The 57,671-nt window shown below is 70.2% G+C and carries 23 protein-coding genes, 1 tRNA gene and 7 pseudogenes (1 of these 31 running past the window's edge); 12 read left to right on the forward strand and 19 right to left on the reverse strand.

The window, feature by feature from the left end; all coding sequences use genetic code 11:
* Positions 1-144 precede the first annotated feature (144 nt).
* Positions 145-549 (reverse strand): ATP-binding protein, encoded by a 405-nt coding sequence (locus ACWDZ4_RS21315; protein WP_451509985.1) that lies wholly within the window; start codon positions 547-549, stop codon positions 145-147.
* Between the two features lie 152 nt (positions 550-701).
* Complete coding sequence (locus ACWDZ4_RS21320; RefSeq protein ID WP_451509986.1) at positions 702-1,079, reverse strand: STAS domain-containing protein; 378 nt, start codon at positions 1,077-1,079, stop codon at positions 702-704.
* Positions 1,080-1,567: 488 nt separating this feature from the next.
* On the opposite strand from ACWDZ4_RS21320, the gene ACWDZ4_RS21325 reads away from it, so the two are divergent.
* Positions 1,568-2,758, forward strand: a complete 1,191-nt coding sequence (locus ACWDZ4_RS21325) for a PP2C family protein-serine/threonine phosphatase (protein ID WP_451509987.1) — start codon at positions 1,568-1,570, stop codon at positions 2,756-2,758.
* A gap of 121 nt (positions 2,759-2,879) precedes the next feature.
* Here the strand turns inward: ACWDZ4_RS21325 and ACWDZ4_RS21330 are convergent, their stop codons facing one another.
* Together ACWDZ4_RS21330 and ACWDZ4_RS21335 are read right to left on the reverse strand one after the other, a co-directional pair.
* Complete coding sequence (locus ACWDZ4_RS21330) at positions 2,880-4,658, reverse strand: glycoside hydrolase family 3 protein (protein WP_451509988.1); 1,779 nt, start codon at positions 4,656-4,658, stop codon at positions 2,880-2,882.
* 17 nt (positions 4,659-4,675) lie between these two features.
* Complete coding sequence (locus ACWDZ4_RS21335) at positions 4,676-5,965, reverse strand: MFS transporter (protein WP_451509989.1); 1,290 nt, start codon at positions 5,963-5,965, stop codon at positions 4,676-4,678.
* A gap of 174 nt (positions 5,966-6,139) precedes the next feature.
* On the opposite strand from ACWDZ4_RS21335, the gene ACWDZ4_RS21340 reads away from it, so the two are divergent.
* Entirely contained in the window at positions 6,140-6,805 is a 666-nt protein-coding gene (locus tag ACWDZ4_RS21340) for a TetR/AcrR family transcriptional regulator (protein WP_451509990.1), read from the forward strand.
* A gap of 220 nt (positions 6,806-7,025) precedes the next feature.
* Here the strand turns inward: ACWDZ4_RS21340 and ACWDZ4_RS21345 are convergent.
* Positions 7,026-7,394 (reverse strand): annotated as a pseudogene (locus tag ACWDZ4_RS21345) (MerR family transcriptional regulator); the annotation flags it as partial.
* An 804-nt stretch (positions 7,395-8,198) separates the two neighbouring features.
* Between ACWDZ4_RS21345 and ACWDZ4_RS21350 the strand changes: the two are divergent.
* Positions 8,199-8,330 carry a hypothetical protein gene (locus ACWDZ4_RS21350; protein ID WP_451509991.1) on the forward strand — a complete coding sequence of 44 codons (132 nt, stop codon included), beginning with the start codon at positions 8,199-8,201 and terminating at the stop codon, positions 8,328-8,330.
* A 254-nt stretch (positions 8,331-8,584) separates the two neighbouring features.
* On the opposite strand, the gene ACWDZ4_RS21355 is transcribed toward ACWDZ4_RS21350, so the two are convergent.
* Both ACWDZ4_RS21355 and ACWDZ4_RS21360 read right to left on the reverse strand, forming a co-directional pair.
* On the reverse strand, positions 8,585-9,736 hold the full coding sequence (locus tag ACWDZ4_RS21355; RefSeq protein WP_451509992.1) for a hypothetical protein: 1,152 nt from the start codon (positions 9,734-9,736) through the stop codon (positions 8,585-8,587).
* Between the two features lie 220 nt (positions 9,737-9,956).
* Positions 9,957-10,154: pseudogene (locus ACWDZ4_RS21360) on the reverse strand (IS701 family transposase); the annotation flags it as partial.
* Between the two features lie 298 nt (positions 10,155-10,452).
* On the opposite strand from ACWDZ4_RS21360, the gene ACWDZ4_RS21365 reads away from it, so the two are divergent.
* On the forward strand, positions 10,453-10,887 hold the full coding sequence (locus ACWDZ4_RS21365; protein ID WP_451509993.1) for a hypothetical protein: 435 nt from the start codon (positions 10,453-10,455) through the stop codon (positions 10,885-10,887).
* A 766-nt stretch (positions 10,888-11,653) separates the two neighbouring features.
* Here ACWDZ4_RS21365 and ACWDZ4_RS21370 read toward each other — a convergent pair.
* Both ACWDZ4_RS21370 and ACWDZ4_RS21375 read right to left on the reverse strand, forming a co-directional pair.
* A complete protein-coding gene (locus tag ACWDZ4_RS21370; protein WP_451509994.1) occupies positions 11,654-12,226 on the reverse strand; it encodes a dihydrofolate reductase family protein in 573 nt (190 codons plus the stop codon).
* A gap of 329 nt (positions 12,227-12,555) precedes the next feature.
* Positions 12,556-13,302, reverse strand: a pseudogene (locus ACWDZ4_RS21375) (saccharopine dehydrogenase family protein); the annotation flags it as partial.
* Between the two features lie 299 nt (positions 13,303-13,601).
* Here ACWDZ4_RS21375 and ACWDZ4_RS21380 point away from each other — a divergent pair.
* The 3 genes and pseudogenes from ACWDZ4_RS21380 to ACWDZ4_RS21390 form a co-directional block, all read left to right on the forward strand.
* A pseudogene (locus ACWDZ4_RS21380) lies at positions 13,602-13,760 on the forward strand (HAD family phosphatase); the annotation flags it as partial.
* 152 nt (positions 13,761-13,912) lie between these two features.
* Complete coding sequence (locus ACWDZ4_RS21385) at positions 13,913-14,824, forward strand: alpha/beta fold hydrolase (RefSeq protein WP_451509995.1); 912 nt, start codon at positions 13,913-13,915, stop codon at positions 14,822-14,824.
* A gap of 34 nt (positions 14,825-14,858) precedes the next feature.
* A complete protein-coding gene (locus ACWDZ4_RS21390) occupies positions 14,859-15,596 on the forward strand; it encodes a MerR family transcriptional regulator (RefSeq protein ID WP_451509996.1) in 738 nt (245 codons plus the stop codon).
* 280 nt (positions 15,597-15,876) lie between these two features.
* Here the strand turns inward: ACWDZ4_RS21390 and ACWDZ4_RS21395 are convergent, their stop codons facing one another.
* Both ACWDZ4_RS21395 and ACWDZ4_RS21400 read right to left on the reverse strand, forming a co-directional pair.
* Complete coding sequence (locus tag ACWDZ4_RS21395; RefSeq protein WP_451509997.1) at positions 15,877-16,692, reverse strand: sulfite exporter TauE/SafE family protein; 816 nt, start codon at positions 16,690-16,692, stop codon at positions 15,877-15,879.
* 304 nt (positions 16,693-16,996) lie between these two features.
* Positions 16,997-17,146, reverse strand: a pseudogene (locus ACWDZ4_RS21400) (GNAT family N-acetyltransferase); the annotation flags it as partial.
* A gap of 81 nt (positions 17,147-17,227) precedes the next feature.
* Here ACWDZ4_RS21400 and ACWDZ4_RS21405 point away from each other — a divergent pair.
* The 5 genes and pseudogenes from ACWDZ4_RS21405 (at position 17,228) to ACWDZ4_RS21425 (ending at position 22,080) form a co-directional block, all read left to right on the forward strand.
* Positions 17,228-17,299, forward strand: a tRNA-Ala gene (locus ACWDZ4_RS21405).
* A gap of 363 nt (positions 17,300-17,662) precedes the next feature.
* Positions 17,663-18,592, forward strand: a pseudogene (locus ACWDZ4_RS21410) (TerC family protein); the annotation flags it as partial.
* Positions 18,593-19,154: 562 nt separating this feature from the next.
* Positions 19,155-19,313: pseudogene (locus tag ACWDZ4_RS21415) on the forward strand (potassium/proton antiporter); the annotation flags it as partial.
* A gap of 488 nt (positions 19,314-19,801) precedes the next feature.
* A complete protein-coding gene (locus tag ACWDZ4_RS21420) occupies positions 19,802-20,629 on the forward strand; it encodes a pentapeptide repeat-containing protein (RefSeq protein ID WP_451509998.1) in 828 nt (275 codons plus the stop codon).
* A 218-nt stretch (positions 20,630-20,847) separates the two neighbouring features.
* Positions 20,848-22,080: a cytochrome P450 gene (locus tag ACWDZ4_RS21425; RefSeq protein WP_451509999.1), complete on the forward strand. Its 1,233-nt coding sequence runs from the start codon at positions 20,848-20,850 to the stop codon at positions 22,078-22,080.
* Positions 22,081-22,150: 70 nt separating this feature from the next.
* Here ACWDZ4_RS21425 and fabD read toward each other — a convergent pair whose 3' ends face one another.
* The 8 genes in view from fabD to ACWDZ4_RS21465 are tightly spaced (at most 57 nt apart) and all read right to left on the reverse strand, a layout consistent with a single transcriptional unit that may run on beyond the window.
* Entirely contained in the window at positions 22,151-24,040 is a 1,890-nt protein-coding gene (fabD, locus tag ACWDZ4_RS21430) for an ACP S-malonyltransferase (RefSeq protein WP_451510000.1), read from the reverse strand.
* A gap of 17 nt (positions 24,041-24,057) precedes the next feature.
* Positions 24,058-26,382, reverse strand: coding sequence for an enoyl-CoA hydratase/isomerase (locus tag ACWDZ4_RS21435; RefSeq protein ID WP_451510001.1), 2,325 nt, complete (start codon positions 26,380-26,382; stop codon positions 24,058-24,060).
* A complete protein-coding gene (locus ACWDZ4_RS21440; protein WP_451510002.1) occupies positions 26,370-27,632 on the reverse strand; it encodes a hydroxymethylglutaryl-CoA synthase family protein in 1,263 nt (420 codons plus the stop codon). The genes ACWDZ4_RS21435 and ACWDZ4_RS21440 overlap by 13 nt, the downstream gene beginning before the upstream one ends.
* Positions 27,633-27,652: 20 nt before the next feature.
* Positions 27,653-28,966 carry a beta-ketoacyl synthase N-terminal-like domain-containing protein gene (locus tag ACWDZ4_RS21445; protein ID WP_451510003.1) on the reverse strand — a complete coding sequence of 438 codons (1,314 nt, stop codon included), beginning with the start codon at positions 28,964-28,966 and terminating at the stop codon, positions 27,653-27,655.
* A gap of 1 nt (position 28,967) precedes the next feature.
* Positions 28,968-29,222, reverse strand: a complete 255-nt coding sequence (locus ACWDZ4_RS21450) for an acyl carrier protein (RefSeq protein ID WP_451510004.1) — start codon at positions 29,220-29,222, stop codon at positions 28,968-28,970.
* A gap of 57 nt (positions 29,223-29,279) precedes the next feature.
* Entirely contained in the window at positions 29,280-38,579 is a 9,300-nt protein-coding gene (locus tag ACWDZ4_RS21455; RefSeq protein ID WP_451510005.1) for an amino acid adenylation domain-containing protein, read from the reverse strand.
* A gap of 17 nt (positions 38,580-38,596) precedes the next feature.
* Positions 38,597-46,297, reverse strand: coding sequence for an amino acid adenylation domain-containing protein (locus ACWDZ4_RS21460; protein WP_451510006.1), 7,701 nt, complete (start codon positions 46,295-46,297; stop codon positions 38,597-38,599).
* Positions 46,294-57,671, reverse strand: the 3' portion of a protein-coding gene (locus ACWDZ4_RS21465; protein WP_451510007.1) for an SDR family NAD(P)-dependent oxidoreductase. It continues 4,354 nt past the right edge of the window; 11,378 of the gene's 15,732 nt are visible here — the last part of the coding sequence; its start codon lies beyond the right edge, outside the window; the stop codon is at positions 46,294-46,296. Before ACWDZ4_RS21465 ends, ACWDZ4_RS21460 begins: the two co-directional genes overlap by 4 nt.

Consider the following 57,671-nt stretch of genomic DNA (forward strand, 5'->3'; position numbering starts at 1 on the left):
TGACCGATTGCTGTCATGTGCTCTCCTCCTCCGGCTGGTGCGCTTCCGGGCGGCGTCTTCCCGCCCTGCGAAGGTGTATGCCTGTCATCTGACCTACGCCCGGTGGTGGGGCCACGGACCACACGCTCAGCCGGGCCAGGACGGTCACCAGGGCAGGCGGGTGCGTACCGTCTTTCCCGGGCCGGGGCCGGGCACGGTATGGATCTCACCCGCCAGCCGGGTGATCATCTGCATGCCCCACCCGCCGGTCGCCCCCGTGACATCCGGAGCGCGCAGGCACGGAAGAACGGTACTGGTGTCACTGACCTCGATCAGCACACCGTCACCGTGCAGGGTCAGCCGTACAGTGCATGGCCCCGGGGCGTGGCGAACGGCGTTGGTGACGAGTTCGCTGACCACGATCAGCACCGCGCCAGTGGTATCCGCACTGGTCGGCTTCCCGCGGACGCGTTCGACATCGGCCAGGAAACCGGTGGCGGTCTCACGCGCCTGGGCGGGCGCGTCGCTGGTGCCGGCCAGGTCGATGCGACGCTGCATGCTCGCGCTCATGAACGTAATTCCCCCCGGAAGCAGGCGGTCGGTAACTCCTGGTACTAGTGGTACGACTGCCCTGTATAAGGCCCGATAAGGGCGACCAGTGCGGTTGCAGCGGAATCCGCCCCGCTGCTCATGCCCGCTCCGGTGAGCCGCGGGGAAATGGGCTACGTGGGTTCGGCCTGCCGGCCGGCAGCGGCCAGCAGGAGCCGTGCCTGCTCAACGGTGGAGGCGATGGTGAAGATCTTCTCTGCCCCCACCAGCGTCAGCAGGTGCTGAAGGCGCTCCGGGACCGCGGCCAAGGCCAGAACCCCGCCGACGTCCTGAACGGCCTGACGAGCCGTGAGCAGCGCGTTGAACCCGCGTGAATCACAGAACGAGATGTCCGCGCAGTCCAGCACCACCCGCCGGTAACCGGCGTCAAGCACGTCGCTGACCGCCCGAGCCAGTACCGCTTCGCCCCCCAGGTCCAGCTCACCGGCCAACGCCAGCACCGCGTCCCGCTCCACCACCGCCGGTGTAATCACCAGCCTCTCCACCGGCACCCGCCACTCCTCATCCTCAGGACATCTTCGGGCGGCAGCCCGTATGGAACCGCCCCGGGGCTCTGCCCAGACAACGGGTACATCATGCCAGTCATAACGCGGTGACAAGCTCTGGCCACACCCTTGGCCGGTACAGAACAACAGATGGCGGGGCGACGACCAGCCGGTCGTCAATCGCCACGCTCAACTCCTCCCCCGCAGATCGGACCTGCCGCCCGGGTCGACCTGCCCGCCCGGCTGTGCCCCGACACCGTGAAACAGCGGCGCCCTTCAGGCGCGGCCGACCGCGGCCAGCACTGTGCGATGCGCCGTCGGCGCGCCCTGTACGGCTTGTGACTGACCAGAACCGGCGAGGCTGCGGAAGAGCCCAAGCGTGCCGTCCGGCCTGAGGTCTCCCGCCGAGGCGCGTACGGGCTGAGGCATGTGTCGCAGCTGTGATGCATGCCGTGTCGGCGGGAAGGAGAGTCCCTACTCAAAGGGAGGCTGATGTGGCGCGTGATCGGATCGGACTGGCTGAGATGCTGGCAGCGGCGGAGGATGCCGCGCCGGTGGGCTCCCTCGATGTCGTGGCGCGTCATCTGCGCGACCGGTTCGGCGCGCGCTACGTGTCGTTCCTGTTCGTCGACGTCGTCGGTCGACGCATGCTGCGGGTCAGCGAGAAGACGGCTGCGCAACAGGAGCAGCGCGCCGAACAGGTCTCCCTCGCCGGCAGCAGCGTCTACGACGAGGTCCTGCGCACCCAGAAGCTGGTGCAGGCGCCGGAGGGCGAGCAGGGGCAGCGGGTGCTCGCCCCTGTCACGAACCGCGGCGACACCATCGGTGTTCTGGAGCTGTTCCTGACCCAGGTCACTCAGGACGTGCTGGATGAGGTCGAAGAGGCTGCGCACGCGCTGGCGTACATCATCGTCACCGACCGCCGGTTCACCGACCTCTACCACTGGGGCAACCGCACCACCTCGGTCAGCCTGGCCGCGGAGATCCAACGCCAGCTCCTGCCCTCGGCCCCCTCCTGCGAAGCCGTCGAGTTCACCCTCGCCGGCGCCCTGGTCCCGGCCTCCGACATCGCCGGCGACACCTACGACTACACCCTCGACCACGACACCCTGCACCTGTCCGTCACCGACGCCATGGGACACGACGTCGACGCCTCGCTCATAGCAACCCTCCTGGTCAACGCCTCCCGAGGAGCCCGCCGCGCCGGGACCGACCTTGCCGAGCAGGCCCGCCGGACCCACCAGGCCCTCCTCGACCACGGCCGGCGGACCTTCGCCACCGGCCAGTTGCTGCGCATCGCCCTGGACGGTTCCAGCGCCCAGCTCGTCAACGCCGGCCATCCCTGGCCGCTCCGACTGCGCGACGGTGCGGTCGACGAACTTCGCCTGGCCGTGGACCTGCCCTTCGGCGTCGCCGGGCAGGGCCCGTACCAGGTGCAGGACCTCGACCTGCGCCCCGGCGACCGCCTCGTGCTCTACACCGACGGCATGCAAGAACGCCAAGCGAAAACCACCGACCTGCCCGGCCTCATCCGTAAAACCGCAACCGAGCACCCCCGCGAGGTCGTGCGCACCCTGGTCACCGCGGTCACCGACGCCTGCAACGGCCGCGTGAGAGACGACGCCACCGTCCTGTGCCTGGACTGGCACGGCTCCCATCCCGAAGGCCGCCGCGCGAACGCCTGAGCTCTGGGAACGTGTCCGATGAGCCGTCGCGGGGAGCTGCCCCGCTTCCTGGAGCGTGCCCAGCTCCAGCAGTTCGGCCAGGCGCTGGCTCCGCTGTCCCGCAGTTCAGGGGCGGTACCGGTCAGATGGTCAGTCCGTGGCCGTAGGGGAAGACCGGGTTCTGCGTGTCGTTGGGTACGTCGGGGCGTGATGCCTCGACCGCCGCCATGGAGCGCGGCAGTTCGAAGGGCAGGCGGCCCTGCGGTGTGGCTCGTCCGAAGGCGACGTCGAGGAGTGCGGCGTCGCTCGCGCCGTAGTCGGCGATCAGTGCCGCGGCCCGCCCGGCGATCTCGGGGATGACGGCCGCCCGCTCCAGGTTGATACAGACGAGGGTCGGCACGGCGTCCAGGAGCCGCAGTATTTCCTTCAGTTCGTCGTCGGGGAAGGCGAGCGAACCGGAGTGGAAGAAGGACTCGAACCTGGTCGCGCGCGGCTCGTGGGGGGTGCGCAGGCGCAGTACCGCGAGGTCCGCGTCGGCCGGGCGGGCGACCACCTCGCCGTAACGGGCGGCGGTCTCCTCGGCGACGCCCTGGAGGTACAGCTTGGGCCGGCCGGCCGGCGGGAGGAGCGAGTGATTGGTCAGGACGGTCAGCGAGCGGCGTTGCGCCGCCTCGCCGGCCCTCTTGTACGGGCTCGCGCCGACGATCTCCTCGGCGCGGTCGGGATCGATGTACGGGCTGTCGAAGAGGCCGAGCACGAACTTCTCGCGCAGGAGACGTCGCACGGAGGCGTCGATGCGGGATTCGGTGATCCGTCCGGAGCGGACCAGCTCCACGATGATCTCCGGACACTGCTCGCCGCCGAACTGGTCACAGCCGGCGTCCAGTGATTTCGCCGCCCGCTCGGCGACGCTCAGGTGCTCCACGCCCCAGGCGCGGGCGACGTGCATGTCGCCGAATACCGGCGCGTCGTTGAGCAGGCCCCAATCGGTGCAGACGATGCCCTGGAAGCCGAGCTGTTCGCGCAGCAGTCCGGTGATGACGCCCTTGTTGAAGCCGAAGCCGACCTCTTCCCAGTCGGTGCCGACGGGCTGGCCGTAGTACGGCATGATCTGCGCACAGCCGGCGTCGATGGCGGCCTTGAAGGGCGCGAGGTGGTACTCGCGCATGCCGCCGGGGTAGACCTGCTCCTTGCCGTGCGGGAAGTGCGGGTCCTCACCGTCCTTCTGGGGGCCGCCGCCGGGGAAGTGCTTGACGATGCAGGACACGGAGTCCGGGCCGGGCCTCTCGCCCTGCATGCCGCGGATGTACGCGCGGACGAGCTCGCTCGTCGTGGCGGCACTGGAGCCGAAGGTGCCGGACTGGCGCGACCAGCGCGGCTCGGTGGCCAGGTCGATCTGCGGGTGCAGGGCGGCCCGGAACCCGACGGCGAGGTATTCGCGGCGGACGGTGCGGCCGAACTCCTCGACGAGCGCGGCGTCACCGATGGCGGCCAGTCCCAGCGGTTCGGGCCAGGCGGAGAAGGCGCCGGCGTTGAAGGAAGCGCCGGGGTTGTCGGTGAAAGTGTGGCGCGGGTCGGTGGAGAGGGTGACGGGGATGCCGAGGCGGGTGTTCGCCGCGAGCTCCTGGACGCGGTTGGCCCACAGCGCCATCTCGCGCACGCCGTACTGGCCCAGGAGGTTGAAATGGGTGAGGTGCTTGCCTTCGACCAGGTCCGGGGTGGTGAAGGGCAGCATCGAGGTGGCGGAGTCCGTGACGAGGGATCCGTCCGGGTTCATCGTCAGCATGGTGTGGAAGAGCTGGCCCGCCTTCTCCTCCAGGCTCATCCGGGCGAGCAGGTCCTCGACCCGCTCGTCGACGGACCGCTGGGAATCGCGGTACGCGGGGGTGGTGCTGCGGGAGGTGCGGGGGGTGGTGCTCACGACAGGAGGACTCCGTACTACTTGACCGTGCGGATGAACTGGACGGCGACGGCGCCGAGGACGCAGGCGATGCCGCCGAAGAGGAACAGGGCGCCGTAATTGCCGCCCCCGCCGATCGCCAGCAGCGCAGGGGCGGCGATGGGGACGAGGGACTGCGGCAGGGCGTTGCCGATGTTGAGGACGCCCATGTCCTTGGCGGACTCCTCGGGGTTCGGCAGGACGGCGGCGGCGAGCGCCACGTCGACCGAGAGGTACAGGCCCTCGCCGAAGCCGAAGACCACCAGGGCCGCGACGAACACCGGGAAGGAGTGGGCCGTCGCGATCAGGGCGAGACCGGCGGCGATCACGAGGGACGAGCCGAGCACGTACGGCTTGCGCCGGCCCGACCTGTCCGACAGCACTCCGCCGAGCAGGGAACCCACGACGACGGCGGCCACCATGGCCGTCATGGCGACGGCCATCTTCCCGGGGACCTCGTCCTGGCCGTATCCGAGCCGGTCCATCAGGAAGTACACCTGGTAGCTGGTGACGCAGGAGATACCGACGAAGACCAGGAAGCGGCCGACGAAGTTCCAGGCGAAGTCGGGGTGCTTGCGCGGGCTCACCCAGAAGCTGCGCAGGAACTCGGCGAAGCTGTAGGGGGCGAAGGCGCCGGGTGCGGCCGGCCGGTCCTTCATCAGGACGGCAAGACAGACGGCGCCCGCCAGCCCGAGCAGGGCGGGAACGACGAAGGCCAGGGCCAGGTCGGCCCGCAGGGTGCTGGCCAGCACCGTGCCGACGACCAGGGCGATCGACGTCGTCATGCCGACCGCGCCGGAGACGAGGGCGCGCTGCCGCTCGGGAACAAGGTCGGGTACGCAGGAGGTGAGGGCGGCGAGCGCGGCGTTGCCTCCGAGTTGCGCGAGCGCCCAGCCGAGCATCAGGACCGGCACGCTGCCTCCGAGGCCGACGACGGCCAGGCCGAGGAGGCCGGCCGCGGCGCCGCCGACGAGCCAGGGGCGGCGACGGCCGAAGCGGCTGGTGGTGCGGTCGGACAGGGCGCCGAAGACCGGGTTGCCGATCATGGCGAGGACAGCGCCGAGGGAGAGTACCTGGCCCAGAGCGGTTCCGCGGTCGGCCTCGGGGACAATCTGGGCGACTCGCAGGGCGAGGGTGACCGTCACCGGAGTCAACAGGGCCAGCATGATCCCGAACTGCGCGAAGGCGAGGCCGAAAATCAACCTGCCGGGCGCCTTGTCCGGCTCGGGCGCAGAGGCGGCCTGCTGCACCTCGTGAGAGAGGGAGTCGGCGTCATGCGTGACGGCCATAATGGCTCCAAAGGGGACGAGGCGGCATCCTTGCCGCGTGACGCTCACACAGTAAGCGCGAAAACCGAGTAGGCAGTAGGTTTCTGCAAAGTGGCCTGCGTCACACCGAAGTGTCCGGCGGTGGTTGTCTGCATGGCCGGAAAACTCCCCCAAAGCGGCCGCTAAGGTTGTTCCATGACCACAGAGCAGGGGCGTAAGCAGGGCCGAGCCGCAGCCCGAGGCACCTACTCGGTGGGCGATGACCGCCGGGTGCGCATTCTGGACGCCGCCGTCGAACACTTCGCCCAGTGGGGATTCCACGCCTCGTCCCTCGCCCGCATCGCCAAGGACGTCGGCATCACACAGGGCGGCCTGCTGCACCACTTCCGCAGCAAGGAAAGCCTGCTGGTCGCCGTACTGGAACGCAGCGACGAGCAGGACGCCGAGAAGTTCTTCACGGCCGAGGTCACGTCGGCCGTCGAGTGCTTCACGACCCTGGCCGAGCTGACCGCGCACAACGCCACCCGTCTCGGCCGCACCAAGATGTTCAACATCCTGCTGGCCGAGGCGGCCAACCCCGGCCACCCGGCCCGCGCCTACTTCACCCGGCGTGACGCCGAGGTACTGGACAGCATCACCAAAACCCTGCGCAAGGCCGCGGACAGCGGCGAGCTCAAACCGGACACCGACCCACCGTCCCTCGCCCGGGAAGTGGTCGCGGTCATGGACGGCCTCCAGCTCCAGTGGGCCCTCGACCCCCACGGTGTCGACATGCCGACCCTGTTCCGCGCCTACGCCGACAGAACCCTGCGGGCGTGCACCGTGGCGGGTACCGGCCTGCCGGACCAGCAGGACGTCTGACCGCCCCCCTTCCCCGGCCGGTTCGATCCGCGTGTGACGCGGACCAGCCTCGGGGGCCTGCGGCGTCATTCCGCCGGGACTCCCGGCCCGGACCGGCTTTGCCGGACACCGGGCACCGGGCGCAGGTCCGGGCCGGGAGTCCCGGCGGGGAGCCCGTGCCGGAGCGGATACCGGAGCGGATACCGAGGCTAAACAAGCAGCTCAGCAACGCCCGAGTAGTCGCCGCTTCGTCGGCGCGGTGGTATTCGGCGTGGAGGCGTTGGGCCTCTTCGAGTTGGTCTTCGAGGATGACGATGCGGCAGGAGGCGGCCGCGATGGGAGCGCCGTGGTCGACGAGTTCCCTGGCGCGGACGGCGATGCGCAGTTGACAGCGGAAGTAGCGCCGGTGACCGTCCGCGGGGCGGTGGCGGGGCGGTGGCGGGCTGCGCCGATGGCGCGGAGGAAGCCCTGGGCAGTGCCGAGCATCTCGGCGGTCCGGCCCCTGGTGCGGGCGGGGCAGCCGTCGTCATCGAGACGGCCCGTAGGAGTCGTCTGCTGTCCTCGCACCTCTCGATGGAACGCGTGGAGGGGCCCTGGTGCCATATGGCACCAGGGCCCCGAAGGAACTGCTACACCATCTGCCGGCCCCGGTACTGCGCCGGCCTTCTGTTTCCGCGGACCCGGCCTGAGCACTGCCGGGGGTGCGGGGATCGCGAATGCGTGACCGAAGACCACCTGCCTATCGATGTCCTGCGGCACCCAGGCTCCGTACTGCCCGCCCGGGCGATCCTGATGGCGCTCAATCCCTCCGTTCTTCCTCTGGGTCACTCACTTACCAAACGGGAACTGCGAACCGCTGGTGGCCTCGAACAGCGCCACCCTTCGACAGCCAGCCCCGTCGCCCGTCCTGCATCTGCTCTGGCTTGGAACCCCACTGCCGAACCTCCCGGTACGCGCGCCCGCAGCCAGACGCCTTTACCGAGGAACTGCTGAAAACCGCACTGCTGGTACTGCGCGTGGCGGCCCCTGATCACTGCGGGCCACCCGGTCCGGCCGTCAGTCCCGTTACCTTCCTGCAACCGCTCTGGCTTCGGAACTCCACCGCCACACCGTCCTGCGAACTGCACTTGTGGGTACTGCTGCCCGGCAGTTCATCTCTGCCGGGCCCTTCTCGATCTCGACTACGAGAGAAACCATAACCACACCACCACCCAATGTCTACTCCGGCCACCATAGATTTTCATGCGTTCGACGGTGAGGTAGTCGCCCTCGAACAGGGCAGGGACAGGCGGTGGCCCCATGGGGCTGCGTCGCCGATCCGACCGGCGCCGCTACGTCTCGCCAGGCGCCGCAACCAACCCGCCCCGCCGCCATCGAGGTGTCCGCCGGCCACGCCGGCCCGCGGACACTCCGCATGCGCACCCCTGACCAGTACGGCGGCACGGGAGGCTTCGGCCGGCCCACGGTCGACCACCTCGCCCGCGCCACCGCGGTGACCCTCCGGACGACCGACGGGAAGACCGTAAGCGCACTTCTCACCCGGTAGCAGAGGTCCGGGTAGGAACGGACCAGGAAATCGGTGTTGCTCTCAGGATCTTTGACGGGCTGTGAGCCGGGGCCGGGTTTCACCGGTCTCGGTGCACGGGCGGGTGAAGGGACTTCCGGGCACAGGTTTCCGGGACCCGCGCCGGGCAAGGGCCGCCCCTTCAGCCCGGCCGAAGCCTCCCGTCGCCCCCTTGTACGGCAGACCGCTTCGCGGGAGGCACTGAAGCGGGGGCGGAGGAATGACGTCGGCGTGCCCTACTTGTTCGGGTCCCGGAAGCGGCCGAATGCCTTCGTGAGGGAGTTCAGCGGCGAGCCGCCCGCCTTGGCCGGACCCGGCGAGGGCGGCCGGGGCACACCGTCGCCACCGGTCACCTCGGCCAGCGCGGCATGCGCCGCCTCGGCCGCCTCCCGGTAGAGGTCACAGGACTTCGTCATGGCATCGAGCGCCTCGGCGTACTTGACGACCATGCCCTGGGCATGGACCAGCTCCTCGTCCGGGGTCAGCAGGTGCCAGCCCTGGCGCAGCCGTGTCAGAGCCCGCTCGGCGTCGCCGGGCAGCGACTGCGGCAACGCGGCGAACTCCTTGATGGCATCCAGGAGTTCTGCCGGTTCGGAACCGTCCAGGAAGACAGTGCGCACCGTGAAACGCTCCGCGTCGTAATCCGGACTCCGCGGCTCCGCGGGCAGGACGACGGCGCCGCCGCGCGGCATCCGCACGTTCAGCTCCCGCTTCATCGCGAAGTCGGCGATCTGTGCCTGCTCCGGTGTGCCCCGGTGCTCGACCACCCGGTGCCGCAGGCTCGGCGGCAGGAACGTGGAGACCGGCTGCTGCCCCCGCGCGTCCGGCGTCATCGCCTCGTGCACCACGACATGGATGAACCAGCTCTTCCGGGAGCAGTCCCGCAGCCGGTGGCGCAGCTCGTCGTCGTCCTTCGGCAGGTGGTTCGCCGCCCGCAGGCGCACGCCCGGCACCGTGTCGTGGCCCCAGGCGACCCGGCCGCTGTCGGGCCAGAACATAGTGGCGGGCGAGGGCCACCGCATGTCCCACGTCAGCTCCGCCTCGGCGGCGAGGACCCAGGTGATGCCCTCGTCCTCCTTGCGGCGGGCCTCGGAGTCGTACGTGGTCAACTGCGCACGCACCATGACGCCGTCGGCCACGCGCCAGCGGGCCTCGAAGAGGCGACGGGCCGACGGACCGGGGCCGGCGGACTCGTCCCGCGGGTGCAGGACGGTGGAGCGGGCCGCCTCGGCGGGGTCGAGGTCCAGGAAGTCGTCGAGCACCCCGGCCGCCTTGAGGGCGATCAGGTTGCGCCGGACGTCCTGCTCGGGCTCGGGCCCGAGGTGGCGCCCGCGTCCCAGCCACGCGGTGTCGGGGACGATGGTCGAAGAGCTGCTGTTCTTGGCCATGGAATCGTTCTGTGGAGGGATCGGGGCCCGACCAGTATGGCCCTAGTACTGCAACCGCGTCGTACATGACGGGGGTCCAAGTTCAGGGGCCGTGACCTCGTCGTTTGCAGTGGCTGATGCGTGCTCGGTGTTGGGCTCGGCGTCGCCGGCCGGGTCTGTGTGGCCGGGGGAGGAAGAGGTGCCGTGAGGTGGGCGGTCAGGCGGCGGATCTCGGGCAGGCTCAACGGGTCAAGGGGCTGGTCATCGGAGTCGGGCCCCCTTTTCCTGGTTCGTCCGTACGCACCCTTGTCAGGTAGGCGTGGGGCGCCATGGCGAGGGAGATGCGCCGGTGCCGGGCATGGTATTTGCGGACTTGGCAGTGGTCGAGGCCGCATTCGTTCTTCATCGCCGCCGACACCCTGCACCAACGAGCTGGTGCGTGATTGCGGGTGATGTGTCCTTGCTGGTGGGTGACATGATCGGGGTGTGGCGATCATGGTCAGCAGGGTGGTTCTCGCGCATCAGGTGTTCACGGGGATCTCCCGGCATCATCTGGCTTGTTCGGCAGAGGAGCCGGCCGTGGAACCTGGGCGTTCACCCTCGTGCGAAGCACGCTGACTGTCAGCAACGCGGCAGGTCAACTGTCACAGACTGCGCATGTGCGAGCTTCTTGTCATCCTCCCGCGCCTCAGCGATCATCCAAAAAGCGGGAACCGATCAGCGTCGGCGCCAAGTCGGTGTTTCTCAGCGGCGGTCAGCGGCAGCCGGCCGGTTGCGGCCCGAACGCCCCGAAGCCCGCGCTCAGCAATGAGCGCCTGCTCGGCGCCGGGCTCTTCGACAACAACGAGCTTGTCGTGTCCGGCCAGCTGGGTGTGTGGTACGGGCGCATCACGAACAACTCGCACGGTGTCTACCAGTCCCACGCCCCGCACAAGGCGGGCGACTCGGGCGGCCCGGCCATCTGGCACGTGCCAGGCAGCGAGTATCCGTCCGAGGCCAACGGAGGACGCGCCGAGGGTCCCTGGGCCGGTATCACCAAAGCGCGCATCCTCGGCGTCCCGCCCTACGTCTACACCAGTTCGGCGAACATCCTCGCCGACCTCCGTGCCCGCGACGCCGCCGACCCCGCCAACGTCTACGGCGGGGGCTTCGAAGTCACGGCCAACCCGTAACAGGTGCGCGGAGCGCGTGATCGGCGGAGGCAAAGACGTGTACCGGGGTTCCTGTGCCTGAGCGGTTGCTTCGGCCGGGAACCGGTGCGGGCCGTTACGCCGGACACCTTCCAGCGCTGGTTGGAGCCGGAGTTCGGCGTCCACAGCGTGACGGCAGCTCCGTCGTGCGTGGCCCGACCGTCGGCATCGAGCAGTCCTCCGGTGGCCGCGTCACTGCCCCCACCGTCCTCTCCTCGATGCTCACCACTCACCGCGCGCACGGCGGTGGCCTGGCCAGGCCCGGCATCGGGGGTGGGCTGCTGGGCGCGTGCTGTTGTCGGCCGGCCGGATCGACAGCTTCGGCCCTCGGCTTCCGTTCGAGGACACCTCGGCCCCGGGCGTCGGCTTCTTTCCTGAAGGCGGCGAGCTGGGCGAGTTGCTCCGGGGAGAGCAGCCATGTCTCCGGATCCGTCGTACGGCGCCCCGGCTCCGGGACGGCAGGAGGGGAATCGGTACGGGCTCCGGCGCGGTGTCGGTCTCGGCGGTGCAACTCTCCGGGCCGGTCCCGGCCTGGACGGCGAACAGGCCCAGTTGGCCGGGCACCGCCGCCTGCTGGTGCGCGTGGACGGCCACTACCCGCCGTACCGGAATCAGCCGGACGGCCAGGTCTTGATCTTGGTCGACGTCGCCGGCACTCGTGTGCCGGCGCCGGTCGTGGTGACGAGGTCGGTGGTCCGGTTGGTGGTGGAGTGGAGCTTGCGTAGCAGGCACCAGAGCGGGAGTCTTGTCAGCGGACGACGTCGAAAACGTTCTTCTGCAGGCCGTTGGCATAGGCCTCGTGCTCGATGAGTTTCAGCATCTGCGTGTCCTTGTCCGTGGCGCTGAAAAGCCGCTTGCCTGCGCCGAGCAACAGCGGGAAGACGATGAGGTGGTAGCGGTCGATCAGGCCGGCGTCCGAGAGCGCCTGGTTCAGGGAGGCACTGCCGTGGACGATGATCGGTCCGCCCTCCGTCTCCTTCAGCGCGGCTACCTCGTCGAGTGAGCGCAGGATCGTCGTCTCGCCCCAGTTCGCCACCAGGTCGTCCTCGGTGAGGGTGGTGGAGACGACGTACTTCGGCATCACCTTGTAGTCGGCGAAGTCCTCCATGCCGGGCCACACCGGGCTGAACACCTCGTAGCTGGTCCGGCCCATCAGCATCGCGGTGGCTTCCTTCTGCTCCCGGCCCTTGATGTCGAATGCCTCGGGGAGGAACTCGACGTCCTTGAAGGTCCACCCCGAGTTCCGGTAGCCGGGCTCGCCGCCCGGGGACTCCACGACGCCGTCGAGCGATATGAAGGCGGTGCTGATCAGGGTACGCATCTCAGGTTCCTCGGTGTCTCGTGTCTGGTTTTCAGTGGGTTCGGCCGGTGCACGCTTCGACCACACTCGTGGCTGCGGTAGACCAATCATGAACTCTGACTGTGGATCACGTAGAAACTCATCGGCCGTCGCCCTCCCGTTCCGGCGGCCTCGGTCAGCCGGATCACCTCGGTGATCCGGAGGCGTACCCGATCCTGAGAACTGCCAGCAGCGCAACAGCGACGAGCGCCACGACCAGGCCGAAAACCGCCGCCAGCGAACAGGCCAGCGAAGTGGAGTTCAGTCCGATGACGAGCGCATCGGTGAAGCCAATCACATCGGATCGGCCGCTGGTTGTCGACCAGGTGGTACAAGCACACCTCGCGCGATTGGCCGTCCTTGGTTCCCTTCACCCAGGTGCCGACGCACGTCTTGCCGTGGATGCGGTCGCCGAGCGTAGCCGGGTCGGGCAGGCAGGCGGCCACGACGTAGCGCGGGGAGACCTGGGCCGTCGGCCAGGGTCACCTTCCCGGTGCGGTCCAGGCCCAGTTTGTGCAGCGTCTTGAGGGCCTCGATGAACTCATCGTCCAGCCCGTACGTGAAGGTGACCCGCTTGGCATCCGCCTGACGCGGGATCAGCAGAGCTTCCTCGTGGGCGCCCTTGACGCACTCGACCGGGCCGATGCACTCGGGGGAGTCGAAGACCTCCGGTTCACCGAAGGGGGTGGTGGTGAACCAGCCGCGGTCCTTCTCCCACTCGGCAGCGCGCTCGAACTGGGCGTCGCCCAGCTTGACACCGCACACCTCGTACGGTGCTGGGGGTGCGGGTACGACAGCGACATCGCCATGTCGGGACAGTGTGCGCCGACCGCCAGGGCCGCGACGAACAAAGGCATGACGAACCGCAGGTCGGTGGCGCTGAGCAGCACGTCGCACCGCTCCTGGGCGAGGAGCACGGTGACCACCGCCTGGTCGGATGCGCCGATGCGCGCCGCGCTGAACCGGTGGGCGAGGTGGCAGGGATGCACTGCTGTCCCGCCCGCGAGGCCGTCGGATGGGAGAGCATCACGTGCTGTCCGAGGCCGAGCAGGCCGCAATCCGGCAGACCGTCCTGGATCATATCCCCTGCGACCTGGGGCTTCCCGGTCAGCTGTGGACGCGGGGCTGATAGGCGGGCTGATCTTCAAGCTGTACGGGGACCGGTTCACCGAGCCCGGGGCGGGCAAGTACCTCAAACGCTGGGGCTGACCTTCCGGCGTCCGGACAAGCGGGCGGTCGAGCAGGATGAGGGAGCGGTCCGTGTCTGGCGTGAGGAGACCTGGCCGGCGATCCGGGCCAGAGCGAAAGCGAAGAACGGGGAAGTCCTGTTCACCGACCAGGCCGAGGTCCGCTCGGACCAGTTCGGACCGACGACGTAGTGGTGGCCCTGCTGCGCCGGGTACGGAGACACATGCCCCTGGCCCTGGTGACCAACGCGACCCTGGAGTTGGAGCGCGACCTTGAGACGATGGGGTCGGCGGATCTCGCGGACCACGTCATCAGCAGCGCCCGGGTGACGCGTCATGTCCCGCGGTCAACGACATGAACGTGCATGGCGGTGAACTTCCGATCAGCCCCACGGCAGCGCGTTGAACAGCTGCGCACGTTTCGGATACTGCGGCGGAAGGGATTGACCCTGCCCCTGCGTCAGGGTTGGAGCCTTGTCCCATGACGAACAGCAGCACTTCCTCGGCTCGGCTCGCTCCGCCGACCGGAGGGTTCCAGGAGATCGACGGCCGCCGCATTTTCCTGCATCGGTCGGGCAGCGGCGGACCGGCCGTGGTGTTCCTGCCGGGCGCCAGCGCGGTCGGCCTGGACTATTTCGGTGTCCAGCAGGGGGTTTCGCGGTTCACCACCGCCGTGGTGTACGACCGCGGCGGCACGGGCTACAGCGATCACCTCCCGCTGCCGCGCACCGCCGCAGCGGTCGCCACGGAACTGCGTGAGCTGCTGCGCGCCCAGAACATCGCCGCCCCATACGTTCTGGTGCCGCACTCCCTCGGCGGCTTCTACGCGCATCGGTTCGCGCAGCTCTACCCGCAGGACGTGGCCGGGTTGGTCTGGCTGGACGCCTTCCACCGCGACTGGGACGACTTCATGCCTCCCGCGGCAGCTCTGGCCGCGGTCGAGCGGATGGCGCCTGATCGGGAGCAGCTGGAACAGACGCGCCCGGCCCGGCGCGAGATGATGGCCGAGTTGCTCGCGGACTACCCGGAGCACGTGCGGCAGGCACTGGTCGATGCCAAGGTGAGTGAGGGATGGACCCACGTCGGCATCGCCGAGCGCACCAAGGTGGCCGAACTCGCCACCGAACTGCGGGCCGGGCCGAACGTTCCCGACGTCCCGGTGGTCGCTCTCACCGTGTTGGGCACCGACCCCGGCCAGCAGGCGCTGACGTCGGAGCGGACGGTGCAAGAGATGCTTGACGGCAGGACGAGAATGGACGCGGCTCTGGTGAGCGCGGTCTCGCACGGGGAGCAACGCATCCTCTCCGACACCGCGCACCACCGGCTCTGCTTCGACCGCCCCGATGCCGTGGTCCAGGCGATCCACGACGTCGTCGACCGGGTCCGCCCCTAGACTCGGCCCGACTCACGAGGACCCGAGGAGGACGGTGCTCACGATCAGCCAGCTCGCGGCAACCGCAGGCGTGACCGTGCGCACCGTTCGCCACTACCACCACGTCGGCCTGTTGCCCGAGCCCGGGCGCGACGCCTCCGGCTACCGCCGCTACAGCGCGCAAGCGGCGGTGGATCTCATCCGGATCAGGACCCTCGCCGATGCCGGGGTGCCGCTGGCCCGTATCGACGCGCTGCTGCACGCACAGCCGACTGAATTCGCCGCGGCCGTCACCGACATCGACGTGGAATTGCAGCGCAAGATCGACCAGCTCACCGAATACCGCCGCCGGATCGCCGAACTGGACAGTGGCGAAAGGCTTGTCCTGCCTCCCGAGGTGGTCGCCATCCTGAACCGGATGCGCAGTCTCGGGGTCAGCGAACGGAGGGTACGACTCGAGCGCGACTCGTGGATCCTGATGCAGGCGCTGGACCCGCACCTCGTGCCGCAGCGGATACGGGACAAGAACGCCGGCTTCGACGACCCCGAGACGACGCGCCTGTACCTCGCCTGTGATCGATCAGTCGACTGGGATCCGTACGACCCACGCCTGGACCGGCTCATCGACGACCTGGAAGCGTGGGAGATCAAACACGCACGAGACAGCAGCCGGCCGGGTTATCTGAAGCTGGTCTCTTCCCGGATCTCCGAGGCATCACCGGCATGGCAACGCATCGTCGATGCGCTCGCCCACCGCGCCAAGCAGCGTCGCGCCGCCGGGCACGACAGCTGACAGGCGCAGCAGAACCCGAGAACCGCCGCACTCTCGACGCCGGGATCAGCGGCTCCGCGATCTCCCACAGCCCATCCGGAACAATCCGACTCCACGTACCCCGGCCCCATGCATCGCCACAACCCGAGTTTCGGCAGCGACTGTTCAGGACTCCGGGAGGCACCCGCCCGGGCCGGAGTCTGTGTTCACAAGAACGGGAGGCAACCCGTCGGCCTTACCCGGTGTGGGCAGTTGAGGTACGGGAAGTTCCGGCGAGCTTGATCTCCGAGTCTCGGCACCGTCAGTTGTGACGGGCGAGCTTGACCGCGGAAGCGAGCAGGATCACGGCCGGCACGGGGATGAGCACCAGGTCCGGGAACACACCCAGGAGCAGCCCGCCCAGCACCGCGCCGGTGACGGAGCCTGCGGCCATGACCAGGGTGAAGCGCAGGTTCGCGCCCAGCACCGCGAAGCTGCCGTCACGGCTGTAGCGGGCGAAGGCCACGAGCATGGTCGGCAGTGAGACCAGCAGGGAGAGGCTTCCCGCGCTCTTGATGTCCTCTCCGAACAGCAGCACGATCGTTGGGATCAGCAGCTCGCCTCCGGCCACGCCCATGATTGCCGCGACCAGCCCGATGCCGAACCCGGTCACGACACCGGCGGACACCTGAGCCCACAGCGGCAGCGCGAGCGCGCCCAGGGCGGTCGTATGCGTGACCACCAGGGCTGCGGCCATGAGCACCATCAGGGCGGCCAGCACCTTGTAGAGGGTGGCGCTGCGCATACGTACTGCCCAGGTCGCTCCGGCCCAGGCACCCAACAGGCTGCCGGCCAACAGGTTGACCGCGACCGGCCAGCGTGCGGCGACCTCGGCGGCCGGGACCACTGCCAGCCGGGCGGGCAGCGCGACCAGGACCACGACCAGGCTCATCGCCTTGTTCAAGATGACGGCCGACAGCGCGGCGAACCCGAAGAGGCTGATCAGCAGCGGCAGGCGGAACTCCGCGCCGCCCAAACCGATCATCCCGCCCAGAACGCCGATGGCCGCTCCCGCGCCGAACACCACGGGTGCCGGGCGCGTCGAGCGGAGGGGAACGAGGCTGTGGTCAGTGGACATGACGGGCATCCTCGCTGGTGACCGCCCCTGCCTGCTACGGCACGACCCCATCTTCGGCGAAAGGAACCGGGTGTCCGCTCAGAATTCGTCCGGACCTCCGAGCACCAGAATCGACGCCCAAGCCCGCTCTGCGCTGGCACACTCGGCAACCCCGCACCCGGACCTCACGGGGCGGCGCCGGTGCTTTCGACAGCACTTGTACGAGCACTCGCACGGGGGCTCGGGCGCCGGCCGGTGTCTGACGGAAGGCAGCCGACCGCCCGGCTGCCCCCTCGGGCATCTGCCATCGGGCGGGGACTCGGGGTTCCCTTCGCATGAGAACGCACATCGTCTCGTGGCGACGGATTGACCCGTCAGGTCCTTCCTCGTCCCAGGCATCGGGTTCGCGGCCGTAGGCGGCGTGGCCGAGTCGCTCGTACGGGGCGCGAGCCCGGGGGTTGCTCTCCTCTGCCTTGGCCGCACTGAGTGATCCGTCGTCCCCTTCGACCATTCGAAAGTGGCGGAGCACGGGTAGCCCGTAGGATCGCGAGTGGATGGGGCGTAGCGCAGTGGTTGTCGCGCCTTCACCGCATGTGGGAGGACGCCGGTTCGAATCCGGTCGGCCCCATCCCACCCGAGGCGGTGGTTCCGGTCCCGCCGGGCGCTCCGGCGGGAGGTGGGCCGTCGCCGGTAGATTCGCTGTGACCTGGCGGCCGAGGGGAGGCCCGGGCGGCCGGCGGGCAGCGTTCTCCGCCTGCCGACGCTAGCCGCGGGCTGTGGTCGTGGCGGGGAACTCGGCGTGGTGAGCGCCTCTGGCATCCGCTACGCCCTGTGGGCCCCCGCGTCCGGCCACGACCGCGTCGACGCGCTTTGCGCCGGGGTGACCCTTCATGGCGCCGAGCCCCGCTCCGCGTGCCCCCGAAAGCGTAATGCCGCACACTTCGATATACGGGCCGCCGTTCACGAGCGGCCCATGATGAGGGTGTTCGGTGTGCTTGAGGTCCCGTTGTGGCTGTGGGGGGCTTTCGCCGCGACCGTGGTGGTGTCGCTGGCGGTGGATCTGCTGTCCCACCGCACCGCGCACGTCATCGGTTTCAAGGAGGCCGCCGCCTGGAGCGGCCTGTGGGTGGGCCTCGCCCTGATCTTCGGCGCCGTCGTTTTCGTCGTTCTTGGTACGACGGCGGGTACCGAGTACACGACGGCCTGGCTGCTGGAGAAGAGCCTGTCGGTCGACAATCTCTTCGTCTTCGCCGTGATCTTCGCTTACTTCAAGGTGCCCCGCGCGTACCAGCACCGGGTGCTGTTCTTCGGCGTCATCGGCGCCCTGGTCTTCCGCGGCATCTTCCTCTCCCTCGGCGTCGCCGTGGTCAGCCGCTTCACCGCGGTGCTGTTCGGCTTCGCAGCGGTCCTGTTCTACAGCACCTACAAACTCCTCAAGGACGAGGAGGACAGCTTCGACCCGGGCAAGAGCTTCGCCGTACGGATGCTCCGCAAGATCATCCCGGTCCGGGACGAGTACGCCGGGGCGAAGTTCTTCGTCAGGGAGGCCGGCAAACGGACAGCGACCCCGTTGCTCGCGGTGGTCGCGGCGATCGAGGCCGCCGACCTGATCTTCGCCGTCGACAGTGTGCCGGCCGTCCTCGCGGTCAGCGACGACGCGTTCATCGTCTACACCAGCAACGCGTTCGCCATCCTCGGACTGCGGGCGCTGTACTTCATGCTCGCGGGGCTGCTGGACCGCTTCCACTACCTGAGCAAGGGCCTGGCGATCATCCTCGCCTTCATCGGCGGCAAGCTCATCCTCCAGGCGTCCCACAAGATGATCAGTCCCAGCATCCCTGAGATCCCCTCACCGATCAGCCTCGCGGTCATCGTCATCGTCCTGACAGGCTCCGTGGTGCTCAGCCTCACAAGGCCGGCCCCCATCCACCTTCCGGAACCGGCTGACGGGCGGAGTGACGTCTCCGCGGCCAACGAGCAGGCCGAGGCGCGCTGCGCACCACCTGCGGTGGATGCCCCTGTGCCACCCACCGGTTCACCAGATCGGGACGGTGAAGCGCCTTCGCGCGCGAGTCGGTCAAGAAGCCGACCACTTCCGGGTAGGGCATTTCGGGCATATAGTAAAGAAATGGTCAAGATGAAGCGCAAGGTTGACACATACGTGTGTCCGACCTGCCAGCAGTCCGTACCGGCCGCGGTCCACCGCCACAAGACCCTCGGGGTGTTCGTTCCCGTGTGGGGCCCGGGTGCATGTCAGAACCGCGACTGTCCCGACTACCGGTTGGATCCCAGGCGCAAGCACCCTCCGGCCCGGTAGCGAGATCGACCACGTGTCGTGAGCCGCCTGCCTGGACCGGTGCGTCTGCCCTGTGCCATCGCGAACTCACCGGCACTGCCGATGCGGGCCGGCGGTGGTTTCGCGGCCAGTCGGCCAGTCCGGCTGCGCGGGCGCCGCGCGCCCAGAGTGGCCGGATGCGCCGGGCCCTCGCGCGCAGACGGTTCTGCGAACCGGCGATGAGCTGCTTCTGGGCACCACGCCAAAAGTGCGGGAAGCCGCGGAACAACGCCTGCGCGCCATCGGACGGCGCGGGAAAACCGCCTGCCGGCTCGGCGGGCACGGACACCTCGAACCACCGCTCCCGGGCGGCGGGCGCCGAACGGTCAGCGCCTGCGGCGGCGGGCAGCGACGCGGCAGGGCAAGGACCATGGCGGCCGCCCCATGGCACCGGCGAACGGGCTGATCGCCGGCGGCGGGCGGTGAGCGCGTCTCGCCGTCCCTGGGGCGTGGATACGGCAGGAACGTCCTGGCGGGGCGGGACGTGCTGGCGGCGCGCGGCGCGCGGCCCACCGTCCTCGTCCGTACTGCTCGCCACTACGCGCCCCGGGCCCCGGGCCGCCCCCGTCCGAGCAAAGGCGCAGGCCGGAGGGCACTTCCTGCCGTGTTCTCGGGCGAGCCAGGCGGGTATCGCGCCCGTCCCCCCGGAGGCGGGCGCGGGCCGGCGGGAGGCAAGTGGTAGCGGCGCACGGGACCGGATAGGATGGGAGGCTGCCTTCCCCCGCGCACAGGGCCGGACATCGCAGGGGGTTCAGTAGTGGTCCACCGCCCCGCCTCACCAGGAGAGCAACCGCCTTGTCCCAGCACACCCCGAACGCCGCCAACCCCGACCTGCAGGCCGACTGCGGGAACTGCTTCGGCCTGTGCTGCGTGGCGCTGCCCTTCTCCCGCTCGGCGGACTTCGCCGCGAACAAGGCCGCCGGTACCCCGTGCAGCAACCTCCAGCAGGACTTCCGCTGCGGTATCCACGAGCGGCTGCGAGACAGCGGTTACAACGGCTGCACGGTCTTCGACTGCTTCGGGGCCGGGCAGAAGGTCTCCCAGGTGACTTTCGAGGGCCGCAGCTGGCGCGAGGAGCCGGCTTCGGCCCGCACGATGTACGAGGTCTTCCCGGTCATGCGGCACTTGCACGAGCTGCTGCGGTACATCGCCGAGGCCATGGACCTCCCGGCCGCCCGGCCCGTCCACCGTGATCTGCGTCGCGCCCACGACCGGATCGACGCGATGACCCGGGACACGGCCGAGTCGCTGCTCGCCGTCGACGTGACGGCGTTGCGCGGGGAAGTGAACGCGCTGCTGCTGCGGGCCAGCGAGCTCGCCCGCGCCGAAGTGCCCGGCCGCAAGAAGGACCACCGGGGCGCCGACCTCATGGGCAAGCGCATGCGGAACGCCAAGCTGCGCGGCGCCAGTATGCGCGGCGCCTACCTGATCGCCGCCGACCTGTCCGGCGCGGACCTGCGGGAGGCGGACCTCATCGGTGCGGACCTGCGGGACGCGAACCTGTGCGGGGCGGATCTGACAGGGGCCCTGTTCCTCACGCAGCCGCAGCTGAACGCCGCCCGGGGTGACCGGGCGACCAGGATCCCGGCGGCGCTCCAGCGGCCCGGGCACTGGGCCGCGTAGAGCCAGGACCACCGGCACGGCTTCGTGGGGGGGGCCGGTCTCCTTCGTGCACCGGGCCGGGACCGCGTCCCCCGGGAGCACTCCCCGTCCCCCCGCTCGGCCACCCCACGCGGCCGTGGCCGGGTGCGCCCGCCGCCCCGGGTACGGCCGGACCAGGTGGCGCATTAGTCTGGCTCGGCGTCAACTGATGCACATCGTGCGACGAACGAGGAGCAGAGATGCCCGGGGACGCTCTCCCGAGCGAACAGATACCACTGTTCAATCCATTTGCCGAGGGGTTCACCGACAACCCCTATCCGCAGTACGCCCTGCTGCGGGAAATCGCTCCGGTCTACGCCCACCCGATGGGGTTCTGGGTCATCACCCGGTACGAGGACGTGTCGGCGCTCCTGCGTTCCGGTGCGTCGGTCGAACTGCGCAACGTCACCTCGGGTGCGATGGTCAACCTGCGGCAGAAGGACGAGTCGCGCAAGACCCCGCTCATCGACGGCTTCTCGATGATCGACCGGGACGCGCCGGACCACACGCGGCTGCGCAAGCTGGTGCAGAAGGCCTTCACGCCGAAGTCGATCCAGGCGCTCGCGCCGCGCATCGGCGAACTCGTCGACGAGATGCTGGACCGGATCGCCGACGAGGGCCGGGCTGACCTGGTTCCCGCACTCGCCTCTCCGCTGCCGTTCACCGTGATCGCGGAAATGCTGGGCGCGCCGTCCACCGACCACGCGCGGATCCGCGAGCTGAGCGGCACGATGGTCCGCTCCCTCGAACCGGTCGCGGACCCGGGCCTGATGCAGGCGATCGAGGCGGCGGACGAGGAACTCGCCGGGATCACCGCCGAGATGATCGCCTGGAAGCGCCGCAATCCCTCCGACGATCTGATGACGGCTCTGATCGAGGCGGAGGAGGACGGCGACGCGCTCAGCGACGACGAACTGGTCGCTCAGATCCTGCTGCTCTACATCGCGGGTCACGAGACGACCGTGAATCTGCTCGCCGGCGGCACGCTGGCGCTGCTGCGCCACCCCGACCAGCTCGCCGCGCTGCGCTCGGACGCCTCCTTGATGACGAACGCGGTCGACGAGCTGCTCCGTTACGACAGCCCGCTCCAGTCGAGCCGGCGCATCACCGTCGAGCCCACCGTGCTCAGTGGGGTCGAGATCCCGGCCGGTTCGTTCGTGATCGCGGGTCTGGCCTCGGCGAACCGGGACGAGCTGCACTGGGGTCCGGACGCGGACACCCTGCGCCTGGACCGGGAGGGTGCCCGGGGGCACGTCTCGTTCGGTTCCGGTTCGCACCACTGCCTGGGGGCTTCGCTGGCCCGGCTGGAGGCGAGCATCACCTTCGAGCGGATGCTGCGGCGGTTCCCGAAGCTGGACCTCGACGGTGATGCGACGTGGAACGGCCGTATCAACGTGCGCGGTCCGGCCTCGCTGCCGGTGTCGGTCGGCTGAGTCCGTCCTCCGGGCGGATACCGCGAAAGGGCTCACCGGGTCGTCCGGTGAGCCCTTTCGCGGTGCCGCCTCACACCAGAGCCGGGGCGTCCTCCCGGGTGACGGAGAGCAGTCCCTCGCGCAGTCTGGCCATCGACGCGGTGTTGTTCCCGAACTGGTTGATCGCGAACGCACCTCGGTGGTCGGGTCCGTAGCCGTGCTTCAGGAAGTTGGCGAAGGAGCCGCTGGCGCTGAGGTCCACGAAGTAGTGGTGGCGCGGGGCGCGGAACGAGGTGGCCATCAGCTCGTCGAAGCGCACCCGGCCACGGATCACGTCCCAGACGTAGGTGTCCCAGTTCTCCAGCGAATCGCTCTCCAACTCCCCCGCGTAGGCGCAGGAGTAGACCGGCAGCTGCGGCCGGCCGACCGGCACGGCCCGGCCGAGGCCGCGGCACTCGTGGCGGACGTCGTCGAGGAGGCCGGAGTGGAACGCGTACCGGACGGGCAGTCCGACGGCGATCACCCCCTCCTCGTCCAGCGCGGCGCGCGCCTCGGTGATCCGCTCGCTCTCGCCGCTGACGACGAAGTTGCCCGTGGACTCCCCCGTGTAGTTGACGCCCGCGAGTGACAGGCCGCCGAACAGGTCACGCCGCCGCCGGTAGAGGTCCGGTGGGGCGAGGACGCTGAGCATGCCGCCGGGGCGGCAGCGTGACTTCAGCAGGTGGGCCTGCTTCATGACGAGGTCCAGGCCGTCCTCGAAGGACATCACCCCGGCGACGGTCGCGGCGATGTACTCGCCCAGGCTGTGGCCGAGCACCGCGTCGGGGTGGAAGCCCTCGTCGCGCAGGGCCTCGGTCAGGCTCCATCCGATGCTGTAGAGGGCGGCGTGGGTCTGCAGGATGTCGTCGAAGTCCTGGCCCCGTCGGGAGGTGTCGTGGATCGCGGCCACCAGTGAGGTGCCGTTGGCCGCCTCGTACAGCGCGCTGCACCGGTCCATGGCGTCCCGGAACACCGGATGCGCGTCGTACAGCTGCTGCCCCATCCGGTGGTACTGGGTGCCCTGTCCCCCGTACATGAAGACGACTTCGGGCCGCTGCCTCGTCCGGCGCGGGGCGGGCGGGGTCTCGTCGAACCCGAGGGGCTCCTGGCGGATCTTGTCGGTGAGCTTGGTCAGTACGTTGCCCGGGCCGATCTCGTGGAAGTCCCGGTGCCCCTGGCCCATCAGCCAGGAGACCGACTCGTACCACTTGACGGGGCTCGATATCTGCTGGACGAGCAGGTCCGCGTAACCGGTGGTGGGGTACGGCCGGGCCGTGAGGTTGGCGATCACGGGGATCGTGAGCGCACCGAGCCGGAATCCGGAGAGGTAGCGGGCGAACTCGTCCCGCACCTCGGTCATGCAGCGCGAGTGGAAGGCCGCACTCACGTTGAGGGGGATGAAGGCGGCCCCGGCCTCCGTGTAGACGGCGCGGACCTCGGGTGCGAGGACTTCGTCGTAGGCGCCGGAGAGGATGCACTGCTGACGTGAGTTGATGTTGGCGATGTCGATGCCGCGGTAGGGCAGACCGGCCAGGATTTCGGCCACCCGCTCCTGGTCCAGGTTCACCACGGCGGCCATCGCGCCCTTGGGGGCCCGGCTCATCAACTCGCCGCGCTTGCGCACCAGGTCGAGTCCGGTGGCGAAGTCGAAGGCACCGGCGGCGAACAGGGCGCAGTACTCCCCCAGGCTGTGTCCGGCCACGACGGCCGGCAGCTCCCCGCCGGAAGCGACGCGGTCCAGGTACTGGAGGGCGCTGACCGCGTAGAGGGCGGGCTGGGTGTACTCCGTCCTGCCCAGCACCCGGTCGGGGTCGTGGAGGCACAGTTCCCGGAGCGAGTAGCCGAGGATGTCGTCCGCCTGCGCCACCAGGTCGGGGAACTTCTCGAACAGCCCCTCTCCCATGCCCTTGCGCTGCGAGCCCTGCCCGGGGAATACGTACACCGATTTCATGTGATCACTCAGCCGTTGTCGCGGGGGATTACTGGTTCGCCGTGGGGGGCGGGGGCGGCGTGTGTGCCGTGCGCGGCGTACTCGCCGAGACGCCGGCCGAGCAGTGCGGCGGTCTCCCGCAGCAGTCGCTCCGCGATGACGTCGGCTCTGCGGCTGCGCCAGGGTTCCAGGTCGGTGCCCTTCACCCAGCTGTTGAAGGCGCCCATCGCGGGGCCGCAGTGGATCTGGTAGTCGACCCGCTGGGTGGTGCTGCCGCTCATGGCCAGCCGGGTGGAGTGGACGAAGTACCAGCGGAAGATGAGCGCCATCCTCTGCTTGGGGTTGCGCTCGGCCTCCGCGAGCCGGTCCGGGAAGCGCCGGGCCAGATGGGCGCGGGTCTCCTCCCACACCTCGTCGACCGAACGCTTGAAGTACTTGTCCTCCAGCGTGGCCCGGGTCCGGGCGTCGAGCTCCTCGATCGCGTCGTGCCGCAGGTACAACTCGTACAGCTTCTGGGCACGGGCCGGGAAGAAGGTCCCCTTCCTCACCGCCTGCACCCTGGCACCGACCTCGAACATGTCGCCGGCGGGGGCGTAGTCCGTGTCGTGGGCGCCGAGGTCCTGGAGGATGTCCTTGACGGCGTCGCTGGTGCCGGCCTCCACCGTGCACTGGTTGATGGAGCCGGTCACGATGAACTCGGCGCCCAGGGTGAACGCCGCGAGCGCCGCCTCCGGGGAGCCGATGCCGCCCGCCGCCCCGACGCGGACCTCGGCCTCGTGGGGGTATGCCTCCTCGCGGCTCACCCGGTCGCGCAGGGCGCGCATCACGGGCATCAGCACATAGGCGTTGCCGCCGTCGGTGTGGCCTGCCGAGTCGGCCTCCACGCAGAGGTCCTGGGCGAGCGGGACGCGCGCGCCGAGCTCCGCCTGCTCGGGGGTGATCAGGCCGCGGTCGAGCAGTTGGCGGACCAGTTCCGCCGGTGCCGGGCGCAGGAACCGCTCCGCGACCTCGGTACGCGACACCTTCGCGACGATGTGGTGGTCCTGCCGTATCCCGCCGTCGCCGTCCGTGCCGAGTCCCGCCAGCCGGTAGCGCACGAGCGGGAGGGTCGGCCGGACGTAGGCCGACGCCTCGACGGAGCGGACCTCGTGGCGCAGGTAGAGCTCCACGGTACGCATTTCCAGCTCGGGCTCCTGCGGGTTGCTGAGCAGGTTCATGCCGTAGGCGCGGCCGGGGCGCAGGTCCCGTTTGATCCGTGTGATCGCCTCGTCGATGACGTCCGGGGCCAGTCCGCCGGTGCCGAAGAAGCCCAGCATTCCGGCGTTGCCGAGGGCGGTGACGAGTTCGACCGAGGCGATGCCCTTGTACATCGCGCCCGCGGCGTAGTTGTAGTCGATGCCGTGGGCCTCGCGGAATCGGGGGTTGCCGAGAGCCTGGGGCGGGACGGTGAACCGTTCGGTGGGGTGGTGGTGTGGTTCCACGGTGTCCTCGGTCGGTGGGGTCCGCGGGCCGGGCGGGGCGGGCGGGAGGGCCGCGGTGGTGTCCGAAGATGCGGCAGGCAGGCCGGCCGTGGCGGTGTCCTCCCAGGGGAAGACGCCACGCTCCGCGTAACGCCGGATCGCCCGCACGTTGTCGGGGTCCGCGAACACCTCGCGATTGGTGGCCAGTGCGACGCCCTTGGTGTGCTCGGGGATCGGGGACAGTTCCCGCAGGTACGCCTTGTAGCGCCCGACGCCCTTCTTGGAGAGGCGGCCCAGGCGTTGCAGATGGCGGCGCACCAGCGCGTGGCTGTCCGCGCCGAGGGCGTCGACCAGCCCCCATTCGTGTGCCTGCCGGGCGTCGATGGTCTGGGTCGTAGCGGCAAGGTAATGGGCGCGCTGGAAGCCGGTCCGGCGGATCAGGTACGGCAGGACGACCGCCGGTATCAGCCCGAACAGCAGCTCGGAGAGGCTGAACGACGCGCTTTCGTCGGCGATCACCACATCGCTCGCCGCCACCAGGCCGACTCCGCCCGCGTTCGCCCTGCCCCGGACGTGGGCGATGGTGAGGACGTCCCCGTACGCCATCCGCCGGAAGAGCTCGAACATGTGCTCGGGGTCGAACGCCGTGTCCTGGCCCTGGCGCGCCGCGTCGCTGATCGCGTGGAAGTCCGCACCGAAGCAGAACACCTCGGGCAGTCCTTCAAGGACGACGACGGTGACGGCCGGGGAGGCCGACGCCCTGGTGAAGACGTCGTTCAGTTCGTGCACGAGGTCGGCGTTGATGGCGTTGCCCGCCTCCGGCCGGTGGATGCGCGCGAACAGCACACCGCCCTCTTCGCGCAGCCGCAGGGTGGAGTACGTCAGTCGATCCATGCGTACTCCCGGTGGAACTCCTTGATCGCCTTCAGTACGAGGCGCGGGGCCGACCCCGTGCCGCGCCGGGTGCGGGGGACGTACTCCTGGTTCACGACGGTGTTGCGGGTGCCGACCCGGACGAACTCGCTCTCCCGCAGGAGCGCGTCGTACTCGTCGAGGGACAGCTGGTAGCGGCTGTCCAGGTGGTCCTCGATGCCCATGTCCCTCAGCCGCGCCGCGCCGTCGGGGGTCACGACGCCGCTGTAGAACTCGGAGCAGCAGCCGGATCCGTACGAGAACAGGCCGAGGCGCTGGGGTGTGTCGAAGCGGCCGTTGCAGACGGTGCCGGCCAGGGAGAGGAAGACGGTCGCGCCCATGATGTTCCCGACGCGCCGGCAGTAGGTCAGGCCGGGCATGACGCGCCGTTCGAAGTCCTCGGCGATCTCGGCGCCCCTGGCCTTGGCGACCTTGCGCATCATCGTGCGGTGGGCGCCCTTGACCATGCCTCCGAAGGGGGTGTGGAAGGCGAGGTACTGGAAGGAGTCGCGGTAGTCGGCGCCCTCCACCTTGCCCTCGTACGCCAGGTACGCCTTCTCGCAGCAGTCCAGGTACGACATCAGGGACAGGTCCACGTCGCCCGCCTCGCTGTCCGGCGCCGGGCGGCAGGTGTCCATGACCTCGTAGCCGTAGTAGCCACTGGCGCCGACGTCGAGCTGGAAGACGTGCGGGGTGTCGCTGACCAGCATGGCCACCGCGCCCGCGCCGCCGCTCGGCTCCGCGTAGGCCCAGTCCTGCGCTGCCGCGTCGTCGCCGTCCTCAAGGATGTAGCGCGAGATGTCCGTCGCGATCACCAGGGCCTTCGCGCCCGGCGAGGTGCCCGACAGGATGAAGTTGCAGGCCATCTGGAGCCCGGCCGTGCCGGCGTAGCATGCCTGCTTCAGCTCGAACATCCGGCAGTTGCGGCTCAGCCCGAGCTGGTCGTGCAGATAGGTGCTGGCCGACTTCGAGAAGTCGAAGCCGGACTCCGTGCAGGTGATCAGCAGCTCGATGCTGTCCTTCTCCGCCGCGCTCATCCGGTCGAGGATCGGCCTGGCCGCGTTGGCCCCGAAGGTCACCGGGTCCTCGAAGGGCAGCGCGACGGTCTTCTCCTTCATCAGCAGGTTGTTCAGTCTCGGGAGGTCGAGCTCCCGGTGTTTCGCCAGCTGCATGACGTCCAGCACGGCCGAGCCGCCGAACACGTTCATCGCTTCGATACCGACGCGGGACATGGCTTACGTCCATCTGCTCTCTATGAGTCGCATGTGCTCATGCACAGTGCGGTGTTGATGCCGCCGAAGCCCATGCTCAGGCTCAGGCAGTGGCGCACCTCGGTCTCGACGGCCTCGTCGCGCACCCAGCACAGGGACGCGTCGATCGGGTCGGTGAGATTGCGGGTCGGGTGCAGTCGTCCGTGCTTCATCTGGAGGAGCGCGGCGACCGCCTCGACGGCTCCGGCCGCCGTCAGGCCGTGACCGGTGATCGACTTCGTGGCGTTGATCGCGGCATGCGTGAGGCCGCAGGCCCGCAGCGCCGCCACCTCGGTCTCGTCTCCGACGTGGGAGGCGGTGCCGTGGGGGTTGACGTAGTCGATGGCGCCGGCGGTCAGCCCGGCCCGGTCGAGGGCCTGGCGGATCGCCCGGGTCTCGCCGTCCAGGGAGGGATTGGGATTGCGGTTGCCGTCCAGCTGCACCGACCAGCCGCTGAGCCGCGCGTAGGGGGTGTCCTCCTGACCCGGCCGGGCGCCCCGGCGCTCGATGACCAGCGCGCCGCACGCCTCGCCGAAGACGAAGCCGGCCCGCTGCCGGTCGAAGGGCCGGCAGGCGAGGCCGGGGGCGTGCGCGCTCTCCTCGGACGCCATGGCACCCATCGACTGGAGCCCCAGCAGCTCCCAGTACGACAGGTCCGCCAGCGCGCCCACGGCGATGCAGACGTCGACCCGGCCGGAGGCGACCGCCTCCGCCGCCTCGATGATCGCGAGCTGGCCGCTCGCCGAGGCGCCGCCCACGGTGTGGGCGAAGCCGCGAACGGAGAACGCGGTGGTGCACAGTCCGCACAGGTCGGTGTCCAGGAAGGACATGCCGTAGCTGGGCCGCAGGAAGCGCGGCTTGGCCCGGTGCCGGTCGTGCGCCAGGACCAGCTCCCGCTGCTGGAGGTTGCTGCCTCCGATGACGAGGCCGATCCGTTCGGGGTCGAACTCGTCCAGCCGGGCCTCGGTCCATGCCTCTTCGAGCGTGGCCAGGGCGACCTGTCCGGTGAGGGAGACGGTACGCAGGTCCCGCGCGGCCAGCCGGGTGGTGGGTTCCAGCCTCGGTATCTCGGCCCCCACGAACCGGGTGCCGAGCTGCCGGCCGGGGCGGTCCATGACCGCGAACCCGTGGTTCCCTGCGAACAGCCCCCGGGCGAAGGCGTCCTTGCCCTGGCCGATGGCGGTGGTGACGCCCAGCCCGGTGACCACGAGTTCGAGGCCGGCGGTACCGGTGTGGTCAGCGGTAACAGCGATGCCGGTGCTGTCTGCGCTGTCTGCGCTGTCTGCGGTGGCGGTGTTGCCGGCGGAGCCCCTCACGTCACCCGGCCCTGACCGCTGCTATTTCGCTCAGCCGCTCGGCGAGTTCGCCCAGATTCCGCGGGCCGTAGGTGTCGACCAACGGTATCTCCAGATCCATTTCCTCCAGCACGGTCATCACTATCTCCGCGCGGTCCATCGAGTTCGCGCCGAGATCCTCCAGGGAATCCGAATCCTGGAAGGTGTGGTCCGTGAGTTCGGGGAGGATCTCACGAATCGCCTCGGTGATCAGCGGAAAGATTTCTTCCTTGGTCATGTGCGCTCCATCATTCTGCGAAATACGGCAGACAGCGGTGGGTGGGGGGCGTGGGGCCTATCCGAGAGAGCCGTCCGCCGCCGCTTCACGCAGCTGCGAAATGCTCGCCCCGGGATTCGTCACGATCTTGAGCAGCAACCTCTCATAGGTGGCCGCCATTTCCTCAATCGTCTTCCTGGCGAACAGGTCGGTGCTGTACTCCAGGTATCCGTGCAGTCCCGCGGGCGTCTCCCGGACGACGAGGTTGAGGTCGAACTTCGCCACCCCGCTGTCGGTCCGCAGCGGCACGAACGCCAGGTGCCCGGCCTCCTCGTCCCGCGGTGCGGGTCCGGCCGCCGGCACCAGGTTGAACATGACCTGGAACAGCGGGGAGTGCGCGGGATCGGGCTTCGGTGCGAGCTCCCGGACCAGGTCGGCGAAGGGAACGTCCTTGTGCTCGTGGGCCGCGGCCGTGACCCGCTTGGCCTGTCCCAGCAGTTCGCCGAAGCCCTGGTCGGCGGTCACGTCGAGCCGCATCACCAGTACGTTGATGAAGTAGCCGACGAGCCGTTCCAGTTCCGGCAGGGGCCGGTTGGTGACCGGGGAACCGATCGCGAGTTCGCGGTCCGGTGTGTACGCGCCGAGCAGCGCCGCGTACGCCGACAGGAGCGTCATGTAGAGCGTGCCGCCCTGCTCCTGGCTGAAGCGGTGGAGCTGCCCGAGCACCTCCGAGGGGACCTTCAGCTCGACCGACGCCCCCTGGTACGACTTGACCGGGGGCCGCCGGTAGTCGGTGCGCAGCGACGCGCACGACGGCAGTGCGGCAAGCTGGGAGCGCCAGTACGCCTTCTGCCCCTCGCGGGCCGCCTCGTCCACGGCGCGGCGCTGCCAGTGGGCGAAGTCGGGGTACTGCACGGGCAGTTCCGGCAGGGACGGCTCCTCCCCCCGGCTCAGTGCCCGGTAGGCGGTGTTCAGTTCGGCCACGAAGATGCCGGTCGACCAGCCGTCGAAGATGCCCCACGGCCGGGTCACCACGGCGACGTGCTCGTACTCCGACAGGGTCAGGATGTGGACGCGCAGCATGTGCAGGTCGTCCGGGGCGAACGGCCGTACCCGCTCGGCCCGCAGCAGGTCGGCGACCGCGCCGTCACCGCCGACCTCCTCGAAGGCCACGGAGAAGCCGGACACGTCGTTCACGCGCTGGGTGAGGGAGTCACCGCACCGCACGTAGCTGGTGCGCAGGATCGCGTGGCGGGCGACGAGCGCCTCGAACGCGCCCGCGTAGGCCCGGCGGTCCAGCCTGCCGATGATCCGGTAGGCCATCTGTACGTTGTCGTACGCCGATCCCAGGTGCTCGCGCGGGTTGAGGAACCACAGTTCGCTCTGCTGGAACGCGAGCGGGACCGCCTCGGCTCCGTCGGTGACGGGCAGCAGCGGGACGCTCTGCGCCGGGGCGGCGCTCGGCGCGGCGTCCAGTGCCTCGGCCATCTCGCCGATGGTGGCGCCGGAGAGGATCGTCTGGAGCGGCAGCTCCTTGCCGGTCCCCTGCTTCACCCGGATGGTGAGACGGGTGGCGAGGAGCGAGTGACCGCCCAGGTCGAAGAAGCCGTCCTGGAGGCCGACCCGCTCCAGCCCGAGGACGTCCTGGACCAGCCGGCACAGGACGAGCTCGGTGGCGCTGCGCGGTGCGACGTACACCTCCTTGTGCACGTCGGCCTCGTCGGGCGTGGGGAGCGCCTGCTTGTCGACCTTGCCGTTGGGGGTCAGGGGCAGCTCTTCGAGTGCCACGAAGACGCTGGGCACCATGTACTCGGGCACCTTGCCGGACAGGTGCTCCTTGAGCGTCCTGGTCATCTCCTGGCCGGTGCGGGCGATCTGCGGGACGTTCGCCAGGTACGACCGGCGGTAGTCCTCACGGGCCCGCGCACGGGGCGGCTCCCCCTTGGCGAGGATCACGTCGAGGCCGTCCAGCCGGTCCTGGGACCAGGTCACCGCGACGTGGTGGCCGAGTTCCTCGGCGTACCGGAGTACGGCTTCGAGCTCCCGCACCTGCGCGGCGGCGTCGTCGGAGAGGCGTGAGGCGCCGGCGAGGGGCTCCACCTGCGTCCGGGCGGGCCAGCGGGTCAGGCCCTGGCTGACGCGGACGTCGTCGGCGACCTTCGGGTTGACCAGTCCGGTGACACCGAAGCGGCGGTGTCCGCCCTCCTCCAGGAGGGTGCGCAGCTCATCGGGGGTGGTGGCGGTCAGCCACGGCAGGTCCTCGGGCGGCGCGGCGGCGCCCTTGGTCAGGACGACGTCGTAGCGGTAACTGAGCATCTCGTTGCCGCCCAGTCCGCGCTTGACCGTGAGGTCGACGGAGCCGATCTGCGGGAAGCGGTCGGTGAGCCCGGCGAAGTAACTGGGGCTGACCAGCAGCTCGGTCTCCTGCTGGCGGCGGCGCTGTACCTGTCGGGCGAGCGCGCCGACGGAGGTGCGCACGGGCAGCCGGCTGCGTTCCACGGCACCGACGTGGGCGGAGAACAGATCGAGGTTCCTGACGTCCCCGATCATGATCCGGCCGCCGTCCGCGACGAGGGGGAGCAGGCGCTCGATCACCTCCTCCAGGTACAGCCGGTTCGGGAAGTACTGGACGACGGAGTTGACGACGACGGTGTCGAACTTCTCCGTCCCCGGAGGCACGGTCACGGACCGGGCGTCACCCTGGCCGAGGGTGATGTGGGACCAGCCGCGGCGGTCCGCCCCGCGACGGACCCCGGCCAGGGCCGAGGCGGAGATGTCGAACGCGTGCACCGCTTCGCAGGCTTCGGCGTAGCGGAAGAGGAGGAGCCCGGTTCCGCAGCCGACCTCCAGCAGGCGCCGGGGCCGGAACGCTTCGATCTGCCGGACCGTGCCGTCGATCCACTCCCCCATCTCGGCCTCGGGGACGGGCTCCCCGGTGTAGCTGCTGTTCCAGCCGATCAGGCTGGGTTCGTCGGTGGCCTCGTCCTCGGCCGGGCCGGAGTACTGGTCCTCGAAGAGCTCCTGCCACTGCTCGAGGCGTTCGGCGTTCTGGTCCCGGGCGGTGGCGTCGAGCCATTCCGCCGTGGGCCGTACGTACGCGACGAGCCTCTTGGTCTCGCCCGCGGCCTGGGTGGTGACGACGGTGCTCCGTACGGAGGGGTGGGACAGCAGTGCGTTCTCGATCTCGCCCAGCTCGACGCGGAAGCCCCGCACCTTCACCTGGTCGTCGGCACGGCCGATGAACTCCAGGGTGCCGTCGGGCAGCCATCGGGCCAGGTCGCCCGTGCGGTACAGCCGGGCGCCGGGCTCGTCGGCGAAGGGGTCGGCGACGAAACGGTCCCCGGTGAGCTCCGGGTTGTCGAGATAGCCGCGTGCCACGCCGGTGCCGCCCACGCACAGTTCCCCGACGACACCGCACGGCACCGGCCGCAGGCCCTCGTCGAGCACATACGCGGTGGACCGGGCGATGGGCCTGCCGATCGGGACGACGGCGTCCTCGGCGATGTCCCGGGGGATGACGTGGCAGGTGGAGGCGATGCTGTTCTCGGTGGGGCCGTAGGCGTTGACGACGGTCAGCCCGGGGTGCGCCCGGTGGAGCCGGCGTACGTCCTTCGCGGAGAACGCCTCGCCGCCCACGCCCAGATACTCCAGCGGCAGGCGCCGCTCCTGCGCGGCCTCCGCGAAGGCCGGGAGGAAGGCCGCCGACAGGGCCATCATGGTGACGCCCGAGCGCTCCACCCGGTCGAGCAGCCGGCCGACGTCCTTGGAGTCGCCGTCGTGCAGGACCAGTCGGCCGCCGGACAGCAGGGGGCCGAGGACCTCCTGCGAGCCGACGTCGAACGAGATCGACGAGTGGTGGAGCATGACGGTGGCGGAGGTGGTCGGAAAGTAGTCGGGGTTGCGCACCAGGCGGACGACGCCGCGCTGCTCCACGAGGACACCCTTGGGGACCCCGGTGGAACCCGAGGTGAAGATGACGTAGGCGAGGTGGTCGGGGGTGAGCCCCAGCTCCGCCCGGGTCAGGTCGCTCTCCGGCCGGCCGGCGAGCACCTGGGCGCGGTCCTCGGCGCGTTCTCCGGTGTCCAGGTGGACGACCTGGGGGCGGACGCCGTCCGCGGCGCCTTCGAGGAGTGAGTCCGGCTGGGTCGACTGGCTGAGGACGATGCCCACACCGGAGCCGGTGACCAGGGTGCGTATGCGCTCCTGGGGGTAGCCCGGGTCGATGGGGACGTAGGCCCCGCCCGCCTTGAGGATGCCGAGCAGCCCGATCACCATCTCCGGCGAGCGCTGTGCGCACAGGCCGACGAGGGTGTCCGGGCCCACGCCCTGTTCCCGCAGGTAGTGGGCGACGCGGTTGGCGCGGGCGTTGGTCTGCGCGTACGTCAGACGCTGGTCGCCGTACTCGACGGCGACGGCGTCCGGCCGCTCGCGCACCTGCTCCTCGAAGAGCTCGAACAGGCAGTGGTCGTCGGGGTAGGGCTTGGCGGTGTCGTTCCACTCGGTCAGCAGACGGTGGCGCTCCGCGGGCGGGACGACGTCGATGTCGAGCGCCCGGGTGCCGGCCCCGCCGTCGTCGGCCAGCGCGGCGACGATCCCGGACAGCGCGGCTTCCACGTATCCCAGTACCGCGTCCGGCGAGAGGGTGGCGTCGACCTGCGCGTTCAGGGAGAGTTCGGTCCCGGTGTCGTCGACCGAAACACCGACCGGGTAGTTGGTGCGGTCCAGGGATCCCAGCCAGCGGATGCCCAGGTCCTCCAGGGTGGCCGGGCCCTCGTCGCCCTGGCGGGGCTCGAAGTACCGGTAGTTGATCATCGAACTGAACAGGGTGGCGTCGCTGTCCAGACCGCTGGACCGCTGGGCCAGGGTGAGCGCGCTCTGCTCGTAGGAGATCAGTTCCTTCAGGGCGGCGTCGACGTCGGACACCAGCTCCTGGACGCTGCGGTCGCGCAGCCGTACCCGCAGGGGCAGGGTGTTGATGAAGTTGCCCAGCATCCGCTCGACGCCGGGGACGCCCTGAAGGCGTCCGGACAGGACAGTGCCGAACACCACGTCGTCGCGCCCGCTGGTGGCCGCGGTCACCAGGGCCCACGCGGCGTGGAAGAGGCCGGCGGGGCTGGTGCGCAGGCGTCGGGCCTGCTGGCGCAGGTCGCGTGTCAGTCCGGCCGGGAGCGAGCGGCGCAGATCGCGGACCCGGCTGCCGTCGCCGTGCACGTCCACCAGCTGGAACGGTGTGGTCGGCTCGGTGACGTCGCCCAGCTCCTGACGGAAGAAAGCCTCCGCGTCCTTGGAGGCCAGCTGGTGCAGGGTGTGGCCGACGAAGTCGCGGTAGGCCGGGGGCGGGGCCAGCCGCTCCGGACGGCCGGCCATGTGGACCGTCAGCTCGTCGAGGATGAGCCGCAGGGACGTCGCGTCCTCGATGAGGTGGTGCACGCTCAGCAGCAGGTAGTGCTGCGCGGAGTGCCGGTCGGCGGCGACCGCGAGCCGCAGCAGCGGCGCCCGGTCCAGGCTCATCGCGCCCGGCCGGGACAGCCAGGCGCGGGCCTGCCGCTCGGCGTCCTCGTCCGGGTCGAGGGTCAGCCGCTCGACCTCCAGGCGTACGTCGCGCAGCACGACCTGCACCGGTTCGAGCAGGCCCTCGGTGACCACGGCGGTGCGCATCACGTCGTGGCGGTCCATCAGCGCCTGGAGGGCGGCCACGAAGGAGTCGCACACCTGCTGGTCGGGGGCGACGAGCAGGATCGGGATGACGTACGGGTCGTTCGCGGGATCCATCAGGTGATGGAAGAGGATGCCCTCCTGCGACGGCACGAGCGGGTAGATGTCCTGCACGTTGGGCGCGCCGCCGGGCACCTTCTCCACGACGGAGTCGATCTCGGCCTGGCTGAGCCGGACCAGCGGCAGCATCTCCGGGGTGATCCGCGCGCAGTCGGGCGGGATCGGGTTGTCCGGGACCCGGTGGGCGGGGCCGCCGCCCGTCCCGCGGTCGATCTCGGCTGCCAGGTCGGCCAGCGTGGGGCTGTTGAAGACGCTGCGTACGGTGACGTCCAGCCCGTGTTCCTTGAGCCGGGCTATCAGGACGGTGATGAGCAGGGAGTGCCCGCCCAGCGCGAAGAAGTTGTCGTGGGCGCTGACGCGTCCCTCGTCGAAGCCCATCAGCTCGGCCCAGGCGGAGCTGAGGATCCGCTCGGTGGCGGTACTGGGCGGCGTGTAGTCGCGCTGGGCGTAGGCGTCGATCCCCGGAGCGGGCAGCGCCGTGCGGTCGAGCTTGCCGTTGGCGGTGAGCGGCAGTCGTTCCAGTGCCACGAAGGCACTGGGAACCATGTAGTCGGGCAGCGTCCGCCGCAGGTGGCGGGCGAGTTCGGCGCGGTGGTCGGGTGTTCCCGGCCCGTCAGCGGAAGGGTCGCCGCCGGAGGGGCCGTCGGAGGGGTCGTCGTCGGAGGCGCCGGTCAGGACGACGTAGGCCACCAGCTGCCTGTCGCCGGGCTGGTCCTCGCGGGCCAGCACAGCGCAGGAGCGTACGGCGGGGTGTTCGGCGAGTTTCGTCTCGATCTCCCCGAGCTCGATACGGAACCCACGGATCTTGACCTGATCGTCGTTACGGCCCAGATACTCCAGCGTGCCGTCCGCAGACCAACGCGCCAGATCACCCGTCCGGTACATCCGCGCACCCGCGACACCACAGAACGGATCATCCAGGAAACGCTCCGCACTCAACCCCGGACGATTCAGATAACCCCGCGCAACACCCGCACCACCCACATACAGCTCACCCACAGCACCGACCGGAGCCGGCCGGCCGAAACGATCCAGAACATACGTCCGCAGATCAGGAATACGCCGACCGATCGGACTCACCGACCGCTCCACATCCCCCTCACCCAACAACCGGTACGTCACATGCACCGTCGTCTCAGTGATCCCGTACATGTTCACCAACTCGGTACCACCATTGACCGCACGGCCCATCCACGGCCGCAACGACGCCACATCCAGCGCCTCACCACCGAACACCACCACACGCAACCGATGCGCCGCCGCCCCCTCACCCTGCGCCGCGATCAACTGCCGAAACGCACTCGGCGTCTGATTCAGCACCGTCACACCCGACGCACACAACAACGCATAGAACTCACCAGGACTACGCGTCACCGCCTGCGGAACCACCACCAGACGCCCCCCATGCAACAGAGCGCCCCACATCTCCCACACCGAAAAATCAAACGCAAACGAATGGAACAACGTCCACACATCCCGCTCACCGAAACGGAACCACTCATCCGTCGCAGTGAACAACCGCACCACATTCCGATGCTCAACCATCACCCCCTTCGGCACCCCCGTCGAACCCGACGTATAAATCACATACGCCAAAGACGACGACGACACACCCGGCACCACAACATCAGAAGAATCACACCCCGCCCACAGACCCGCATCCCCCCGCACATCCACCACCGGAACCGACAAAACCCCCAGCCCCACAGGCAAAGGACCATCCGTCAGCACCACACACGGCGCACTGTCCTCCAACTGATACCGCACCCGCTCCACCGGCGACGACGGATCCAACGGCACATACGCACCACCCGCCTTCAAAACCGCCAGAACACACACCACAACCCACTCACTACGCGGCAGACACAGAGCCACCAGAACATCCGGCCCCACACCCAACCCACGCAAATACCCCGCCAGACGATTCGCCCGCTCGTTCAACTCCCCATACGAAACAACCCGACCCTCACACTCCAACGCCACCGCACCGGGCGACCGCCCCACCACCTCCTCGAACCACTCATGAACACAACGCCCCACCCCACCAGAACCAGAAACCGCGCCAGAACCAGAACCAGAAACCGCGCCGGAAACAACACCCGGAACGGAATTCCACTCCACCAGGACCTGATGCCGCTCGGCCTCGTCGAGGGTGCTGATCCGGGAGATACGCTGCTGCGGTTCGGCCACGACGGCATGGAGCAGGGCGGTGTAGTGGCGTACGAAGCGCCGGACGGTCTCCCGGTCGAACAGGTCGGTGTTGTACTCGACGGCGCCGATCAGTCCGTCGGGCGCCTCGCGCAGGTCGAGCGTCACATCGAACTTGGTGATGTCGAAGTCGAACTCGATGAGGGAGACGTCGAGGTCGCCCAGGCGCACCTCGCTGTCGGCCTGTGCCTCCTGGAGGACGAACGCCACCTGGAAGACCGGTGAGTGGCTGAGGCTGCGCTCCACCCGGAGCGCGTCGACCACGGCCTCGAACGGCACGTCCTGGTGGCTGTACGCCTGCAGGGCCACGTCCTTCACCCGTCCGAGCAGCTGGGCGAAGGTCGGGTCGCCCGACAGGTCGGCGCGCATCACCAGGGTGTTGGCGAAGAAGCCGATCAGACCCTCGGACTCGATGCGGTTGCGGTTGGCGACGGGGGTGCCGATGGGGATGTCGGTCTGTTCGCCGTAGTGGTGGAGCAGCAGAGCGTAGACCGACAGCAGTGTCATGTAGAGCGTGACGCCGTGCTGTTCGCCGAGCGCCTTGAGCCGCGTCAGCAGCTCCTTCGGGAGCTGGAAGCGCTCGTGCGCGCCCCGGTACGTCTTGACGGCGGGACGTGACCGGTCCGTCGGCAGGGACAGCTGGGAGTCGATCCCGTCCAGCTGCTGCTTCCAGTACCCCACCTGGCGGGCCTGGACCTCGTCGACCAGCCACTGGCGCTGCCAGTGCGCGTAGTCCGCGTACTGGATCGGCAGGGGCGCGAGCGGCGACTCCGCCCCCGCGCAGAACGCCTCGTAGAGGGCGACCATCTCGCGGAAGAAGACACCGAGCGACCAGCCGTCGGACACGCTGTGGTGCATGGTCACGAGCAGGACGTGCTCCTGCTCGGACCGGCGCAGCAGGCGCACCCGGATGAGCGATTCGCGGGCGAGGTCGAACGGCTCCACGGCCTCGCGCTCACAGATCGACGGGAGCTCGGCGGGGTCGGCGAGTTCCTCCTGCGAGACGGTGAAGTCGCTGCCGTCACCGATGTGCTGGTAGGGCACTCCGTCCCGCTCCACGAAGCGGGTGCGCAGGACCTCGTGCCGCTGGACGATCGTCTCCAGGGCGCGCAGCAGCGCCGGGCGGTCGAGCGGCCCGCGCAGCCTCATGGCCATCGGGATGTTGTAGTACGCGCTGGTCCCGTCGAGCTTGGCGAGGAACCACAGCCGCTGCTGCGCGAAGGAGAGCCGGACCGGCCCGTCCCCGGTGCGGGGGTACGGACGGATGGCCGCCAGCGCGGAAAGGTCGACGCCCTGCTTCTTGAGCATCGCGATCAGGGCGCGCTGCTGCTTGGCGGGCAGGGACTTGATCTTCTTGATCAGTTCCAGCGGGTTGTCGTTGTTCGTCGTGCTCATGTTCGGCCCCGTGGTCATTAGATCCGGCCTTCCAACGCGTCCAGCTCTTCTTCGCTCATGTTCTCGATGAGGCCGATGCTCTCCAGGATCGTGGCCACGTCGAGCGCCCCCTCGGCCGGCGCCACGGGGGCACGCCGTTCCAGCTCGGCGGCCATCTCGGCGAGGGTCGGTCCGTCGAAGACGGCCTGGATGGGCAGCTCCGCACCGGTCGCCTGCGCCAGGCGGTTGACGAGCCGGGTCACCAGCAGCGAGTTGCCTCCCAGCTGGAAGAAGTCGCTGTGGGCACCGAGGTCGCCGGCGTCCGTGCGCAGGAGGTCGGCCCAGACGGCGGCGACGGTCCGCTCGGACTCGGTGCGCGGGGCGACCCGTTGCTCCGCGTTCCGGCGAAGGCTCTCCGGCGCGGGCAGGGCACGGTGGTCCAGCTTGCCGTTCTGCGTGAGCGGCAGTTCGTCGAGCAGGACGTGGGCGGCGGGGACCATGTACTCGGGCAGCGCCGCGCGCAGGGCGCTCCCGACGTCCCTGAGCAGCGCGTCGGAGCCGGACCAGCGGGTGCCGGCCGTGGACGGCTCGTCGGTGCCGGCGTCGTGCGGCGTCTCGTCCGCCCGGCGCGCGTAGACGTTGTAGAGCGTGGTATTGCGCAGCAGGTGGTTGTCCTGCTCGCAGACGACGTCGTAACCGAGGGCCTTCAGCAGGGTGACGACCTTCTCCAGCTGGCCGTCGACGTCGTGGAGCTCCACCACGAGCTGGCGGATCTTCGGCCAGTCCCGCCAGTGGATGCCCTTGAGCACTTCGTACTCGGCGTTCTCCACGTCGATCTTCAGGAGGTCGATCCGGTCGATCTCCTCCTCTTCGATGATCTCCGAGAGGGTCCTGAGGCTGCAGGTGAACTGCTCGCTGTCGAGCCGCGCGTCGACCAGTTCGTCGACGAGCTCGTCGCCGGCCGTCCCGCCGCCCTCGCCGTCAGTGCCGCCCGCGCCGTCCGTGGCCAGTTCCTCCTGGTTGCGGAGGTAGGAGCGGACCATCTCGTGCGCCTGCTCGGCGGTGGTCACACTGGAGGAGATGACGGTGTTGTGCCGGTAGAAGGTGAAGGTCTCCTCCTTGGTCTCCGCGGCGAGACCGCATGCGTAGACCTTGGCGTCGAGGCCGTGGAGTTCCACGTTGCGGCGCAGCGAATCGAACACGGGCGGGATCGGTTCGAAGGCGTAGATCTTCGCGTCGGGGCAGCGGCTGCCGGCGAAGAGCGTGAACATGCCGATGTTGGCACCCACGTCGAAGATGCGGTCACCGTTGCGGATGGTGATCCCGTTCCGCAGGTATTCGAGGTTGGTGAAGATCTCCTCGTAGACGAATTCCGTCTCGCTCCTGTTCTGCTGGAAGACCGTCATGCCGTTGGGCAGTTCACAGGTCTGCGCGAGCGCTTCGGGCTCGGTGCGGCCCATGCGCAGCAGCGCGCGGACCGCGGGGGCCCGCTCGGCCGACGGCACCACATAGGCGACCAGGCGGCGGTCCTGGTCGTCGTATTCGCGTACCACGACGCGGGCTTCCTGGACGGCGGGGTGTTCGGCGAGTTTCGTCTCGATCTCCCCGAGCTCGATACGGAACCCACGGATCTTGACCTGATCGTCGTTACGGCCCAGATACTCCAGCGTGCCGTCCGCAGACCAACGCGCCAGATCACCCGTCCGGTACATCCGCGCACCCGCGACACCACAGAACGGATCATCCAGGAAACGCTCCGCACTCAACCCCGGACGATTCAGATAACCCCGCGCAACACCCGCACCACCCACATACAGCTCACCCACAGCACCGACCGGAGCCGGCCGGCCGAAACGATCCAGAACATACGTCCGCAGATCAGGAATACGCCGACCGATCGGACTCACCGACCGCTCCACATCCCCCTCACCCAACAACCGGTACGTCACATGCACCGTCGTCTCAGTGATCCCGTACATGTTCACCAACTCGGTACCACCATTGACCGCACGGCCCATCCACGGCCGCAACGACGCCACATCCAGCGCCTCACCACCGAACACCACCACACGCAACCGATGCGCCGCCGCCCCCTCACCCTGCGCCGCGATCAACTGCCGAAACGCACTCGGCGTCTGATTCAGCACCGTCACACCCGACGCACACAACAACGCATAGAACTCACCAGGACTACGCGTCACCGCCTGCGGAACCACCACCAGACGCCCCCCATGCAACAGAGCGCCCCACATCTCCCACACCGAAAAATCAAACGCAAACGAATGGAACAACGTCCACACATCCCGCTCACCGAAACGGAACCACTCATCCGTCGCAGTGAACAACCGCACCACATTCCGATGCTCAACCATCACCCCCTTCGGCACCCCCGTCGAACCCGACGTATAAATCACATACGCCAAAGACGACGACGACACACCCGGCACCACAACATCAGAAGAATCACACCCCGCCCACAGACCCGCATCCCCCCGCACATCCACCACCGGAACCGACAAAACCCCCAGCCCCACAGGCAAAGGACCATCCGTCAGCACCACACACGGCGCACTGTCCTCCAACTGATACCGCACCCGCTCCACCGGCGACGACGGATCCAACGGCACATACGCACCACCCGCCTTCAAAACCGCCAGAACACACACCACAACCCACTCACTACGCGGCAGACACAGAGCCACCAGAACATCCGGCCCCACACCCAACCCACGCAAATACCCCGCCAGACGATTCGCCCGCTCGTTCAACTCCCCATACGAAACAACCCGACCCTCACACTCCAACGCCACCGCACCGGGCGACCGCCCCACCACCTCCTCGAACCACTCATGAACACAACGCCCCACCCCACCAGAACCAGAAACCGCGCCAGAACCAGAACCAGAAACCGCGCCGGAAACAACACCCGGAACAGAATTCCACTCCACCAGCACGCGCCTGCGCAGCCCGGCGCTCAGCACGGGCAGCTCCAGGGCCGGGCCCTCGGCCGACTCGTCCCCGGCGAGCGCGTCGATCAGGTTCGTCATGGCGGTTTCGAGGTAGCCGATGACCAGTTCGGCGTCCTGCGCCTGGTCGATCTGGGCGTCGAGCGAAAAGGAATGGCCCAGATCGTCGACCGAGAGGGCGACCGGGTAGTTGCTGCGCTCGATCACGCCGGCCAGCGACCTGACACCCGCACGCTCCAGCTCGGAGTCGTCGATGCGGTCACCGGGCTCCAGGTGCCGGTAGTTCAGGATCGCGTTGAACAGGGGCGTCTCGCGGGGCACGTCGCTGTGGCCGTGGGCGACGGCCAGCGGGGTCTGCTCGTGGCGCACCAGCTCCCGCAGCTCCTGGTCGACGGTGCGCACCAGGTCGCGCACGCTCGTGCCGTCGAGGCCGACGCGCACCGGGAGCGTGTTGATGAAGTTTCCGAGCATGCGCTCGATCCCGCGGGGGCCCTGCAGGCGCCCGGACATCACCGTGCCGAAGACCACGTCGTCGCGTCCGCTGCACGCCGACACGACCAGCGCCCAGCCGGCGTGGAACAGGGTCGCCGGGCTGACCCGCAGCTCCTTGGCACAGTCCCTGATCCGCTGCCCGAGGCGGCTGTCCAGCGGGCGGCGCAGGTCCCGTACGCGGCGGCCGTCGCCGTGCACGTCGTGCAGGCCGAACATCGCCGTCGGTTCCGTCACGTCGCCGAGCTGGGCGCGGAAGAAGCCCGCCGGGTCCAGGCTCTGGGCACGGTGGCGGACGTGCGCGATGAAGTTCCGGTACGGCACCGGCTCCGCGAGGTCGCCCTCCCTGCCCGTCATGTGCGCGACCAGCTCCTGGAACAGGAAGCCCAGCGAGGTGGCGTCGTCGATGACGTGGTGGAGGTTGAGTACCACGAACCACTCCGGGGTGCCGGGGTGGCGGGCGGCGCGGAGCCGGATGAGGGGTGCGCGGTCCAGCCGTATCGTCTGCGGCCGCGCCAGCAGCTCACGGATCTCTTCCTGGATGTCAGCGCCGGGGCGCACCTCGAACTCCTCCGGTTCGAGGTCGGCGTGCCGGACCACGACCTGCAGGGGCTGCGGCAGCCCCTGGGTCAGGATCGCCGTGCGCAGCGCGTCGTGCCGTGCGACGACCTGCCGCAGGGCCCGTACGAAACCGTCCAGGTGCGCCCGGCTCTCGAAGGAGAACACACCGGAGAGCACATAGGGGTCCCGGCCGCTCTCCTTGAGGTGGTGGAACAGCATCCCCTCCTGGAGCGCCGCCAGCGGATAGACGTCCTGGAGGTTGGCGGCTCCGCCGGGCACCGCGGCGACGACCGTCGCCAGTTCGTCCTCGGTCAGTGACACGAGCGGGAGCATGTCGGGCGTGATCCGGGTGCAGCCGGCCGGGATGCCGTTCGGCGGGACGGTGAACGGCTCGGCAGCCGCCTCGCCCGTCGCCGGGTCGTCCTGGGCCGCGGTCGCGGCGGAGTCGATGGTGGCCGCCAGCTCGGCGAAGGTCGAGGCGCCGAAGACGCTCTGGAGGTCGCAGTCGAATCCGCTGTCGGCCAGTCGGGCGGTCAGTTTGGGGATGAGCAGGGAGTGCCCGCCCAGTGCGAAGAAGTTGTCGTTCACACCGATGTGCTGCTCGTCGAAGCCGAGCAGGCCGGCGCAGATCGCGAGCAGGGACCGCTCGGTGTCGGTGCCGGGGGCGACGCGCTCGCCGGCGACGCCGTACGCGCTCGAATCCGGTGCCGGGAGCGCCTTGCGGTCGAGCTTGCCGTTCGCGGTCAGGGGCAGCTGCTCCAGGCGGACCAGGGCGTTCGGGATCATGTACTCGGGCAGCGTGCGGCCGAGGTGCCGGCTGAGCTCCTCGTGGAGGTCGCCGGTGAGCTCCCGGTCCAGGACCACGTATCCGACCAGCCGCGGGTCGCCGGGGCTGTCCTCGCGGGCCAGTACGGCGCAGGCACGGACGGCCGGGTGCCGCGCCAGGCGCTCCTCGATCTCACCGGGTTCGATGCGCAAGCCCCGCAGCTTGACCTGGTGGTCGAGGCGGCCGAGGTACTCCAGGGTGCCGTCCGCCGTCCGCCGGACCAGGTCGCCGGTCCGGTACATGCGCGCGTCGGGGTCGTCGGCGTACGGGTTCGGGACGAACCGTTCACGCGTCAGAGCGGGGTTGTTCAGATAGCCGCGGGCCAGGCCGGCACCGGCGATGTGCAGTTCGCCCGCGCAGCCGACGGCCTGCAGCCGGCCGAAGTCGTCGAGCACATGGAGCTGGATGTTCTGGATCGGCCGGCCGATCGGCACGGTGCCGGCCGGCTCCGTGGAGGGCGGGCATGCCCAGTGGCTGACGTCGATGGCCGCCTCGGTCGGCCCGTAGAGGTTGTGCAGCCGTGCGCCGTGCACGGCGTAGTGCCGTGCGGGCAGCTCCGGGGGCAGGGCCTCGCCGCTGCAGAAGACCTGGCGGACGGAGGTGCACCGGGCCCAGTCGTCCTGGTCGAGCATCAGGCGCAGCATGGACGGGACGAAGTGCAGGGTCGTGACCCCGGCCGAGCGGATGAGGGAGATCAGGTGGCCGGGGTCCTTGTGACCCGCGGGCTCGGCGAGGACCAGGCGGGCGCCCGTGATGAGGGGCCAGACGAACTCCCACACGGAGACGTCGAAGCTGAACGGCGTCTTCTGGAGCACGACGTCGTCGGTGCCGAGGGCGTACTCGTTCTGCATCCACTCCATGCGGTTGACGGCCGCCCGGTGCTCGACCATCACGCCCTTGGGGCGGCCGGTGGAGCCGGAGGTGTAGATGACGTACGCCAGGTGGCCGGGGCCGACGGCGGTGGTGGCAGGTGTCGCGGCGGCGTCGGAGCCATCGCCGGTCAGCCGGCCCTCGGCGTCGAGCCGGACCACCCGGTCGGCGCCGGACAGCACGGACGTGTCGGTTCCGGCCTGGGCCAGCACGATGCGGGCACCGGAGTCCTCGATCATGTACTGGAGGCGCTCGGCCGGGTAGCCGGGTTCGAGGGGCAGGTAGGCGCCGCCCGCCTTCATGATCGCCCACAGGCCGATCACCATCTCGAAGGAGCGTTCCATGCAGACGCCGACGACGGTGTCCGCCGTGACGCCCCGGTGCCGCAGCTCACGGGCGACGGCGTCGACCCGGGCGCCGAACTCCTCGTACGTCAGCGTCCGCCCGCCCAGTTCGAGGGCCGTGCGGTGGCCGTGGCGGGCCACGGCGGCGTCGAGGAGGTCGGGCAGGCTGCGGTCGTCGGAGTAGGGACGACGGGTGTCGTTCCACTCGCCGAGCAGCTGATGACGTTCCTCCTCGGACAGGTGCGATGCCTCGGAGAGCAGTTGCCCGGGTTCGGCCACCAGTGACCGCAGCAGGCGCCGGTAGTGGTCGAGGAAGCGCTCGACGGCCTCGGCGTCGAAGCGCTGGGCGTCGTACTTGAGGTGCAGCGTGTAGTCGTCGGCCGCGTTCTCGAAGACCTCCAGGTGGAGCTTGAACTCGCCTTCCTGGGAAATGCGGTCGACGAACCGGAGGGACCGGGCGAGGCCGAGGCCGCGCACCTCGTCCGTCACGTGCATCATGCGCTTGTTCTGGAAGACGTACGAGACCTGGAAGACCGGCGAGTTGTCGGGGTCGGTCCGCAGGCTCAGGTCCTGCACCATGCGGGGGAACGGGTAGGCGGCGTGGTCGAGGCCGTCGGCCATGACCAGCGTCAGCTCCCGCACGAAGTCGGTGAACGGCTCGTCGCCGCGCACCCCGTGCCGGACGGGCACCATGTTGACGAAGTAGCCGACCGAGTCGTCGTAGGCGGCGCCCGGCCGGCCCATGGAGGGGACGCCGACGATCAGGTCACGCTCTCCGCTGTAGCGGTGCAGGAGCAGTTCGTACACGGCGAGGAAGAGGACGGCGGGCTTCATGCCGCGGGCGGCGCACAGGTCGCGCACCTCGGCGGCGAGCTCCGGCGTGAGCGCGAGCCGGGCGGTCTCTCCGACGACGGCGGTGCCCGGCTCGGGCGCCCGCTCGATGCCGAGGCGCAGCACGGGAAGGGGGCCCGCCAGGGTGTCCTGCCAGAAGGCGCGGTGGCGTGCGCCTTCCGGCCCGGCGAGGAGGTCGGCCTCCCAGCGGACGAACGCGTCGTAGTTGTCCTGCCGTCCGGAGGTGTCCTGCGGGGTGCGGCCCTCGATCAGCGCTTCGTACGCCTGGAGGAGGTCACGCAGCAGGACGGGGGTGGAGGCGCCGTCGAACACCAGGTGGTGGAAGACGAGCAGGACGAGGGTGTCGGGCGCGCCGGCCGAGCCCGTCGAGTAGACGAAGGCACGCGCCAGCGAGTCCCGGGCCAGGTCGAACGGTGCCTTGGCCTGCTCGCGCACGAGCGTGAGCAGGACCTCTTCGGGGAGGCCGGAAGGCACCGGCTGGTGGCGGAAGCGGATGTCACCGGGGGCCCGCGGCACCAGATAGGGGGTGCCTTCGTCCTCCACGACCACGCTGGACAGCGGGGTGTGGCGGCCGACCACCAGCTCGAACGCCTCCTGGAACACCGCGACGTCGAACGGCGCGGAGGTGCGGAAGCAGACCGGGACGTTGTACACGTCCGAGTCCGGGCGCAGCTTGTGGAGGAGCCACAGCCCCTTCTGTCCTTCGGACAGGGGGTACCTGCCCGGGGCGTCCGTACGGGACGCTTCCTGAAGCCGCTCGTAGAAGGCGAGCACGTCCTCGGCGGAGTAGGTGCCCGCCTTGAAGCCCGCCAGAATCTGGTCCTCGTTCACGCGCCCGGTGCTTCCTTCATGAGTGCCTTCAGGTCTTCGAGTCCGACGTCGCCCTGCCGGAACGCCTCCAGGGCCCTGGCCCTGGCCTCCCGTATGCCGTCGTCGGTCGTGTCGGGGGTGGGTGGTGCGACAGCCTCGGGTGCGCGCTTGGCGGTGAGTACCGCCGTGATGCGCTCCAGGGTGGCCAGCTCGACGATCTCCCGTGTGGTGAGGGTCAGGCCGAGATCGGCCTGGACCGCGCGCTGGAGGCGGGCCCACAGGATCGAGTCGACGCCGACGCCGTGCAGGTCCTTGTCCAGGGGGAGTTCACCGGCGTCCAGCCCCAGCGCCTCGGTGAAGTAGTCCGCGAGGTAGCGGCCGATGTCCTCACCGGGGTTGCGGGCCGGGGCGGGGCCGCCGGGGTCCTCCGCCCGGCCGGTGCCGACGGCGGCCGAGGCTGCCGGGGCGGGCGGGGCGGGCGGGGCGATGGCCCCGGGACGCGGCACCGTTCCGGCCCCCGGCTCGGGCCGGGGCTCGGAGCGGTGCTCGGATTCGGGCCGGTGCTGGGGGGCGCCCGGTCGGCTCGTGACCGGGGTGGGCTGTGCCGGTGACGGCTTCGGCCTGCCGGTGTACCCGGCCCAGTAGCGCTTGCGGCGGAACGCGGTCGTCGACAGCGCCACCGGACGGCGGCGCCGTCCCTCGTACAGGTCGCTCCAGGTGACCCGGCCGCCCCGCACCCACAGCGCGGCGAGCCGGTCCAGGTCGCCGTCGGCGAAGAGGCCGACGACGAACGCCTCGCCGTGGCTGCCCGAGAGCAGGTCGCCCAGGGGCCCCGCGCCGTCCTCGGCGTTGCCGAGGTGCAGTTGGGCGGGCGGCTGCTCGGACTCCAGGAAACCCTCCAGGGTCCGGCGCAGTTCCGCGTGGGATTCCACGACGAACGCGAGCCGTTCCGCCAGCGCGTCCCGCCCCGCCTGGAGGGTGTGGGCGAGGTCCGCCAGGTCGACGGGGTCGTCGCTCCCGACGAAGTCGTGCAGCATCCGCGCCGAGGCGCGCAGCCGCTCGGGATCGTGCGCGGAGAGGACGATCAGCTGCGGCCGCGTCGCGTACGGGTCGGCCCCTGCGTCCGGCGCGGAGCGGCCGTCGGTGGTTTCGGGCCCGGGGGCCTCCTCGACGACCATGCTGACGTGGCTGCCGCCCGCTCCGACGGAGTTGATGAGCGCGCGCCGGGGAGCACCGTCCCGCCCCTGGCGGGGCCGCCAGTCGCTCAGGCCGTCGCACAGCCGGAGGGGGCCGTCCTCCAGCCGCAGTTCGGGGTTGGGCGTGCCGATGGACACCAGCGGTGCCAGTTCCCGATGGCGCAGCTGCATGACGACCTTGGTGAGCTGGGCGATACCGGAAGCCGCCTCGGGGTGGCCGAGATTGGCCTTCACCGAGCCGAGCGCGATGGGCTCCGTGACGGATCCGAACACCTCACGCAGGGCGCTGAACTCGACGGCGTCACCGAGCGCCGAACCGTTGGCCGCCGCCTCCACGTAGCCGATCGTGGCGGGATCGCTGCCCGCTCGCTCCAGTGCCCGCCGCATCACGTTCACCTGCGTCCTGTGGCTCGGCGTCATGAACCGGTTGGCCCGGCCGCCGTGCAGGGAGGCGCTGCCCTTGATGACGGCATGGACGGTGTCCCCGTCCCTGCGCGCGGCTGCCAGCGGCTTGAGCAGCACCGCGCCCACCGCCTCGGCGGGCAGGTAGCCGTCCCCGTCGCGGAAGCTGCGGCTGCCCGGATGGCTGCCCAGGAGCCCGCCCTGGGACAGGGCGACGTACTTGTCCGGGTGGACCGTCAGGTTCACGCCTCCGGCGATCGCCAGCTCGGTGTCGCCGCGCAGCAGATCGGCGCAGGCCAGGTGGATCGCGGTCGCCGAGGATGCGCACATGCTGTCCACGGCCAGGCTCGGTCCTTCGAGGCCGAAGAAGTACGAGACCCGGTTGGCTATGAGGTTGTACGACGCGGTCGAGGTCAGCGCCGAGCGTACGGCGTCCTCGGCGTCCGCCCGGTACATCTGGTACATCGAGCCGACGTAGACGCCGACGCGCCGGTCATGGCGCCGCTCGATGGTCTCCTGGGTGACCCCGCTCCGCTCCAGGAGCTCCCAGACCGTCTCCAGGAAGAGCCGCTGCTGCGGGTCCATGGTCTCGGCCTCCCTCGGCGAGATGCCGAAGAGGAGCGGATCGAACTGGTCGATCCCCTCGAGGAACCCTCCCCACTTGCAGTAGCTCTTGCCGAGCGCGTCCCGGTCCGGGTCGAACAGCTCCTCGTGGTCCCAGCGGTCGGCCGGGACCTCCGTGACGCAGTCGTCGCCGGAGCGGAGCCGGGCCCACAGGGCGTCGGGGTCCGGGGCGCCCGGATAGCGCCCGCTGATCCCGACGATTGCGATGTCGTCGCCGCCGGTTGCGGTGCCGCCGCTGCCCTCGTGGTCGTGCCGGGGGTGGCCGGGGCGGGAGCGCAGTTCATCCCTCACCCGTGACGGAGCCGCCGTCCGGGCGGCCGCGGGAGCCGTCCGCGGTTGCGGCTCCCGCCTCGCGGATCCTGCGTCCATGCCGGCAGACGAACCGGCATCGGTGCCCGTGGAAGTGGAGGGGGAGGGGGAGGGGGAGGGGGAGGTGCCGGTCTCGCCGAACAGCGCACGCAGCTCGTCCTCGTGCTGGGCGATGAAGTACTCCGCCAGCGCGCGGACCGTCTGCACCTCGAAGAAGAGCGTCTTCGGCAGTGTGCCGAAGGTCTTCTCCAACTGCGCGATCAGGTTCATCGCCACGACGGAGTCCATGCCGTAGCGCTCCAGCGGCGTGTGCGCGTCCAGGCGGTCGGGACCGAGCTTGAGGGAGGCCGCCAGCTCGTGCCGGAGGTGGCGCACGGCCCTGTCGTGCAGAACCTTGTCGTGCGGCGGCTGTTCGCGCTGGGCCTGGTCGTGCGGAACCTCCTCGTGCGGCGCCCGTTCGCGTTGGGCCTGGTCCTGCGGGGTACCGGCCTGCGCCCGCTCTCCGGTCAGGCGCGGCAGCAGCGCTTCCCGCTGCCCGGCCACGACCAGGAGCCTGCCGTCCCGCAGGCCGGTGCCCAGCTCCGCCAGACCGGTCCGCAGCGCGTGGAGCCCGCTCGCGGTGTCCAGCGGCAGGAGGTCCATACGGCGCAGCCGCTCCTCGGTCACCCCGTCCACCCGCATTCCGCCGTCCGCCCAGAGCGGCCAGTTGACGGACAGGGTCCTGCCATGCCGCAGCCCGGCGTCCGCGAGGCGGTTGCGATGGGTCGCGTAGGCGTCCATGAAGGCGTTGGCGGCCGCGTAGTCGGCCTGCCCCGGATTGCCGAGGGCGCCGGTCATGGAGGAGAAGCAGAGGAAGACCTCCAGCGGCTGGTCCCGGGTCAGCTCGTCGAGATGGACCAGCCCCGCGACCTTGGGCGCGAGGACCCGCGCCAGCTCCTGAGGCGTCTTCCTGATCACGAAGTCGTCGCGCAGGACGCCGGCGCTGTGCACGATGCCGGTCAGCGGCCCGTGGGTGCGCGCGACGTGCTGGAGCAGACGCTCGACGGCGCCGCGGTCGGCGACGTCCATCCGCTGGTGGTCCACCCGCAGTCCCGCCGCCCGCAGGGCGTCGACGGCGTGCCGCTGGTGCTCGGTGAGCGCGGACCGGCCGGTGAGGACCACGGTCGCGCCCCCGGTCGAGGCGGCGATCTCCTCGGCGGTGATCAGGCCCAGGGCGCCGGTGCCGCCGGTGATCAGGTAGACGCCGTCCGCGCGCCAGGAGGACTCCGTCACCGCGCGGGGCGCGGCAACCACTTCCTCCAGGCGCCTGACCTGACGCCGGCCGGCGCGGTAGCGCACCTCCGGACTGCCTGCACCGGCCGGCTCCGCGCGCAGCCGGTCGGCGACGACGGCCGGTACGGCGGTGTCCAGGCAGTCGATCAGCCCGGTCCGCAGCTTGGGGTTCTCCAGCGTCACGGTCCTGAGCAGACCGCTCAGCCCGCCGAACACGGCCCGGCGCTCGTCCTCGTCGTCGCCGGGAACTCCGACGAGGACGACCTGGAGCAGCGCGGAACCGCGCACTCCGCGCTCCAGCAGAGTGCGTGCCCGGGCGAACACGCGCTGCGTCGCGACCAGGTACTGGCCGTCCAGCGGGTCGTCGTCGGTGAGTTCGACGACTTCGTGGTGCACCGAGGCGGGCAGCGCCGCCGTCAGCGCACGCGCCTCTGCGGCCGCGAAGGCGAGGAGGACGACATGATGCTCGTCGACATCGTCGTCGGCCGTGAGAACGGCGGCCCTCTCCGGCTTCCACACCGGCCGCAACAGCATCAGATGCCCGGCCCCGGAACCCGGACCGGACCCCGAACCGGACTCGGATACGGACCCGGCGCCCGGCGAGACCGGGAGCGTGGTCCCGGTCGCCACAGGCGCGGACGCGGTCTCCGCCACGGAGCCGACGGGACCGACGGGACCGACGGACGCGGGCAGTTCCCGCAGGGCAAGGCCGCGCAGCTCCACGCAGATACGGCCGTGCTCGTCGTACACGTCGATGTCGTAGGTCCGCGCGCCGGAGCGGAGCCACACGTGGGCCCGCTCGGGCGTGGCCGCGTGGACCTGCACGCTGTCCAGGGCGAACGGCACCATCGCGGCCGCCGGGCCCGGCGCCGCGGCGCCGCGGCGGACCAGCCCGACACCCGCCTGCAGCGCCCCGTCCAGGATGCTCGGGTGCAGGCACAGTCCCCCGGCCGCGGCCCGGACACCGTCCGGCGTGCGCAGGTCGGCGAAGACCTGCGAGCCGCCGTCGCCGTCACCGACCGTGAGACGCTCGATGCTCCGGTAGGCCGGGCCGTAGTGCAGGCCCTTGCCGGCGAAGTCCGCGTACACCCGAACACCGTCGAGCCGTTCCCCCGCGCACCGCGCCCGCAAGGCGTCCAGGGACACCTCGTACCGTCCGGGCACCTCCTCGAGGAGGGTCGCCCGGCCTCGTCCGGCCAGTTCCTCGTGATCGTCGTCGCCGGTGCCCGTCACATACAGTTCGTACTCGCTCTCGTCTCCCTCCAGCACCCGCAGCCGCAGGTTCAGCACCAGCTCGCCGCCCTCCAGGGCGACGGGCCGCAGCCACACGATGTCGTGCAGCCGGACGCGGCCGGGCTCGGTCAGCTCGAAGGCGCGGGCGACGGCCTCGCGGGCCATCTCCAGTTGCGCCACGGCCGGCAGCACATACCTGTCACCGACCCGGTGGTCACGCAGGAAGGGCTCCGAACCGTCGAAACGGGTACGGAAGGTCAGCGCGAAGGCCGTTGAGTCGTTGCGGTGCAGCAACGGGTGCAGGACCGCCTCGGACGGCACGGGCGTCCCGACCGCGCCGATCCGCGAGGCGACGGCCACATCGGAGCCGGAGCGGGTGTCGAGCCAGTGGCGCTCGCGGGCGAAGGGGTAGCCGGGCAGGCCGATACGCCGGGGCCGCGCCCCGCCCGCCGGGTACAGCCGCTCCCACACGACGGCCTCTCCCCCGGCCCACCGGTGCGGCAACCGGTCGAGTGCGTTCTCGGTCTCCGGGTCCACGTCGCCCTGTGCGAGGGCGGTGCGGGTGTCCTGACCGGGTCGTACGCTGCCACGGGCCCAGTCGCCGGGCCCGGCGGGGTCGGCGAGGAACGCGTCGAGCCGTTGCTCGACGGACTCCAGCGAGCCGGCCGTGAAGGCCAGCCGTTCGTCAAGGGCGACGCGGCCGGTCTGCAGCGTCCACGCGAGGGACGCCAGGTCGTCGTCGGTCAGTTCGGCGACGCGGGCCCGAAGCCGCCGGGCCTGCTCCACCAGCTGCTCATCGGTCGCCGCCGAGAGCGGGATCACGGCGGTGCGGGGGCCGGACGCCACGGCTGTGCGCGCCGGCGTCTGCTCGCCCGTTCCCGGCCGGTACTCGGCGATGATCACATGGGCGTTCGAGCCGCCCGCGCCGAAGCCGGAGACTCCGGCGACGCGCGGCCCGTGCCACGGTTCCAGACGCTGCTGGACCCGGAACGGCGTCCCGTCGAAGTCGATGTGCGGGTTGAGCGTGCTGGAGTGCAGGCTCGGCACCAGCTCGCCGTGGCGCATCTGGAGCAGCACCTTGGTGACACCGGCGACACCGGCCGCGCTTTCGCAGTGGCCGATGTTGGACTTGACCGAGCCGATCGCGCAGCTCTGCGGGGGCAACGCGCCGCCGCCGGTACGGCGGAACGCCTTGGCCAGGCCGGCGAGTTCGATCGGGTCACCCAGCGAGGTGCCGGTGCCGTGCGCTTCGAGGTAGCTCATCGAGGCCGGATCGACCCCGGCCCTGTCGAGCGCCCGGGCGATCACATCACCCTGGGCGGCGGGGCTGGGCACCGAGAAGCCATGGGTCCTGCCGCCGTGGTTGAGCGCGGTGCCCTTGATGACTCCGTGGATCCGGTCGCCGTCGGCGAGGGCACGGGCCAGCGGCTTGAGCAGTACGGCGCCCACGCCCTCACCGGGCACGTAGCCGTCGCCGCCCTCGCCGAAGCTGCGGCAGCGGCCGTCGCTCGCGGCGAACTTGCCCTGGCTCAGCATCAGGTACTTGTTCGGATGGACACTGACGTTGACACCGCCGGCGATCGCCGCTTCGCACTGGCCGCTCTTGATCGCCTCACAGGCGAGGTGGATCGCGGTCAGCGAGGAGGAGCACATGGTGTCGACGGCCATGCTCGGGCCGTGGAAGTCGTAGAAGTACGAGACCCGGTTGGCGATCGAGGACGGGCTGCCCGAGAGCGCGATCCGGTGCCCGCGCGCCTGCGCCTGGGCTCCGTGCAGCTGGTACTCCTCGTACATCACGCCGACGAACACGCCCACCTTGCCCGCCTGTACGACGGACGCCTCTGCGCCGCGCTCGGCGGACTGCCGGGCGAGGAGCTCACCGGTGTATCCGGCGTCCTCCAGCGTGTGGTGGACGCATTGGAGGAACAGGCGCTCCTGGGGGTCCAGGTACTCGGCCTCACGTGGCGAGATGTTGAAGAAGAGGGGGTCGAACCGGTCGACGCCGTCGAGGAAGCCACCCCACTTGCAGGCGGCGTCACCGTAGTCGCGGTGGTCCCAGCGGTCCGCCGGGATCTCCGTGATGCAGTCACGACCGGAGCGGAGGTTCTGCCAGAACCGGTCCAGGTCCTCGGCCTGCGGATACCGACCGCTGACCCCGACGATCGCGATGTCGGTCACGGCGTCGGCCGGGCCCGCCGGGCCGGCCGCAACGGCCTGGCCGAGCGGCGCTGCGGCGGGCGTGGCCGTCCCCGTATCGGTGCCGGAACCCGCATCGGTGCCGGAACCCGCATCGGCATCGGAACCGGCATCGGCATCGGCATCGGCATCGGCATCGGCGGCCAACGCGGTGTGCAGCCGTTCCGCGTACTCCTCGGCGAAGTGCTCGCTCAGCGCGCGGATGGTCCGCACCTCGAAGAACAGGGTCTTGGGCAGCAGTCCGAAGGTGTCCTCCAGGTGGCGCGTGAGCTCCATGGCCATCATGGAGTCCATGCCGTAGTGCTCCAGCGGAGTGTCGACGTCCAGCCGTTCGGCGTCGACCTGGAGCGCCGTGGCGAGCTGGCGGCGCATGTAGGGCACGGCACGGCCGGCGAGCGGCGCTCCGCCCGGCGCGTCCTGGCCCGAGGGGGCCCCGGCAGGGGCGGACGCCGGCCCGGCGGGGGCCCTCGCGGGAGTGGGGGCCGGTTCGCCGGGGAGCACCCGTGCGCTCAGTCCGGTGAGCTCCACGCACACCCGCCCGTGCTCGTCGACGAGCGTGACATCGAGCTTGGCCGAGGCGTCCTCGGGGCGGGCCCCGCCCTGATACCTGATCCAGGCGTACGCGGTCGCCGGGGTCGCGGCGAGCACGTCGAGCTCCTGGAGCGCGAAGGGCAGCGCGGGCCGGGCCGAGCGCCCGTCGCGGCCGTCTCCGCCGTCGGCCAGGAGCTCCAGGCCGATGGTGGCCTGGAGGGCTCCGTCGAGGATGCTGGGATGGAGACCGTAGGACGCCGCTCCCGCCTCCCCCGCGGACTGCGGCAGACGCAGTTCGGCCAGCACCTGGGGCCGTCCGACGGCATCGGCGCCCACGGTCAGCCCGGCCAGCGAACGCTGCGCCAGGCCGTAGCCCATGCCCACCCGGTCGTACAGGTCGTAGATCTCCGCCGAGGAGAAGGCGGATCCGGCGCATGCGCGGCGCAGTTCGCCGAGCGGGAGTGCCGGGCGGCCGGCCTGCGCGGCCGGTGAGGTCGCCCGGCCCTGGCTGCACAGGACGCGCGTGCCGTCGGTGTCGACGCTGTGGATGGTGTACGCGTACCCGGATGCGGCCGCGTCCGGGCCGTCGGCCAGGGGCCGCAGGCTCAGCCGCAGGTCCAGTCGGTTCCCGCGGCAGACCGCGGGCCGCAGCCACACGATGTCGCCGAGGCGTACGCGGTCCGCGGCGCCTTCGCCCAGGGCGCGGACGACTGCCGCCCGCGCCATTTCGAGGTGCGCGGCGCCGGGCAGGACAGGGGCGCCCTGCACCTGATGGTCCCTCAGGAATGGTTCGGTGCCGTCGAAGACGGTTCCGTACACCGACGTGACGGTGTCGTCCGGGCCGTTGTCACCGTCGGCGGCCGGTATGCGGCGATGCAGCATCGGGTGGGCCGGCACGGAACGGTGCGACGTCGACGGGTACTGCACCGGGGGGGACGGGATCGAGGGGGCCGCCGGCGTCGCCGCGCCCTGCGCGCCCCGCCCGGCCCAGTAGCTCTCCTGCGCGAACGGATAGGCCGGCAGGGCCGTGCGCCTCGGCCACGGGGCCTGCGCGTACCACCGCTGCCAGTCGACGGGGTGGCCCGTCACCCACTGGGCGAGGGCGTGGTCGTACTGACCGGCCGTGAGCCAGTGGTCCGCCTCGGCGAGTCGGCCGGCGTCGGGCCGGGCCGCCGTGGTCGCGGAGGCGCGCCGGGGCACCGTGCCCCGGTGCCAGCCGTCGTGGGTGTCCGGGCTCTCGACGAAGGAGGTGAGCCTGCGCTCCAGCTCCGCCACGGAGGCGACGAGGGCCGCGAGCCTCTCCTCCATCACGTCGCGCCCCACCTGGAGCGTGAAGGCGAGGTCGGACAGCTGTACGGCTCCGGAGGGCTGGTCCCGCAGATGGTCGCGCAGCCGCCGGGCCTGCTCGATCAGCTGCTGCCCGGTGCGGGCCGACAGGGTGACCAGGGCAGGACGGGAGGCGGAGCGCGAGTCCACGGACGGCGCCGGGGAACTCGCGGACAGCAGGTGAGCCGGGGAGGCCGGGAGGTCCGTGGACGCCCAGGAGGGCGGGGAGGTCCCGTTCCGCGACGCAGGGGCGTACTCCTCCAGTACCAGATGGGCGTTCACGCCACCGAATCCGAAGGAACTGACACCGGCCCGGCGCGGGATGTCCCTGCCGTCGGCGTCACGGGGCCGCTCCCAGGGACGGCGCTCGCGCACGACCTCGAAGGGGCTCCCCCCGAAGTCCAGATAGGGGTTGAGCTCCTCGCAGTGCAGGCTCTCGACCAGCGTGGCGTGGCGCATCTGGAGCAGCACCTTGATGACTCCGGCCACACCGGCGGCCAGTTCGAGGTGCCCGATGTTGCTCTTGACCGATCCGAGGCCGCAGGGGGCGGGTCCGGGCAGCGTGCCCGGCTTGCCCGCCGTCTCCTCGTACAGCGCCTCGAAAGCGCTCTTGAGTCCATTGAGTTCGACGGGGTCGCCCAGCTCGGTGCCGGTGCCGTGCGCCTCGATGTAGGTCACGGTACGGGGGTCGATGTCCGCCTCGCGGTAGGCGGCCTTGAGCAGCTCCGCCTGCGCGTGGGGGTTGGGCGCGGTCAGCGAGTGGGCCCGGCCGCCGTGGTTGACGGCCGTACCGCGGATGACGCCGAGGACGCGGTCGCCGTCGCGTTCCGCCCGGTCCAGGGGCTTGAGGACCAGGATGCCCACGCCCTCGCCCCGCACATAGCCGTTGGCCTGCGCCGAGAAGGTCTTGCAGCGGCCGTCCTCGCAGAGCATGCCCGCGCGGCTGTACCCGATGTGCAGGTCCGGGCTGACGATCGTGTTCACGCCGCCGACCAGGGCGAGGCCGCTCCGGCCGCTGCGCAGCAGCTCGACGCCGCGGTGGATGGCCACCAGCGAACTGGAGCACGCGGTCTCGACCGGCTCGCTCGGGCCGTGCAGATCGAGGAGATAGCTCACCCGGTTGGGGCCGACGGACCCGGAGACCCCGGTCGCCGCGTAACCGTCCTCGCCCTGCCGCTCCTGGAGGACCAGGTTGCCGTAGCCGCTGGGCGCGGTGCCGACGATGACGGCGGTGTCGCTGCCCGCCAGGCTCGACGGCGCGTACCCCGCGTCCTCCAGTGCCTGCCAGGCGTGGGTGAGCAGAAGCCGCTGCTGCGGGTCCATGGCGAGGGCCTCGCGCGGCGAGATGCCGAAGAAGAGCGGGTCGAAGCGGTCCGCCCCGTCGAGGAAGCCGCCCCAGCGCACATGCTTCCTGCTGTTCGGTGTGGCCGGGTCGTCGTGCATGGCCCGCCAGTCCCAACGGTCCTGGGGTATCTCGGTGATGCAGTCCCTGCCGTCGCGCAGGTTGTTCCAGAACGCGGCGAGGTCGGGGGCCTGCGGGAAGCTTCCGCTGACGCCGATGACGGCGATCGGCATCGCCGCGCCCGCGTCCCGTGCTGCCGTCCCGGGGGCGGGGACCGTGGCCGGCTCGGAGGCGGAGAGGGCCGCAGGGCCGGGTAGGGGTATGGATGCGGTGATCGGCTCGGGTACGGAGGTGTCGGCCGGCGCGGCGTCCACGGCCGCGATCCGGTCGGCGTACGTCGCGGCCAGATGAGCGGCGACGCTGTCGACGGTCCGGTACTCGAAGAACACGGTGGGCGCCAGGCTCACACCGAAGCGGTCGCCGAGCCGGCCCGCCAGCTCGGTCAGGCTGATCGAGTCGAACCCGTACTCACCGAACTCGCCGTCCACGTCGATCTCGTCGGCCGCAACCTTCAGCTGCGCCGACACCTCCGCGATCAGTGTCCGACGGGCCGTTTCCAGCGGGTCAGGCGTGCCGGAAGTGCGGCCGGCCGCACCGGTGGCGTCCCCCGGAGCGGACCCGGGGCCGCTCCGGGCGAGGTGCGCGGCGAGCCGGGCAGGTGTGGTGTGCTCGAAGAACACGGTCGGTGCCAGGCTCAGTCCGTAGCCGTCGCCGAGCCGGCCCGCCAGCTCGGTCAGGCTGATCGAGTCGAACCCGTACTCACCGAACTCGCCGTCCACGTCGATCTCGTCGGCCGGAACCTTCAGCTGCGCCGACACCTCCGCGACGAGGGTGCGCTGCCACCTCTCCTGTATCTCACGGACCGACGGACGCAGCATGTCGGCGGCGGGGGCCGGGGACACCG

This window comes from Streptomyces sp. NPDC003016, from assembly GCF_053591455.1.

Excerpts from the sequence above, each read along its gene's own strand:
- ACWDZ4_RS21440 (WP_451510002.1), bottom strand. The coding sequence starts at position 27,632 with ATGTCCCGCGTCGGTATCGAAGCGATGAACGTGTTCGGCGGCTCGGCC.
- ACWDZ4_RS21455 (WP_451510005.1), bottom strand. The coding sequence starts at position 38,579 with ATGAGCACGACGAACAACGACAACCCGCTGGAACTGATCAAGAAGATC.
- ACWDZ4_RS21385 (WP_451509995.1), top strand. The coding sequence starts at position 13,913 with ATGACGAACAGCAGCACTTCCTCGGCTCGGCTCGCTCCGCCGACCGGA.
- ACWDZ4_RS21350 (WP_451509991.1), top strand. The coding sequence starts at position 8,199 with ATGCGCACCCCTGACCAGTACGGCGGCACGGGAGGCTTCGGCCGGCCC.
- ACWDZ4_RS21450 (WP_451510004.1), bottom strand. The coding sequence starts at position 29,222 with ATGACCAAGGAAGAAATCTTTCCGCTGATCACCGAGGCGATTCGTGAG.
- ACWDZ4_RS21370 (WP_451509994.1), bottom strand. The coding sequence starts at position 12,226 with ATGCGTACCCTGATCAGCACCGCCTTCATATCGCTCGACGGCGTCGTG.
- ACWDZ4_RS21340 (WP_451509990.1), top strand. The coding sequence starts at position 6,140 with ATGACCACAGAGCAGGGGCGTAAGCAGGGCCGAGCCGCAGCCCGAGGC.
- ACWDZ4_RS21315 (WP_451509985.1), bottom strand. The coding sequence starts at position 549 with ATGAGCGCGAGCATGCAGCGTCGCATCGACCTGGCCGGCACCAGCGAC.
- ACWDZ4_RS21425 (WP_451509999.1), top strand. The coding sequence starts at position 20,848 with ATGCCCGGGGACGCTCTCCCGAGCGAACAGATACCACTGTTCAATCCA.
- ACWDZ4_RS21355 (WP_451509992.1), bottom strand. The coding sequence starts at position 9,736 with ATGGCCAAGAACAGCAGCTCTTCGACCATCGTCCCCGACACCGCGTGG.
- ACWDZ4_RS21335 (WP_451509989.1), bottom strand. The coding sequence starts at position 5,965 with ATGGCCGTCACGCATGACGCCGACTCCCTCTCTCACGAGGTGCAGCAG.
- ACWDZ4_RS21395 (WP_451509997.1), bottom strand. The coding sequence starts at position 16,692 with ATGTCCACTGACCACAGCCTCGTTCCCCTCCGCTCGACGCGCCCGGCA.
- ACWDZ4_RS21435 (WP_451510001.1), bottom strand. The coding sequence starts at position 26,382 with ATGGATCGACTGACGTACTCCACCCTGCGGCTGCGCGAAGAGGGCGGT.